The organism is Deinococcus planocerae (assembly GCF_002869765.1).
Taxonomy (GTDB): Bacteria; Deinococcota; Deinococci; order Deinococcales; family Deinococcaceae; genus Deinococcus; species Deinococcus planocerae.
Genome location: NZ_PNOR01000014.1, coordinates 57672 through 111709 on the forward strand (window position 1 = coordinate 57672; position 54038 = coordinate 111709).

Consider the following 54038-nt stretch of genomic DNA (forward strand, 5'->3'; position numbering starts at 1 on the left):
CACGCTTACGTCCGGCGTGCGGAGCGGCGACGGGCTGATCACGATCAGCTACGCAGCAGACACCACCGCGCCCGTCATCACGCCCACGGTGGGCGGCACCCTGGGCCAGAACGGCTGGTACACCAGCGATGTGACGGTGACGTGGGGCGTGAGCGATCCCGAATCGACCGTCACGATGACGAGCTGGGGCTGCTACGATCAAAGCGTGACCAGCGACACGGCGGGCGTGACGTTCACCTGCGAGGCGACCAGCGCGGGCGGCACGGGCACCCAGAGCGTGACGGTCAAGCGTGACGCCACCGCGCCGACACTCAAGCCGAGTGTCAGCCCTAATCCGGTGCTGTTGAACGGCACGGCGACCGCGGCCCCCAACGCTTCGGATGCGCTCTCCGGCCTCGCCTCCTCGTCCTGCGCCCCAGTGACGACCAGCACCGTGGGCCCCCAGAGCGTGAGTTGCACGGCGACGGACAACGCGGGCAACACGGCAAGTCAGGCGGCGAGCTACACCGTGGCCTACCCCTTCTCGGGCTTCTTGCAGCCGGTAGACAACCTACCCACCCTCAATACGGTGAAGGCGGGAAGCAGTATCCCGATCAAGTTCAGCCTGCGCGGCAACCGTGGCCTGAACATCCTCGCGGCGGGCTCCCCGGGTGTGAAGGTCGTGCCCTGTGACGGCAGTGCGCCGGCGGATGAGATCGAGCAGACGCTGACGACGAGCAACAGCACCCTGAGCTATGACGCGGCCTCGGACACCTACAGCTACACGTGGAAGACGGACAAGAGCTGGGCGGGGACGTGCCGGCAACTGAATGTCCTGCTCTCGGACGGCACCTCGCACCTCGCCAGCTTCAAGTTCCGCTGAGCCCCTGGCCGGTCCGGGAGATCACCCCCGGACAGCCGCTGGCGGGTCCAGGTGCCTCGGTCGTCCACATCCGCCCCTTCCTGCTCAGCACCGGCATCACGCTGGACGAGCAGTTGGCCCTGGACCTCTCGGAGGAGGCGGGACGCAGCTATGAGGACGACGCGGCGCGCCGCAAGACGAGTGGCGGCGGGTGGCCCCGGCGGCTCGCGGCCTTCGTCGTGGGCGCCCATGCCCACCTGACCTGTGCCCAGCTTGCCACGCTCGACCCTCAGCACTCTCGGCAGGCCTGTCCTGCACCGAGTGTGCTTGTTCCCCGAGGCGGGGTGGGCGCGGTCGAGGGATTGCGTTCGAGCCGCCCCCCGTCCTTCGCCAAGGCCGACCTGCTGGCGCGTGAGCGCCGACCTGCGGCGAGGTGGAGGGGGCCAGCGGGTCGAGGCCCGGGGCTGCTCAGCGCCAATTCATGGTGCCGGTGAGGTAGACGGCCTTGCCGTCCGCGTCGCCCAGGGGGACGAAGCCTTCGTCCGTGCCGAAGGTCTTGACCTGGATGTACCCGCCGAGCGAGGACTCCCGCACCACGAGGGCGAGGAGGCGCCCGTCGGGCGACCACGCGGGGTTGTCCTCGCGGCCCCCCGACACCGAGGCCTGCGTCAGGGCGCCGCCGTCGATGTTCATGGTCCAGACGTGCGAGTTCAGCGCGAAGGCGACCCGGCTTCCGTCCGGGCTGACCGCGAGGTCGCTGGGGTTCACCACGCCGCCCCGGTCGATCTTGCTCAGGGTCTTCAGCGCCCCGTCACTCACGAAGACGCCGTTGCCGCTCAGCAATCCCAGACGACCGTCGGGCAGCCAGCTCGGCGAGAACGTGTTTGGGAAGCTGGCGAGTTCGCGGCCCGCGCGGTCGATCACCTTGACCGGATACCCGGGGGACTCGCCCGACTCGTAGGCGATCCGCTCGGCGCCGGGCGAAAAGGCCAGATGGCCGCGGATGCCGCCCGGCGGGCGCAGGGTGAGGCCGGTGGTGCCGTCCGGGTTGTACACCACGATGTCCGAGGCCCCGAAGCCGCACCGCACGCCGATCTCGCCGGTGGAGGCGAGGTCCGGGTAGGAATCCACGGTGGCGGGACACGTGCCCGCGACGCTGACCCGGCGCCCGTCGGCGGGGTCGATCCGGTAGATCTTGTTGCCCGAGTCGTAGACGATGGTGCCCAGCGAGCCGGGCTGGCCCGTGGTCACGACCGTCAAGGCGATGTTCACGTCCTGCGCGGGCGGCACGACGGGGCCGGCGAATTCCCCGGACAGGTCGCCGTAGCCGGTCTTGCCGTCGCCGTTCTGGTCCTTGAAGGCGACTACCCGGTAGCGCACCTTTTGCAGCCCGCCGATCGTGTAGTTGCCCGCACCGTCGGCGCTCACCTGCCGGCTGCGCGAGTCCGAGCAGTCCTGCGCGTAGCAGGCCTTGACCTGCACGCCTCCCGCGCTCTGGCCCGCCGACACGGTGACCCGTCCGCTGATCGCGGTGGGCGTCTCCCCGCCACCGCCGCCCCCTCCACCGCCCGGGTCCCCGCCCTCCACCGGGCCGGGCGAACCGCCGCAGGCCGCGAGCGCGAGGGCCAGCCCGAGCGCGGCACCAACCATCCTGGTCTGCATGTTCATCTCCTGACTGGCCTCCCGCTCATGTGGAGGGGCCGAAGCAGTTCAGATTCGCGCCGTTCGGGTTGCCGTCCGCGCCCAGCTCGCTCAGCAGCAGTTGGTTCGGGCGCTCCTCGCCGAGCAGGTCCTTGAGGGGCCCCGGCTCGAAGCCGCCCAGCACGCGGCCCCGGAGCGGTCCGCCCGTGAACGTCAGGGCCAGGGTGAAGTTGCCGCTCGCCGCCGTCGCCGTGTAGGTGCCGTCCCCCTCGCCGTAGAACTCGCTGCTCTTCCAGCGGTAGGTTCCGTCGCCCAGGGTCAGGGTGCCCACGTTCAACCAGTACGGGAGGTTGACCCACTACCCGAAAAAATAGTCGTAATAGCTGTAGTACGACAGGAGCTGGCAGGCATACGCGCCGCCCGGCGGGCGCGGGCCCCCCGTCGCGGGTGGGGTGGGTCCGGCGGCGGGCGGGGTGGACGCTCCCGGGGCCGGCCCCCCTCCGCAGCCGACCAGGGCGAGGGTGCCCAGGCAGGCCCCCAGCACGCCCGCGCGGCCCACCCTCCAGACGCTGACCTTGTGGTTCATTCGCCGCTCCTTTCCGCCTTGTTGTGGGCTACGGGCAGCATCACAAAGCCGTCTGCGCCCGGTGTCTCCCGGGATTGAGCCCATGCGCCCGACCGGGAACCCGAAGTGGCGCCCGCCTCCCGGGCTTAAGCTGGTGAGGTCGCGGGCGGCGGTGCCGGCGGCGCGAGAGGACCGGTCCCGTGACGAGTCGCCCCCCTGGCCCCCACCCCACCACGCTTCCCGCGCTGCGCGTCGAGCTGCTCGGCGGGCTGCGGGTGACGGTGGGCGGGCGACCGTCGGCGCCTCCCGCCTCGCCGGGGGCGCGGCTCCTGCTCGCCCATCTGACGATGCACCCGGAGCAGACCCACGCCCGCGAGGTCCTGGGTGCGAAGACGAGGGGGCGCGGGCCTGCCTGAGGGGTGCGTCCTTCCGGGTCCGCCGTCTGGCGCTTCCTCAGCGGCGCGGTCCCGCCGACCGGGGGCCGGGAGCACGCCCGGCGATGGGTGGGGTCGTGCTCGCCCTGCGCCCGCGTGCCCTGCACCGTTGCCCTGATACCCCGGGTGGGTTGGTTTCGCCCAGGGCGCCGGAATGGCGAACCGCTGGAGCTGCAATGCGTGGATGAATTCAGGAACTTCCTCTGGCGGATGACCTGCACGGTGACGCCCACATCGAGGTCGGCCCACTGCCTCCAGGAGAGGACTGCCTCGGCGTCGCCGTCTTGCGTCTGACGACCCGACCTGGGTCACCGCGCGCCGGGGCGGGTCTACCGCGACGTGATCGCGGAGGTGAGCGCAGGGCTGAACCTGGGGCGAGCAGAGATGTTCGGGGCGTGCTCTGCCCGTGTCTTCCCGACCCCCTCCCTCCCACCTCCGCAAGCGCTTTCACATACACTGGCGCCATGTCCCGAGACGTCATGCCGCGCCACGCCGTCACCCTGGAGGAGGTCGCGCAGGAGGCGGGGGTCTCTCCCAGCACCGTCTCCCGCATCCTCAACGGCACGGCCAGGGTGAAGGCGGAGAAGGTCGCCCAGGTGAGGTCGGCGATCACCCGGCTGGGCTACAAGCCGAATGTCTTCGCCCGCAGCCTGGCGACCGGGGCCTCGGCGAGCGTCGGGGTGCTGACCCAGGACATCGCCAGCCCGTTTTACGGGGACGCCCTCGGCGGCATCGAGAAGGGCCTGATGGGCAGCGGGTACTCGCCCCTGATCATCAGCGGCCACTGGCGCACGAGCGACGAGGAGCACGCCCTGGAACTCTTCCTGAGCCGCCGGGTCGAGGCCCTGATCGTGCTGGGCGGGCGCCTCCCGGAAGAAGAGCTCCGTCACCTCGCCCGGCGTCTCCCCGTGGCCGTGCTGGGCCGCCAGCTCGACCTCGCGGCCCCGGACAGCGTCAGCCTCGCGCTGGACAACCGGCGGGCGGCCTACGACGTGGTGAATTACCTGCTCGACCGGGGCCACCGCCGCATCGGGCACCTCTCGGGACCGCAAGACCACGTGGACGCCCGGGACCGTCTGGCGGGCTACCGTCAGGCGCTGGAGGAACGGGGCCTGCACTTCGAGGCCGGCCTGGTGGCGCAGGGTGATTTCCACGAGCCCTCGGGCCTGATCGGCACCCAGCTCCTCGTCGCGCGGCATCCCGACATGACGGCCATCTTCAGCGCGAACGACCAGATGGCCTACGGCGCGCGGCTGGCGCTCTACCGCATGGGATTGCGCGTGCCCGAGGACATGTCGCTGGTGGGCTTCGACGACCTGCCCGGCTCGGCGTACACCACCCCGCCCCTCACCTCGGTCCGGCAGCCGATGGCCGAGATGGGCGAGTGGCTGGCCCGCTTCGTGGTCGCCCGCCTGACCGGCCAGAAGATCGAGCCTTTCCAGCCCCGGCTGGAATTGCGCCTGCGCGAATCCGTCGCCCCCCGCCGCGCGCCCTGAGGTGACGGGAAATCCTGGAGCGGTCGAGTCCGTGAAAGCGAATGCCCGGGCCGCCCCCTCTGCGAGCGGCTCTACGAGTCAACCGGCCCCGCCGACGGCTCCGCTGAGCAGGGAGCCGAACAGCTCGCGCCCCACGCTGGACAGGAGGAGTCCTTCCTGAAGCTGCGCATCGACGGAATTGAGCGAGGTTGGCTAACCTTTGCGCCTTTGTGGTCGCCCTGAGCGGAGCCCGTTTTCCCTGGCGAGGGGCCTCCAATTCCCGGCGTATTCCGGCGCGGCGGGGCGCCTCCCGCCAAGACTTCTTGACAAGCGCTTTCAAAGCCGCCTACAGTACCGTCAAGCGGAATCAAGTCAGCCCGAAGTGCCCTCCAGTGGGGAGGTCACCTTGCCCCTCCCGTGGACGCGGGAGAGCGATCTCGCCGTTTCTCGATGCTGTCCGCTTTCAGGAGGACCTGCCATGCGTTCCCTACTCACCCTGACCCTCGCCCTGACCGCCGGCACCCTGGGGATGGCCGCCGCCCAGACGAAGACCATCACGGTCGCGGCGTTTCCCGACCTCGACAGCGTGATCAAGGCGGCGCTGCCGGGCTTCAAGAAGCTCTACCCGAACATCGAGGTGAAGATCAACTCGCTCGCTTACGCGGACCACCACACGGCGCTGACGACCGCCCTCTCGACGGGCAAGGGGGCCGCCGACGTGGTGGCGGTGGACTTCGGGTACATCGGCAGGTTCGCGGAGGGCAACGGGCTGGTCGACCTCAGCAAAGCGCCCTACAACGCCGGTCAATTCCGCTCGCAGTTCGTGGCCTACACCTACCCGCAGGCGACGGCCCCCGACGGACGCATGGTCGCCATGCCGACCGACATCGGCCCGGGGTCGATGTTCTACCGCAGCGACCTGCTGAAGAAAGCGGGCGTGCAGCCCAGCGAGCTGAACCGGAGCTGGGAGAGCTACATCGCGGCGGGCAAGCGGGTGGTCGCCGCCAACCCCGGCAGCTTCCTGATCCCCGACGCGGGCGAGGCCGCCCAGATCATCCTGCGCACCGGGCTCAAGTCGGGCGAGGGGCTGTACTTCGACAAGTCGGGCAAGGTGCTCGTCGGCCCGGACAACCCCCGCTTCGTCCGCGCCTTCACGGTCGCCAAGCAGATTCGGGACGCCAAGCTGGATGCCCGCGCGGGTGGGGCCTTCTCGCCCGACTGGACGACCGCCTTCCAGAAGGGCAACCTCGCGACCGAGTTCAGCGGCGCGTGGCTCGTCGGGCACATGCAGAACTGGCTGGCGAAGGACTACAGCGGCAAGTGGGCGGCGCAAAACCTTCCCGGGGGCACCTTTGCCAGTTGGGGCGGGTCCTTCTACGCGATCCCGCAGCAGAGTCAGAACAAGACCGAAGCCTGGGCCCTGATCAAGTACCTCACGACCGACCGGGCGCAGCAGGTCCTGGCGTTCAAGACGACCGGCGCCTTCCCGGCCCTGCGCGCCGCCGCGAACGACCCCATCTTCAACGAGGGCGTGCCGTACCTCGGCGGCCAGAAGGCCCGCATCCAGTGGCGCCAGGCCGCGCTCAAGATCCAGCCGCTCGACGTGAACCGCCTCGACCCCATCGCCGAGCAGATCGTCAACGACGCGCTGAACACGGTGCTGGACGGCTCCAGGGACATTCCCACGGCCCTGCGTGAGGCGCAGACGCTGATCACCCGCCGCGCCCGGTAAATCCCGCCAGGCGGCTGGGGACGGAGAAGGTGCCGTGACGCCCCTCCCGTGCCCAGCCTCTCCCTTGAGAGCGTGTTTCAGAAGTCGGATGGGGCTTGTCACTGATCCGATCAAAATGAGCTTTTGCTCCTCCCCCCTTGCGGGGGAGGCTGGGAGGGGGGAACGCAAGCGCCATTCCAACGCGCTCCACTCCCCATGAGGGAGTCTTTGAGACACGCTCTTAGAGAACACAGCCCCGAGGTCAGGATGCTGGCAAGCAAACCCACTCCCGCTGCGCGGCGCGGAGGCTGGACCGACTTCCAGCGCCGGTACGCGCCGTACATCTTCATCAGCCCGTTTTTCATCCTGTTCTTCGTCTTCGGCCTCTTTCCGATCCTCTTCAACGCCTACCTGTCGTTCCAGCAGTGGCAGCCGGGCTCGGGCCTGGGGGAGATGAAGTTCGTCGGCTTGCGCAACTACACCGACAACCTGACCGACCCGACCTTCTGGCAGTCGCTGAGGAACACGGCGGTCCTGGCCGTGCTGTCGGGCCTGCCGCAGCACCTGATCGCCATTCCGCTCGCCTTCGCGGTGGCGGGCGTGTTGCGGCGGATGCAGCACCTCGTCACCGCCGTGTACTTCCTGCCGTACATCACGTCCATCGTGGCGATCTCGGTCATCTTCTTCACGCTGTTCAGTTGGCAGTACGGGGTAATCAACGCGGCCCTGAACGCGCTGCACGGCCTGCCCCTGATCGGCGGCCTCTTCCCGGCGGACAGGATCAACTGGCTGGGTCAGAAGGAGTACGTGCAGCCCGCCGTCGCGCTCGTGGTGATCTGGCGGTACACGGGCTGGAACATGCTGCTGTACCTCTCCGGCCTCCAGGCCATCCCCAGGGAGCTGTACGAGGCGGCGGCGGTGGACGGCGCGACCGGGGGGCAGCAGTTCCGGTACATCACCCTGCCCCTGCTGCGCCCGATCATGTTCGTGGCGGTGACGCTGAGCCTGATCGGCGGCCTGCAACTGTTCGAGGAGCCGTTCATCCTCACCAACGGCACGGGCGGCGCGGGGCAGGCGGGCCTCACGACGATCATGTACATGTACCGCACCTACGCGAGCTATTCGGACGCCGGGGTCGCGGCGGCGATGTCGTGGCTGCTCTTCCTGGTCATCGGGGCGCTGACCCTGGTGAACAACCGCCTTTTCGGGCGCAGCGGCCTGGCGGGGAGGGACGAGAGATGACCAGCGTCAAGGCGACCGAGCTTTCCGGCGCGAGGCCGTCCACCCGGCCCGGAGGCCACCTGCCGCCCCTCTCCCGCCTCGGCGCGTACCTGCTGATTCTGGTCGGGGCGGTGCTGACGGTCGCGCCCTTCTACTTCATGTTCGTGTTCGCCACGCACACGCGCACCGAGATTTTCCAGCTCCCGCCCCCCACCTGGTTCGGGAACAACCTGGACGAGAACTACCGCAGCCTGATGGAGCGGATGCCCTTCTGGCGCAACTTGTGGAACAGCCTGTACCTGGCGGTGCTGACGACCGTGACCACGCTGTTTTTCTGCACGCTGGCCGGATACGCCTTCGCCATGTACTCCTTCAAGGGGCGGGAGACGCTGTTCGGGCTGCTGCTGGCGACCCTGCTGATCCCCTCCACGCTGAACATCGTGCCCTTCGCGCTGATCATGCAGGCGCTGGGGTGGATCGACCAGCCGCGCGCGCTGTGGGTGCCGGGCATGGCGAGTGCCTTCGGCATCTTCCTGATGCGGCAGTACATAGGATCGAGCATTCCGCGTGAACTCGTGGAGGCCGCGCGGATCGACGGGGCGACCGAGTTCGGCATCTTCCGCCGCGTCATCGTGCCGCTCACCGGCCCGGCGATGGCGACCCTGGGGCTGGTGACGTTCGTGCAGTCGTGGAACGGCTTTCTGGGGCCGCTGATCATCTTCCGGTCAAGTGAGACGTACACCGCGCCGCTCGCCCTGCGGACCCTGCAAGGCATCGCCAACACCGACTGGGGGGCCCTGATGTGCGGGGTGGTCCTGACGGTCGTGCCGCTGCTGGTCCTCTTCGCCCTCGCCTCGCGCCAGCTTATCGAGGGGCTGACGGCGGGCTCGACGAAGGGGTGAATTCGTTAGCTGGTGGGTGAACGCAGGAGTCGAGCGTCCGTTTTTCTGGGATGCCATGCCCGTTCACCCCCTCCCAACCTCCCCCCTCAAGGGGGAGGAGTAAAGAGATTCAACGTACCCGCGTCGTTATTTGTTGGACGGGCATGGAAGGGGACGGCTTAACTGCTCGCTCTGCCTGCCTCGGAAAGACACACCCCTTTTGCCCCATTCTCCAGAGGTTTCCATGACCCAGACCGCCCAGCCCGCCCCCACCACCCTTCGCCGCACCGACTTCCCCGCAGGTTTCACTTTCGGCGTCGCCACGTCCTCCTACCAGATCGAGGGGGCCGTGGACGAGGACGGGCGCGGGCCCTCGATCTGGGACACCTTCTGTGCCCAGCCGGGGCGGATCGCCGACGGCAGCGACGGCTCGGTCGCCTGCGACCACTACCACCGCTGGGAGGCCGACCTCGACCTGATCGCCTCGCTGGGGGTGGACGCCTACCGCTTCAGCGTCGCGTGGCCGAGGGTGCAGCCCACCGGCGGCGGGCCGGTGAACGCCGCCGGGCTCGACTTCTACGAGCGCCTGACCGACGGGCTGCTCGCCCGGGGCATCGAGCCGCACGTCACGCTCTACCACTGGGACCTGCCCCAGCCGCTTCAGGACGCGGGCGGGTGGGCGAACCGCGACACGGCCCAGCTCTTCGCCGAGTACGGCGCCGCCGTCGCCGCGCGACTGGGGGGCCGGGTACGCAGCTACGCCACCCTGAACGAACCGTGGTGCTCTTCCGTCCTCAGCTACGAGATCGGGCACCACGCGCCCGGACTGAAAGACCGCGGACTCGCCCTCGCCGCCGCCCACGGGCTGCTGCTGGGCCACGCGCTCGCGCTGCCGGAGGTGCGGCGCCACGCTCCCGGCGCGGGGGCGGGGATCGTGCTGAACCTCGGGCCGCAGATGAGCGCGAGTGACCGCCCGGGGGACGTGGCCGCCGCGCGGCTGGCGGACGGGCGGCTCAACCGCTGGTTCCTCGACCCCCTGCTGTGCGGCGAGTACCCGCGGGACGTGTGGGAGGCGTGCGGTCAGGACGTGCCCGAGGTTCAGGAGGGAGACCTGCCCCTCATCGCGGCGCCACTCGACTTCCTGGGCGTCAACTACTACTCGCGCGGCGTGGTGGGCGCCTCGGGCGGCGGGGTGCCGGACGGGGCCCCGGTCACCGACATGGGCTGGGAGATCTACCCCCAGGGACTCACCGAGCTGCTGACCCGCCTGAAGGCGGACTACCCGAGCCTCCCGCCCGTCGTCATCACGGAGAACGGCGCGGCCTTCGCGGACGAGCGGACGGGCGGGCAGGTCCACGATCCCGGGCGCGTGGCGTACCTTCAGACCCACCTCAGGGCCGTGCTGGACGCGGTGAACGCGGGCGTGGACGTGCGCGGCTACTTCGCGTGGTCCCTGATGGACAACTTCGAGTGGGCCTACGGGTACGAGAAGCGCTTCGGGCTGGTGTACGTGGATTACGGGACGCAGGAGCGCGTCCTCAAAGACAGCGCCCGCTGGTACCGGCAGTTCCTCCGCTGACGCCCGTTTCGCTCCCCATCCCGGCAGACCGGGCCACTCCGAGAGGGGCCCAGGGACGACACCATCACTGACCACGCGCGGATGAGGCGTGAGGGCGAGCCGCCCCGCCACAGGAAAGCCCCTACACGGGGAGCTGGGTACGGCGCTGGGGCTTGCCGCGCTTTTCGGTGTACATGCGCTCGTCGGCGAGGCGCACCAGGGCGCCGCTGCTGCCCGCCTCCGCCGCCTCTGCGCTGCCCACGCTCGCGCCGATCTCCAGAAAACCCGATTGCTGCACCTCGATGACCGCCCCCCGGACGGCCCCCTGCACCGCCCGGACCCGCCCCACCCCGCACAGCACCGCGTACTCGTCGCCGCCGAGGCGGTAGGCCGTCTCTCCCGGGCCCAGGCGGGTGCCCAGGGCCGCGGCGAAGCCCCGCAGCAGCTCGTCGCCCGCCGCGTGCCCGCGCCCGTCGTTCACCCCCTTGAGCCCGTCGAGGTCGAGGAGCACCACCGCGAGGTCGGCCCGCGCGCCCGCCCACGCCTCGTCGAGCGCCGTGTCGAAGGCCCGGCGGTTCGCCAGCCCGGTCAGCGGGTCGACGAAGGCCGAGCGGCGCAGCCCCGCGACCGCCCGGTCGGCTCCCCGCACCAGCCACGCCGTTTGCCCGCCCAGCCCCAGCGCCAGCAGGACGTTCCAGGCGGCGCCGCTCAGGTGCGCGGCCCCCACCGGCAGGGCCAGCCCCCCGACCCCCAGCGCGTAGAGCAAGAAGAGCAGGACCCCCCGGAAGCGGAAGTACAGGGCTCCCGTCAGCGCGGGAAGGATCAGGGCGGCGCTGTAGCCGGTGAGGTCGGGCGACAGCCCACGGCCCAGGCCCTGCCCCCCGCTGAGCCACGCCAGCAGCGGCGGCAGGGCCGCGTAAAAGCACACCAGCCCCCACTCTGGCCGCCGTCGCCCCAGCCACGCGCTCAGCAGGACGATCCCGGCGTAGAGCGCGTCGCCCCACAGCCCGGTGAGGTTGCCGTCCAGCAGGTGCAGCGCCGCGCTGAAGGGCAGCAGGGCCCAGGCAGGCCGCCAGCCGAGCCTCAACAGGCGGTCGCGGGGGGTGGCGGGGGCGGCGGCGGGCAGCATCGGTAACGTCCCGATGCTCCGGGACCGGCCCTGACAGTCCTCTTACCGGCTGGTCAATAACCTTAAGCCGTCCTTCATGTCAGCCGGACCCCTTCACCCGGCGGGTAGGGGAGACCAGGCCGAGCACGTCCTGCTGGTAGCGGCCCTCCTGGATGAGTCCGGCGAGCCAAGGGTCGGCCTCCTCGGGTGTTCTTCCCGTGGTCTCGCGGTACAGGCGGGTGAAGGTCTGCCGCACGGCGGGGGCCATCCGCACGCTGTCCCCACACACGGAGAGCTGAGCGCCTCACCGCTGCCCTGGGAGTCTCCCGATCCGCTCCCGCGCCGGGAGTCGAAAGTCCCGCCGGCCACCCCCAACCGGGGAGGGGAGAGCCCCCCTCCCTTGACTTGACGCTCGCCCAACGCGCTTCCCGCCCGCCCGGCCTACCCTGAGGGCATGTCCTCGCCGAGAACCGTCCGCCCGCCTTCTGCCCGGTGGACCCCCTGGAGGCTCTGCGCCGAATTCGCCCTGATGCTCGTCCTGGTGGGGAGTGGGCTGCTCCCCGGCGTCTGGAAGGCCGGGGCCGCCCCGGTGGCCGCCCGGCAGGCCTTCGAGGCGGAGTTGCAAGCGTGCGTCGGGCGGGTGTCCACCGGGTACGTCACCTCGGGCATCCACATCAGCCCGGACGACGCCCGCACCATCGAGGACGCCTGCCAGCGCGCCGTGCGCGAGCGGCAGCCCAGCCGACTCTGACGCGGCTGGAGGACGCAGAGTCCCCTTCGGGCGCGGCGGCGCTCCCCTCCCCAGGGGCAGGACCTCAGCCGGTCCCCGTCACGGCGCCGACCCGGCGGAGAACCCGAACTGCTCCGAAAGCTCACGCCCGGCCTCGCGGATCAGATCGAGGTAGCGCGCCTGGGTCTGGGGGCCTAGGCGCATCAACGGCCCGGCGATGCTCACGGAGGCCACGACCTGACCCTGACCGTCGAAAATCGGGGCGGCGACCGAGAAGGTGTCCTCCTCCAGGTCCGAGATCGCCACGTGCGCCCCGTCCTCCCGGATGCGGCGTAACGTCCGCTCCAGCGCGGCGGCGTCGGTGATGGTGCCGTCCGTGAAGCGTTCGAGAGGCCTGGCGAGGATGGCGCCTTGCACCTCCCGGGGGGCGTAGGCGAGCAGCACCTTGGACGACCCTCCGGCGTGCAGGGGCCCGATGCGCCCCACCCGGGCGAACATCCGCACCGGGTGCGGTGAGGTGCGGACATCGACGACCAGGGAGTGTTGCCCCTCCCTCACCACGAGGTGGATGTTCTCCCCGGTCTCGTCGGCGAGGCGGTCGAGCATCGGCTTTGCCGCCTGGGTCAGCGAATACTGCTCCCGGGCCTGCTGACCCAGGACGAGGGAAGCCGATCCCAACCGCACCGCGTGCTCCTCGTCGAACCAGACGTACCCCAGGCGCGCCAGGGTCTGAAGGATGCGGTAGACCTTGCTCCTCGTCATGCCCGCCTGGGCGGCGAGCTGCGGGAGTTTGAGTTCTGGGAACTGCCCCACCAGCGCGAGGACCTGAAGCCCCGCCTCCAGGGCGGAGATGGTGTATTCCGGTGACGACTCGGGCGCTGCACTTGACTTTGACATACCGTGACCTCACACTACACGCAAATTCAGTCCATCCAATGAATCGTCAGTTCACTCAGTGAATCACAGGGGGATGGGTATGCTGCTCGCCGCAGAACGTCAGCTTCTCGACGCCGTGACACTCGAAAGGCCGTGGGACCTGATCACGACGTTCTCTGCTCTCAGGCGCGAGCACCCCAGCGACGTGGAACGGGCCGCGGGGCACATCGAGCGTCACCTGCGCGAGCTGGGCATCCCGGTCGAGGTTCACCGTCCGGAGTTGTTCCTCAGCCTGCCGCGCCGGGCGAGCGTCACGGTGGGGGGCGAGACCTTTTCCGCCAAGCCGATGGCGATGAGCGCGATCTACCGGGAGGGCCTCACGGCGCCCCTGGTCTACCAGCCCAGCGCCTACGCGGCCAACGCCGACGACATGTTCTCCAGCGCCCTGCTGGAGGGGGAAGTTGACGTGCGGGGCAAGATCGTGGTGACCGAGGGCTTCGGGATGCCCGGCAAGATCCGGGAACTCGAACGGCGCGGGGCGCTGGGTGTGATCGCCATCAACCCCGGCAACCGGGCCCACTGGGGCATCTGCACGAGCATCTGGGGCACCCCGGACCTGAACGACCTGCCGCGCAAACCGCAGGTGGCGGTCGCCAACGTGAACCGCCCCGACGGGGACCGCCTGATCGAGTTCGCCCGGGCGGGGGCCGAGGCCGTGTTCACCACCGACCTGGAGGAGGGCTGGTTCCCCTCGCCCATTCCCGTCGTCACCATCCCGGGCACCGAGGACCCCGAAGCCTTCGTCCTGCTGCACGGGCACTACGACTCGTGGGACTACGGGGTGGGGGACAACGCGGTCGGGGACGCGACCCTGCTCGAAGTGGCCCGCAACCTCTGGAACCACCGCGCCGAGCTGCGCCGCAGCGTGCGGATCGCCTGGTGGCCCGGGCACTCGACCGGGCGGTATGCCGGGAGCACCTGGTACGCCGACCACTTCGCCCTGGAGCTGTATCGCCACTGCGTCGCCCAGATCAACTGCGACTCGCCGGGCTGCCGCTGGGCCACCGAGTACAAGGACGTGAGCGTGATGGCGGAGGCTGTCCCCTGGGTGGGCGACATCATCCGCGACGTGACGGGCCAGGAGATGCACGCCGAGCGCCCGGTGCGTGCCGGGGACTACTCCTTCAACAACATCGGGCTCAGCGGGTTTTTCATGCTGCTCTCGACCATGCCCGACGACCTGCGCGCCGAGAAGGGGTACTACGCGGTCGGGGGTTGCGGCGGCAACATCGCCTGGCACACCGAGGACGACACCCTGGAGGTGGCCGACCGCGACATTCTGCTCAAGGACATGCAGATTTACCTGCTGTCCGCCTACCGCACGGCCAACGCGACCGTCATTCCCTTCGACTACACCCGGACGCTCGACGAGTTCGATGGGGCGCTGGACGAGTACGCGGCGGCGGCAGGAACGGCCTTCGACCTGGGGCCAGCTCGCACGGCGGTCCACGAGCTGCGCCTCGACGTGCAGAGGCTGACCCGGGCCGCACAGGCGCTGAGCGGCGAGTCCCTCGCGTCCCCCGCCGTGCGCCGGGTGAACGCCGCGCTGATTTCGCTGGCCCGGCACCTCGTCCAGGCGAACTACTCGCAGGCCCCCGCTTTTTTCCACGACCCCGCCGAGCACGTGCCGCCGCTGCCCGACCTCGCCGTCCTGGGGCGGCTCGCCGAGGTCAGTCCTAAGGAGCGCGGCTTCGTGCTCACCCACGCGCGACGCGGCCAGAACCGGCTGCTCGCCCACCTCGGCGACGCGCGGGATGCCGTTCGCACGGCCCTGGAACGCACCTAACTTCCCGTCCAAGGAGGACAGTCATGAAACGAATGCTGACGGCGTTGAGTTTCGCTCTAGGTGTGGGGGTCGCGGGCGCGCAGCAAGGCATCTTGCAACTGCCGCTCATCAACGACCCGATCATGAACCCCCTGATCGCGCCGGAACTCGGCAGCATCCTGGTGAACAAGGTGATCTTCCCGGGCCTGGTGCGGCCCAACGAGGACCTCCAGCCGGTCCCCGACCTCGCCCGGAGCTGGACGATCACCAACGGGGGCCTGGTCTACACCTTCACCCTGCGCGACGACGTGCGCTGGCACGACGGCAGGCCCTTCACCGCCGACGACGTGGTGTTCACCTTCAACACGGCCCGGGACCCCAAGAGCGGCTCGCGGCTGGCGTCCGACTTCAGCTCCATCAAGTCGGTGGAGGCGCGGGGCAGGAACACGGTGCGCTTCGTCCTCTCGCGTCCCTTCGCGCCGTTCCTGATCCTGCTGGGGCACAACGCGGGCATCCTGCCCAAGCACCTGCTGGAGGGCAAGGACCTCAACTCGGCGACTGCCTTCAACCGCCAGACGCCCGTCGGCACCGGACCCTTCAAGGTCTCCCGGGTCGTGCCCGGCGCGAGCGTCACCCTGGTCGCCAACAGGGACTACTACGGCGGCGCGCCCAAGCTGGCGGGCATCACCTTCAAGGTCGTGCCCGACCTCAACACCCAGGTCGCCCAACTGCGTTCCGGCGGGCTCGACTGGGTGACGCTGGAGCCCAGCAACCTTCCGAGCGTCCAGGGGGCGCAGAACGTCACCATCAAGCAGGCCGACGCGATTCAGCATTACCTCGTCTTCTTCAACCTGAAGAACCCACTCTTCACCAGCGCCACGGTGCGCCGCGCCATGCAGTACGCGGTCAACCGCCGGGCGATCATCGATGGCATCCTCAAGGGCTATGCCGACTATCCCACGGGCACCATCCCCACGGCGCTGCGGACGTACTACGACAAGAGCATCAAGCCGATCACCTACGACCCGGCGCAGGCGCGGCGGCTGCTCGCGCAGGCGGGCTGGAGGCCCAACGCTCAGGGCGTGCTCGTGAACGCCAAGGGGGAGCCCTTCAAGTTCACCCTGATCGTGGATAAGGGCAACGCCACGCGCGAGCAGGCGGCGCTCGCCGTGCAGCAGGACCTGAAAAAGGTCGGCATGGACGTGACGCTCCAGACGCTGGAGTTCGCCACCCTGGTGCGCGACTACCTGATTCCCGGCAAGTACGACGCCAACCTGATCTGGTGGACCACGCCGCCCGACCCGGACCAGTACTCGTTCTACGGCACCGGCCAGGACAACAACGAGGCGAGCTGGAGCAACCCCCGCGCCGACTCCCTGCTCAAGCGGGGCCGCGAGACGGTGGACGTGGCCGCCCGGAAGAACATCTACAACGCCTATCAGCGGCTGACCATGCAGGACCCGCCCGTGCTCGTCCTCTACTACCCGAAAGAACTCCAGGCCATCAGTCGGCGGCTGATCGGCGTCCCCGACCTGGGCATCCGTGACGCCCTGCGCTACACCGAGCGGTTCGACCTGCGCTGATGCTCAGCCCCGGATACGTCGCCCGGCGCGTGCTGCACGCCCTCGTCGTGCTGGCGGTCGTGGCGGTGGTGACGTTTTTTATCGTACGGCTGGCGCCTGGCGGGCCTTCCCTCCTGGCCGACCCGGCTCTGCGGGACGCCGAGCGCGCGGCCATCGAGGCGCGGCTGGGGCTGGGCGACCCCCTGCCCGTGCAATTCCTGAAGTTCGTGGGAAATGCCGTGCGGGGCGACTTCGGCCAGAGCTTCCTGTTCGGCACGCCCACCTTGCAGGTCATCGGCTCGCGGCTGGGCAACACGCTGATCCTGGCGGGCGCCGCCCTCACGCTGACGCTGCTCGTCGCGGTGCCGCTGGGGACCCTGTGCGGCTTGCGTCCGCACTCGTGGCTCGACCGGCTCGTCAGCGTGGTGAGCGTGGTGGTGCTGGCCGTGCCCGTCTTCTGGCTGGGCCTGATGCTGATCATCGCCCTCGCGGTCCTGCGCCCGGTGCTGCCCGCGGGCGGGATGCACACCACCGGGATGGAGGGCAATGTTCCGGACCTGCTGCGCCACCTCCTGCTGCCCGCCGTGGTACTGGCGAGTGCGTCCATCGCCGAGCTGCTGCGCTACACCCGGTCGAGCGTCCGCAGCGCCGCGCGGCTCGATCACGTCCGCACGGCGCGGGCCAAAGGGCTGCCGCAGCACGCGGTGAACCGGCGCCACGTCCTGAAAAATGCCCTGATCCCGGTCGTCACGGTGATCGGCCTGCAACTTCCCCGCCTGGTGGGGGGTGCTGCCGTGACCGAGACCATCTTCGCGTGGCCCGGCATGGGACGCCTGAGCGTAGAGGCGGCGCTGGGGCGCGACTATCCGCTGATCCTCGGCGTGACCCTGGTAGTGGCGCTGGCCGTGGTGCTGTTCAACCTGCTCGTCGATCTGCTGTACCCGCTGATCGACCCCCGGGTCCGGATGGAGGCTTGACGTGACCGCCCAAGTGTTCAACCCTCCTCTGGCTCCAGCCGGGCGGTCCTGGAGGCGGCTGCGGCGCGATCCAGTGGCGGTCGTAGCAGCGACCGTCCTGCTCGCGGTCGTCCTGTTCGCGTTCCTGGGGCCGGTGTTGCGGCCCGTCGATCCCAACGCCCTCGACCTGGGCAACCCCCTGGGCCGCGCGAGCCTGGCACACCCGCTGGGCACCGACGAGAATGGCCGTGACGTTCTGGTGCGGCTGATGCTGGGGGGGCGCGTCAGCCTGCTGGTGGGGCTCTTCGCGGTGCTCGTCTCGCTCCTCGTCGGCACGCTGGTCGGGGCGTTGTCGGGGTTCTACGGCGGGTGGCTGGAGGGCCTCTTGATGCGGTTTACCGACGGTATCCTGGCCCTGCCCGCCTTTTTCGTCAGCGTGCTCACCCTGACCTTTTTCGGCCCGGGGCTGGTGCCCCTCGTGCTCGTGATCGGCCTGACCTCTTGGATGGGCCTGGCCCGGCTGGTGCGCGGCGAGGTCCTGAGGTACCGCGAGGAGCAGTACGTCGAGGCCGCCCGCGCGCTGGGGGGACGCGACGGTCGGGTGCTGTTCCGGCACGTGCTGCCCCAGGTTCTCCCCACCCTGATCGTGAATGCCAGCGTCGGCATCAGCACCGCCATCCTGGCCGAGTCCGCCCTGTCCTTTCTGGGGCTCGGTATCCAGCCCCCCGCCGCCAGTTGGGGAAACATGCTCAGCGGCGCGCAGAACTACTTCTACACCGCTCCCCGGCTCGCCGTGTACCCCGGCTTCCTGATCCTCGTCACCGTGCTGGCGAGCAACCTGCTGGGCGACGCCCTGCGGGACGCCACCGAGCCGACGGGCTGAAGGCCCGCAAGGAGAGTCCATGCCAGACAGACCGCACAGCGGAGCCACCGTGAGGAGGAGCATGAACGTTCCCACCATCCACGCCGACCTGGAGCGGCATTTCGACAACGACCTGGAGGACATCCGCCGCTTTCTGCGCCAGCCCAGCATCAGCTACACCGGCGAGGGCATCCGCGAGACGGCGTGGGCCGTGGCCGACCTGATCGCCTCGCTGGGGGGTGAAGCCGAGATCGTCGAGACGCCGGGCCATCCCATCGTGTACGGCGAGCTGTGGCAAGGCGCACCCCAGACGCTGCTGATCTACGGCATGTACGACGTGATGCCCACCGACGAGGACGGCTGGATCGCCGAGCCGTTCGGGGCCGAGATTCACGACCTGCCCGGGTTGGGTCCCAGCGTCATCTGCCGGGGCGCGGTGAACACCAAGGGGCCGCTCGCCGCCTTCTTCACCGCCATGCGGGGCATTCAGCGGGTCGAGGGACGGCTGCCCGTCAACCTGCTCTTCGCCGTCGAGGGCGAGGAGGAGATGGGCAGCCGCTCGTTTCCGGCCTTCGCCGAGCGGTACGCGGACAAGCTCCGGCGGGCCGACGGGGTGCTGTTCCCCTTTTTCGAGCAGGACGAGGCCGGGATGCCCAGCCTGGTCCTGGGCACCAAGGGGATGCTGTACGTGGAGCTGATCTGCACCGGCGGCGAGTGGGGCGGCCCCACCGAGCGCGGCATCCACGGCAGCTACAACGCCTGGGTGAGGAACCCGGCGTGGCGCCTGACCCGGGCACTCGCCAGCCTGGTGGACGACGGCGAGAACATCCTCGTGGAGGGCTTTCTCGACGACGTGCGCCCCCTCCCGGAGCGTGAGGCGGCCCTCCTCGACGAGCAGATCGACGCGGGCCTGTTCGACGCCGGGGTGTTCCGAGACGCCTACGCGGTGCGGCGGCTCAAGGAGCCCGACGACCGCCGGGCGTGGCATCGCCTCTTTTCGCAGCCGCAGCTCAACATCGACGGCCTGTTCGCGGGCTACATCGGCCCGGAGACCAAGACCGTCCTCCCGCACCAGGCGACGGCCAAGGTGGACGTGCGGATGGTGCCCGACATGGACCCCGACCGGGTGCTCGCCGGGTTGCGCGCGCACCTCGACCGGGGAGGGTACGACGACATCGAGATCAAGGTCTACAACAAGTACCCCTGGTCGAAACTCAACCTTGACGAGCCCGTCGTGCAGGCCATGATCCGCACCTACCGGGCGCTGCACGGGAGGCTGCAACTGTGGCCGATCAACCCCGGGAGCGCCCCCTACTACGTCTTCGAGCGGCTGCTGGGCCTGCCCTACGTCACCGGCGGGCTGGGGCACGGCTCACGCCAGCATTCCAGCAACGAGTACTGCACGGTGGCGGGCATCCTCGACTTCGAGCGGTCGATGGTCACCTTTCTCGACGAGTACACGCGGGGGCAGACCCCCCAGGGAGACGAACATGCGTAAATGGCTTCTGGCGGGACTTCTGTTGGCGGGCGGCGCCTCGGCCAAGACCATCGTCTTCGGCCTGAGCGGCGAGCCGGTCAGCCTCGATCCCAGCGTCACGGCGGACGGCAATAGCGCCTATGTCCAGACCCAGATCTACAACAGCCTGATCAGCTTCAAGCCCGGCACCGTGGATTTGCAGCCCGACCTCGCTCAGCGCTGGACCACCAGCCCCGACGGCCTGACCTGGACCTTCTACCTGCGCCAGAACGTCCGGTTTCACGACGGCACGCCGCTGAACGCCGAGGCCGTGCGCTTCAACTTTCTGCGGTGGTGGGACCCCGGCTTCGAGTTCGGCGCGAAGAAACCCTTCCTGGGCTGGAAGAACAACCTGGGCGGCTTCCGGGGCGAGGCGAGTTCCATCGTCAAGGACGTGCGGGTCAGAAATCAGTACGCCATCGACATCGTGCTGGGTCAGCCCTACCCGGCCCTCGGTTCGGTGCTCGCCGACGCGGGCCTCTTCGGCATCGCCAGCCCCACGGCCATCCGGAAGAACGCGGCGCAGTACGGCACGCCCGCGGGCCTCGCGGTGGGCACGGGGCCCTTCGTGCTGAGGAAATGGACCAGCGGCGTGAGCGTGGAGCTGGGCCGCAATCCCCGGTACTTCCGGTCCGGGCTGCCCAGGTCCGACACCCTGGTCTTCCGCTTCGTCAAGGACCCCAGCGGGCGCCTCAACGAGCTGCTCAGCGGCGGGGTGGACATCGCGGGCGACCTGCTGCCCGACCAGCTCCGGGCCGTGCAGTCCAATCCCAGGCTGAGCGAGGTGCTGCGCCCGGCCCTCAACCTCGGCTACCTGGGGCTGAACACCAGCTACAAGCCGCTGTCGGACGTGCGGGTGCGCACGGCGATTGCTATGGCCCTGAACAAGAAGGCCATCGTAGACGCCTTCTGGAACGGGCTGGGCACCACCGACGGCCACCTGCTTCCGCCGCCCCTGGCCCGCTACCACTCCAAGAACGTCACGGACTATAAGTTCGACCCGGCGGCGGCCAAGCGGATGCTGGCGGCGGCGGGCTACCCCAACGGCTTCACGCTGGACCTGTGGTACATGCCGGTCTCGCGGCCCTACTACCCGAATCCCAAACCCATTGCCGAGGCGATGGCCGCCGATCTCTCGGCGGTCGGCATCAGGGTCAACCTCAAGACCGCCGACTGGGCCAAGTACCTGCAAGACCGTCAGGACGGCAAGCTCCAGGCGTTCATGCTCGGCTTCGTGTACGTCACCGACCCCGACAGCGCCTACACCTACCTGATCGCGGGAGGCTCGACCACCGACATAGGCTGGACCAGTCCGGAGGCGGACGCAGCCCTCGCCAACGCCCGCAAGCTCCAGAACCCGGCCCAGCGGCTGCCCCTCTACCACAAGGTGGACGAGATCATGTTCCGGGAGGCGGTGCGCATTCCCATCGTGCATTCGCGGCTGCTGGCGGCCAGCGGCGCGGGCGTGAAGGGGTGGATTCCCAGCCCGACAGGTTCGGAAAAGCTGGACACGGTGGAGAAATGACAGGCGATTCTTTCCCGGGAGGAGCGACCATGACTGACCTCAAAGACGCCCCGATGCAGCAGAAGAACTACACGGGCTACAAGTCCTTTTCCTACCTGGAGCCGGGAACCGACTACAAGGTCTGGCCGCTCAGTCCCGAGCTGAACCGGGTGCCCAGCCGCCGGGTGGAGGTCACCCCAGAGCAGGAGGACCGGGTGCGCCGCCTCTTCCGCGAGCACCTGATGATCTCGCTGCACGACCACTGCTTCGTGGCCCCCCAGGACCTCTCGCAGTTTCTGGAGTTCCGCCGCTGGGGCCGCGACTTCACCGGCTACGAGGGCCTGAGCGTTTCCGGCCTCGACGCCGTGTTCGACAACCTGATGAACGGCACCGCGATGATCACCTCGCGCGGCGGGTGGAAGTGGGAAGACATCATCTACGACCTCGGGATGCGCCTGTCGGACATCGCGCATCAGGAGATGGTCGTCCACTGCAAGACCACCGAGGACATCGTCAACGCCAAGAAAAACGGGCAGATCGCGTTCGTGGTGTCCATCGAGGGCGCGGCGATGATCGAGAACGAACTCGACCGCCTCGACATCCTGTACGGCCTCGGCGTGCGCTGCCTGGGCATCGCCTACAGCGAGGGAAACCAGCTCGGCGGCGGCCTCAAGGAACCGCGCGACGGGGGGCTCACCACCTTCGGGCGGCAGGCGGTCAGGCGGATGAACAAGCTCGGCATCGCCATCGACGTGAGCCACAGCGGCGACCAGACCTCCCTGGACACCATCGAGGTCAGCGAGAAGCCCATCTTCATCACCCATGCCGGGGCGCGGGCGCTGTGGAACTCCAACCGCCTCAAGCCCGACGAGGTGATCAAGGCGTGCGCGGCGAAGGGCGGCGTCATCGGCATCGAGGCGGCGCCGCACACCACCCTCACCGAGCGGCACCCGCGCCACAGCATCGAATCCTTTATGGAGCACTTCGAGTATTGCGTGAACCTCGTGGGCATCGACCACGTGGCCTTCGGGCCCGACGTGCTGTTCGGCGACCACGTGGGACTGCACCACGCGCTGTCCGAGGCGCTGTCCATCGGGGCCTCGCGCGGGCACCTCCCTTACGAGGAGGTCGAGTACGTGGACGGCATCGAGAACCCCGCCGAGGCCTTCCCCAACATCGTCCGCTGGCTGGTCAAGCACGGCTACAGCGACGAGGACATCGCCAAGGCGGTCGGCGGCAACGTGATGCGGGTGTTGAAAGAGGCGTGGTACAGGTGAGCCGGACCATCGAGGTGGGCGGCGTCACGCTCGTCTACGACGATTCCGGGAAGAGCGCGGGGCAGAGGGCGACCATCGTCACGCTGCACGGCGGGCCGGGCATGGGCAGCCGGGCGAACGACTGGGCCGCCTTCGGGCCGCTCACCGACGAGTACCGCCTGATCTCCTACGACCAGCGGGGGAACAGCGAGTCCCAGGGCGCCGAGCCCTACTCGCACGCGCAGTTCGTGGCGGACCTGGAGGCGCTGCGCCGGGAACTCGGCCTGGGCAAGATCGTGGTGCTGGGCGGGAGTTACGGCGGCTTCATCGCGCTGGAGTACGCCCTCGCGCACCCGGAGAACCTGCACGCGGTCATCCTGCGGGACACGGCGGCGAGCAACCGCTTTCAGGGCACCAGCAAGGAACGGGCGCTCGGCAGCGGCTTCCCGATGGACGAGGAGACGCTCGACCGCCTCTTCTCCGGGCAAATCCGGGACAACGATGATTTTCGCGAGAGCTTCGCCATGATCCAGCCGCTCTACACGGTGGATCGCGACCCGGTGGCGGAGGTCGAACGCCTCGCCCGCATCCCCTTTCGGTACAAGACCCACAACTGGGCCTTCTCGCGCAACCAGCCGACCTACGACCTGGTGGGCCGCCTGCCCGAGATCACGCTGCCCGTTCTGGTCACGGTGGGCCGCCACGACTGGATCACGCCGCTGGAGGCCAGCGAGGAACTGGCCGCCGGGCTGCCGAAGGGGGAACTCGTCGTGTTCGAGCGCAGCGGCCACTCGCCCCACCTGGAGGAACAGGAACGGTACCTCGCCTCCGTCCGTGACTTCCTCGCCCGGCACGTCCCGGCGCAGGTCGCGCGGACATGAGCGCCCAGCCCATCTCGCGGGAGGAACGCGCCGGACGCGCCCGGAACGTGTTCGACCACCTCCCGCCCGGGATCGACGCGGTGGTCCTGTTCGACGATCAATTCATCTTCTACTACAGCGGCTTCGCGTTCTTTCCTACCGAGCGGCCCGTCGCGCTCGTGATCCTGCCGGGAGGGGAGCGGCACCTGTTCGTGCCCCGGCTGGAACGGGAACACGCCGAGCAGGCAGGGGAGGCCGAACGGGTGCTGGATTACCCGGAGTACCCGGGCCGGGTGCATCCCCTGACGGGGCTCGCCGCGCACCTGACCGGGCTGGGCCTGGGCCGCGCCCACCTCGGGGTGGACCACGACGGCTACCCGGCGGTGATGGGCTACAGCGGCCCCAGCCTCAGCCACGCCCTGCCGGGCGCCCGGATCGTCCCGGTGCCCGACGGCCTGAACCACCAGATGTCGCTCAAATCGGAGGCCGAGCTGCGGCTGATCGAGGAGAGTGCGCGTTGGGGCGACCACGCGCACCGCCTGCTTCAGGACTACACCCGCGTGGGCGAGAACGAGCACACGGTCGAGGGCCGCGCGACCCGGGAGGCGACGGAGGCGATGACCCGCGCCCTGGGCCCCGGCTACCGCGGGCAGAACCGCTGGTTAAGCGGCGCGGTGGCCCTCTACCGGGGGCAGATCGGCCCCAACAGCGCCCTGCCCCATGCGATGACGACCGGCGCGACCTTCCAGCCTGGCGACACCCTCGTCACCGGGGCGGGCGCGGCGGTGTGGGGTTACCTCAGCGAACTGGAGCGGACGATGTTCCTGGGCGAGCCGAGCGCGGAGCAGCGGCGCTACTTCGACCACATGCTGCGGATGCAAGACCTCGCGTTCGAGGCAATGGGGCCGGGCGTCCCCTGCTCGCGGGTGGACGAGGCGGTGCAGGGGTACGTCGAGCGCGAGGGGTTGCGGGGGTACTGGCGGCACCACGTGGGCCACGGGCTGGGGCAGCGGATTCACGAGAGCCCCTTCCTCGACATGGGGGACGAGCGCCCCCTGGAGGAGGGGATGGTGCTCAGCGTCGAGCCCGGACTGTACGTGCCGGGGCTGGGCGGCTTCCGCCACTCCGACACCGTGGTCGTGACGGGCACGGGCATCACGAGGTTGACGACCTACCCACGCGAACTGCCCGATCTCGTCCTGCCTGTGGAGGCCTGAGGAGAACGCGGGGAGGCGCCGTCCGGGTCAGCCGCGCCCGCGAGGTCGCGCACGAAGGCCCAGGTCTGCCCCTTGACGAGCCACGCGAAGGCGAACGCCATCACCACCGCGGATTCGGGGAGAAACCTCCGGCCCCGCAGCCAGGCGAACTCGTTCATGAGCAGGTTCTCCGCCAGCAGCAACAGGGAGCCAACGGCCATCACGGCGGCGCACCAGACATAGATGCGGTTGCGCAGCCGCTTGCGGGGGTGGTCCTCCTCCAGTTCCCGGGCGGTCTTGCGCTCGAAGGGGACCGGGCCCGTCGCCTGCCGGAACGAGGTCCGCCGGAACGACACCCCGACGAGGTAGATGCCCAGCCCGAAGAAGGTGGTGACGGGGAGGGCGTGCAGGCCCTGCGCGAGCGAGAGCGGGTCGGCCCGCACCCCTTGCGGGGGCTCGACGGGCAGCAGGCCGATCAAGACCGCCGCCACCCCGGCGACCCGCGCCGCGAGGTTGTCCCAGGGGTGGGGCGAGCGGTAGAAGAAGATCAGGGTGCCCACGAGCGCCATCGCGCCGACGAAGAGGTCCCGGGCCCGCGTGTAGTAGTGGGCGCTGATGGTGTCGTAGACGCTCGCGGGGAGCCCGTCGAGGCGGCTGATGGTCCAGACGACGGCGGGCAGCAGCAGACCGATCACGCCGATCCACTTGCGCAGCCCGAGATACGAGACGTCGGCGTTCGAGTCCATAGGCCCTCCCCGGGGTTCGCCCCGGAGTATTCCGCCCCGGCGTGGGCCTTCGCAAGCGCGGGCGTGGGCCGCAGGTGCTCAGGGTGAGACCGCCCCTGTATGCGCACGAAAGTCTTGCCTCACAAGCTCCGCCATTCCTTCGCTGCCGCCGTAGTCGGGGGCAGACGGTCGCTCGACGGGGTGGGTGCGCGACCTGCTGGGGCATGAGGTCACTTCCACGGCGCAGATGGACGCGTCTACGTCGCAAAGGCGGCTTGCGGTGGCGAGTCTGCCGGATGGGGTGGGGCTGCATCCGGAGAACAGGTAAAGGAGGAGGGCTCGCTCCCTGGGCTCGGCGTCAGGGTTGATGGCGTGAGCCGCCGTACGAAGCTGTGCAAGATTGCAGGCGTGGCTTCTTCCAGGCTTCCTGAGACCTATATCGCGGAGGTGTTTGGCTTCCCGGCAGACAACCGGGACGCCGACGTCGAGCACTTCCGCAGCCTTTCCCTCTGTCCCTTCCGGCCTATTCGCTCGCAGGCCAGGCGGGACCTCTCCCTGCCGGACACCACCGTGCCCTTCCAAGAGCAGTTTGGCCGCTGCACCAAGGGGAAGAAGAACGACCCCCTGGGTGTGTGCAGCGTCTACGTGGAGGGCAAGCCCTGCATCACCTGCCCCGTGAGATTTGGGGAGGGCGACGTGATGCTGGACGCGACCAAAGCCTGGGCCGCGACCGTGTTGATCGTCCCGGCGGCGGAGATGACCGCGATCCCCGAGGTCCGGCTCATCCCCACCCTCACGCCGGAGGCCGGTGCCCCGGTGGCCGGCGGTCCCCTGTTCAGTGAGGAGACGCCTACCACCACAGAGGAACTGCTGGACAGCGATCCCGCTGCCGAGGGCGCCCAGGACCCGGCAGCGGAGGGGCAGGATGCCGAGCAGGAGAAAAGCGCGGGCAACATCGATTACGTCCTCGCGCATATCGACACCGCCATCAAGAACAGCCGCCACCTCAGTGACCACCACCTCAACGCCTACGCGGCGCTGGAGGTCCAGGCGGTCTACATCAGCGGGAACGTCAGGAACCCCTTCGAGGCGTATATGGGCCGGGCTGCCTGGGACGGCACCAACCCCCCGCGCCCGGACTGGCTCAGCAGCTCGCGCAAACGCCTTGTGCCGCAGCTTGCCTGGAAGGGCAGCGTGCTGCACGCGTGGCGCAAGCCCATCGCGGTGTGCGTGCAGGCAGCCTTCTGGGACACCATGCCCTACCTGAGGAACGTGACCACGGGCGACCCCGCCAGCGCCGCGTTCCGGGAGCTCGCGTGGGTCATCGTCGACCTGGAGCGCAGGGGGCGCGTCTACTTATTGCAGCACGTCCAGACCCTCCACAGCGAGTTCGACCGGGCGCTCCTGGCGGCCACGCAGACACCTGCCGGTTACGATCACGTCCTCAAGAAGGTCATCCTCAAGAAGTACATCAGGCAGACGACCGGGAGGAGTCCGTTGGAGCCCAGCCCGTCTATTACGGCAAAGCAGGCCCACTCCATGGGGCTGCCCCGCAAGCGCAGGGTCTGACTCAGCCTGCCCAGCTCAGGTCCCTGCCGATGAGCAGTTCGTCCATCACGGCGTGGTGGGTGCTTTTCATGGCAATCGGCCTGGCCTGGAGACCGTGCCGCCGGGCCAGCGCTCGCACCTCGGGGGTGAGGTCGTAGGTCATCACCACGTCGTGCAGCCCAGCGGCGAGCCCGAACAGCCGCTCGTGGTCCACCACGCTGTGCGTGTACAGCCGGCTGCCCGCCTTCTTGCCCCCCGCGGTATAGGGCGGGTCCACAAACACGCTCACGTCCCGCCGCCCGGCGTACTGAGCCATGACGGGGAAGGCGTCCCCCCGGATTACCGTGACCCGCTCACGCACGGCATTCAGGGCACGGATGCGCCGGGCCAGGGTCTCGGGATACCAGCGACTGAGCACGCCCCTGCCGCCCTCGCCGCTTTTCAACACCCCACCGCCGGGCGCGATGATGCCGCCGTGGGAAACGCGGTTCTGGACCACGGTCCGCCACGCCACCTCCAGGGGGTCCTGGGGATCGCTGGCGAGGATGGCGGCTGCCGCCTCCGGGGTCATCTCGAAGTCCAGGATGCGGCGCACCAGCGCCTCGGCCTGATCGCTGAAGATCACCTGCCAGACTGCCGTGACCCGGGGATCGAGTTCGACCATCACCACGTGATCGGCCAGCCCCTCCAGGGCTACCGCGCAACTGCTGGAGCCGCCGCCCGCGAAGGGCTCCACGAAGACCGCCGAGCGCTCCCGTGAGGCCAGCCAGCGGCGCAGACGGGGAACGAACCAGGACTTGCCGCCGGGGTAGCGAAAGGGGCTGTACTGCGGCACCTGCGCGACGTTCACGACATGGCGCGGTGGCACGTCCAACAGGAGAGGGGCCTGGGGGGCGATCATGCGCAAACCATAACATGTCTACATTCGGACGAAAGAGGGCAAGAGTACTCATAGAAAGCACACAGTTGGGTGCGAGCTGTACGGGTCTTGCTTCCACCACTTTTATCTTCTAGCCATTCCCCCGACCGCGCACGGCCCGGCGTCCGCTCCGGTGCGGGAGGCGGCCCATGCATCCGCCCGCATCCATTGCCGTCGTCTCGCGCCCGCCGCCTCCGTTCCCGCAACCCCGCCCCCACCCGGCGCGTAACCTGACCTATGGGTCTTCCCCCGTCCGCTTCCCCCTCCCCCCCGGCGGCCCTCGACCTGCGTGACCTGCACAAGAGTTTCGGCGGGCGCGAGGCCGTCTCGGGCGTCTCCCTGCGGGTGGGGCCGGGGGAGCTGTACGCCCTGCTGGGGCCGAACGGGGCGGGGAAGACCACGACCATCCGCATGATCGCCGGGCTGACCCTTCCGGACCGCGGGGAGGCCCTGATCCACGGCTTCAGCGTGGGGCGGCAACCCCGCGAGGCCAAGCGGCTCCTCGCCTACCTGCCCGACGACCCGCTGCTCTACGGCAAGCTGACCCCGCCGGAGTACCTGGAGTTCGTGGCCGGGCTGTGGGGGGTGGAGGCGGGCCCCGCCGCCCGCCGGGCCGAGGAGCTGCTGCGCTGGCTGGGCCTGTGGGAGCACCGCGCGGGGCGGGTGGAGGGCTTCTCGCGCGGGATGAAGCAAAAGCTCGCGCTGGCGGGCGCCCTGATCCACGACCCGCGCCTGATGCTCCTCGACGAACCCCTCACCGGGCTCGACGCCGCCGCGGCCCGGCAGGTCAAGGACGCCCTGCGCGACTTCGTGCGGGGGGGCGGGGCGGTCGTCCTCACCACCCACATCCTGGAGGTCGCCGAGCGCCTCGCCGACCGCATCGGGATCATCGCCGCGGGGCGCCTCGTCGCGGAGGGAACTCCGGGCGAACTGCTCGCGCGCACGGGCACGGCGAGCCTGGAAGACGCCTTCTTGCTCCTCACCGGGCTCGCCGCGCCTCCCGCCGAAGTCCCGCTGGAGAGCCTTTGAGGGCCGCGCCCGGCTCCCTGCGCTGGCTGGTGGGCAAACAGCTTCTCTGGCTGTGGCGGGGCCTGACCGGGGGGCAGCGCCGGGGCCTTGTCGCCGCGCTCGTGCTGGTCACGCTCTTCACGGTGGCCCTGTACCTGGGCCTGCGGTCCCTGCTCGCGGGCGTGGACGTGAACGCCCCCCTGCCGGACGCGGCGCTCGGCCCGGTGCTGCTCGCGCAGGTCTTTTTCCTCACGGTGATGGGCTCGGCGGCGGTGACGGCGGCGCTGGAGGCCCTCTTCACCCGGGGGGACCTCAACCTGCTGCTGCACTCGCCCCTGTCGCCGCGCACCGTGCTCGCCTCGCGGGCGCTGGGGGTCGCCGCGTCGGCGGGGCTGTCGGCGGCGCTGTTTCTCGTGCCCGTGCTCCTCGTGTTGCTCGCGCTGGGGGCGTGGCGGGGGCTGGGCATCCTGGGGTGGTGGGCCGCCGCGTCGCTCCTGGCCTCCAGCCTGGGGCTGTGGCTCACCCTGGGGCTGGTGCGGTTGATCGGGGTGCGCCGCACCCGCACGGTCGCCTCGGTGGTGGGCGCCCTCCTCGGCGCGGGCGTGTTCCTCGTCTCCCAGTGGCGCACCGTCACGGGCGGGGACGGGGGCGCCCCCTTCGCCGCCGTGCTGGGGGTGGCGCCGGGGGTGGGAGGCTGGCCGGGGCCGGGGAGTGCCCTGTGGTTCCCGGCGCGGGCGGCGTGGCTCGACCCGCTGCCGCTGCTCGCCCTGCTGGCGGGGGCGGGGCTGGTCTTCGCGGGGACGGTCGCCGCGCTGACCCGGCAGTTCACCCGCGGCGTGCGCGAGGCGGGGGAGACGGGCCGCCGGGCCGCGCGGGAGCCCACCCGGCCCCTGCGCTTCGCCTCGGGCACGCGGGCCACCCTGCTCAAGGAGTGGCGGCTGCTCGGGCGCGACCCCGAGGTGCTCTCGCGCACGCTGCTGCAACTCGTCTACCTCCTGCCGCTCTTCTTCTCGGTCGCCCGCGGGAGCGTGCGGGGCGCGACCGGGGCGGGGATGGTCCTCCTCACCGCGAACCTCGCCTCCAGCCTCGCGCGCCTGACCCTCGACGCGGAGGACGCCCCCGACCTGCTCGTCACCGCGCCCCGCAGCCCCTCGGCCCTGCGGCGCGAGAAGTGGCTCGCCGCCGCCCTGCCCCCGGCCCTCCTCGGCGTGCTGGGGCTGCTCGGGCTCGCGGCGCGGGGGGTGCTCGGCCCCGGGGCACCGTCCGCCCTGCCGCTCCTGGGGCTGGTGCTCCTCGGCACGGGGGGCGCGGCGCTGACCGTCTTGTGGCAGCCCCTCCCGGTGCGGCGGGCGGACGCCTTCCGGCGGCGCGAGCCCCGGCCCGTGGTCAACGTCGTCCTCGGCCTGGTCTTCCAGGTGGCCCTCAGCGCCGCGGCGTTCGCGGCCACCGCGGGGCAGGCGTGGGGTCTGGCGGCCCTCGCCCTCGCTCTCCTCGCCCTCGCGGTCGTCTACGGGCTGCGCAGGAGCGACGTGCGCTGAGACACCGGGGCCTCCCCAGCATAATTTTTTTGACATTTCAAACCTCTGCTCCTAGAGTGAAGGCTCCTTCCTGATCCGCCTCCCCTGGGGGGGAACGGAGGTGCGCCTGCAACTCGGCTCCCGCATTCGCGCCCGTCGCCGTCAGCTCTCGCTCACGTTGAGAGAGGTCAGTGAGCACAGCGGCCTCTCGGTGCCGTACCTCTCGCAGGTGGAGCGCAACCAGGCCAACCCGACCGTCACGTCGCTCGCGGGAATCGCCCGGGCCCTGGGGGTCAGCCTGAACGTCTTCGTCCCGGGGCAGGAGCCGGTCGCGGTGGTGACGCGCGCGGGGGACGACCACGCCCTGAGCGTGCGCGAGCTGCCCTTCCGGATCAGGCGCCTGGCGGGGCGGGGCGACGCCCTCCAGATGGAGCCGCTGCTCATCCACGTCGAGCCCTACTTCGTCTCGCCGCCCACCACCCACCTCGGGGAGGAGTTCGTGTACGTCCTGCGCGGGGAACTGCGCCTGGGGCTGGGCGGGGAGTGGCATCTGCTCGGCGCCGGGGACAGCGCGCAGCACGCGAGCACCACCCCGCACGCCTGGGAGAACCCGCGGGGCACCGAGACCCTGCTCCTGTGGGTCGGCATCCCCAGACTCTGGTGAGACCTCACGCCCCGACCCCAGGAGGCTGCATGGAGAGGCTGAGCATCCAAGGCGACCGCCGCCGCTTTCAGGCCCTGCCCGCCACGGTCGGGCACCTCTTCTTTCCCGCCGGGACCGTGCTGCCGGAAACCCGGCACGAGGAGGACGAGGTGTCGTTCATCCACAGCGGGTCGCTGCGGGCGGTGAGCGGGGGCCGCGAGTACCTGATCCGCGCCGGGGACGTGACCTTCATCCCCGCCGGGGAGGCCCACCGCGCCGTGGTGCTGGAGGACGTGACGCTGAGCTACGTGCTGCTGGAGAGAGAGTGAGTGTGGGGTGGCTCGTCGGGCGGGTGGGGCTGGCGCTGTTCGCGGCCTTCGGGGTCAGCGTGCTCGTCTTCGTGCTGCTGCGGTTGGTGCCGGGCGACGTGGTGACCAACCTGATCGGGCTGGAGGGCAACGTCAGCCCCGAGGGGCAGGCCGAGCTGCGGCGCCTCTTCGGGCTCGACCAGCCCCTCACCGCGCAGTTCGCCACCTGGTTCGGCGCCCTGCTGCGCGGCGACCTCGGCGTGAGCCTGCGCACCGACCGCCCGGTCTTCACCGATCTGCGGCTGCGCTTCCCGGTGACGCTCGAACTCACCGCGCTCGCGCTGCTGCTGGCCCTGGTCGTCGCGGTGCCGCTCGGCGTGACGGCGGCCCTGTCGCGCGGGCGGCTCGCGGACGTGCTCTCCAGCGGCTTCGTGCTCGTCGGCCTCGCCGCGCCCGAGTTCTGGGTCGCGCTGCTCCTGATCCTGCTGCTGAGCCTGCACTGGCCGCTCTTTCCCCCCAACGGCTTCGTGCCGCTCTCGGAGTCGGTGTGGGGCAACCTGCGCTCGGTGTTCCTGCCGTCGCTGGCGCTGAGCCTGGGGCTCGCCGCCGCCGTCACCCGGATCGTGCGGTCGAGCCTGCTGGAGGTCATGACGCAGGACTACGTGCGCACCGCCCGCGCCAAGGGCCTCGCGGAACGGGTGGTGGTCTACCGCCACGCGATGCGCAACGCCCTGATCCCGGTCGTCACGGTCGTCGGGCTCCAGGCGGGGAGCCTGCTGGGAGGCGCGGTGATCATCGAGCAGATCTTCGGGCTGCCGGGGGTGGGCCGCTACGCGCTGGAGGGCATCAACCTGCGCGACTACCCGGTCGTGCAGGGGGCGGTGCTGTGCATCGCGCTGAGCTACGTGCTCGTCAACGTGGTCGTGGACGTGCTCTACGGGCTGATCGACCGCCGGGTGGTGTACGGATGACGACCGCGACCGGGGCGCCCGCGGTGCAGTCCCCGGCCCGCCGCGCCGCCCGCCTGTTCTTCCGCTCGCCCGCCGGGGTGGCCGGGCTGGTCCTCACGGGGCTGGCGGTGCTGTGCGCGCTCCTGGCCCCCCTCCTCGCCCCCTACGACCCGGTGGCGTACCTGCCCGCCGACCGGATGCAGGGCCCCAGCCTGCGCCATCCCCTGGGCACCGACCTGTACGGGCGCGACCTGCTCTCGCGGGTGCTGTACGGGGGCCGCATCAGCCTGTCGGTGAGCGTCCTGAGCGTGGGGCTCGCCCTGCTCGTGGGCGGGGTGTTCGGGGCGCTCGCCGGGTACCACCGGGGCTGGGTGGACACCCTGATCATGCGGGTGAGCGACGTGTTCCTGGCCTTTCCCGCCGTGCTGCTCGCCATCGCGCTGCTCGCCTTTCTGGGGGGCGGCTTCTGGAACCTGACCCTCGCCGTCGCGGTCGCGTTCGCCGCGCCCTTCACGCGGGTGGTGCGGGCCGCCGTGCTGCGGACCCGCCACGCCATGTTCGTGGAGGCGAGCGGGGCCCTCGGCGCCACCGACGCGCGGCTGCTGTGGCGGCACGTCCTGCCGAACGCCGCGGGCCCCATCCTGGTGGAAGTGACCCTGCGCCTCGCCTACGCCATCCTCGCCGAGGCGGCCCTGAGCTTCCTCGGCCTGGGCACCCAGCCCCCGGCCCCCGCCTGGGGGCAGATGATCGCGGACGGGCGGCCCTTCCTGGAGACCAACCCCTGGATTTCCATCAGCCCCGGCCTGGCGATCATGTTCACCGTCTTGGGCTTCAACCTCTTCGGGGACGCCCTGCGCGACGCCCTCGACCCCCGGCTGGCCCGCTGACCCCCGCCCGCACCCCACGTCCCGCGCCCCCGCCGGGCGCCCAGGAGGCCCCATGAACCAGCGCCGCGTCACGACCTCGCTGCTCCTCGCCCTCGGCCTGTCTTCCGGCGCGCTCGCCCAGACTTCCGGCGGCGTCCTGCGCGCGGGGATGCAGGCCGACCCCGTGGGCCTCGATCCCCACGTCACCCAGGCGACCTCCACCCGCAACCAACTGGAGAACGTGTACGACACCCTGGTCGCCTTCGACAGCCGCGGCAGGATCGTGCCCTCGCTGGCGACCCGCTGGACCGCGAGCCCGAACGGGTTGACCTGGACCTTCACCCTCCGGCCCGGCGTGCGCTTCCACAACGGGCGCGCCCTGGAGGCGAGCGACGTGGTGTATTCGATCAACCGCATCAAGAACCCGGCCACCCGTTCCCCCCGCAGCGGCGACTTCGAACTCGTGCGGTCGGTCGCCGCGCCGAACCGAACCACGGTCGTCATGACGCTGAGCCGCCCATTCTCGCCGCTGCTGAGCAAGCTCGCCTTCAGCCTGAACGTGATCGTGCCCCGCGAGGCGGCGGCCACCCTGAACACCCGGCCCGTGGGCACCGGGCCCTTCACCTTCGTGGAGTACGTGCCGCAGACGCGCATGGTGCTGCGCAAGAACCCCAACTTCTGGGGCCGCGACGCGCGGGGGGGCCGCCTGCCGTACCTCGACGGGATCACCTTCACGTACCTGCCCGACCCTACGGCGCGCGTGACGGCGCTGCGGGCGAACACGGTGGACTGGATCGAATACGTGCCCTCGACCGATGTCAAGACGCTCCAGGCCAACCCGCAGGTCGCCGTGCTGGGCGGGCCGAGCGCGAACTACCGGGCGCTGTTTCTCAACGTGGCGCAAAAGCCCCTGGACGACCCCCGGGTGCGCCGCGCGATGGCCTACGCCGTCAACAACCAGGAGATCGTGGACGTGGCGCTGCTCGGCACGGGCGGCCTGCCCTCGCGCGGCACGCCCATCCCGGAGGGCAACTTCTACGCCGTGACCGACCCGAACTACGGCAGACCCAACCTGGAGCGGGCGCGTGCCCTGCTCCGTGAGGCGGGCTACCCGAACGGCTTCACCCTCGACCTCAAGGTGACGAGTACCTACGACTTCCTGCGCACGCCCGCCGAGATTCTTCAGGCGCAGCTCGCCCAGGTCGGCATCCGGGTGAACATCACGGCGTTGGAGTGGAGCGTGTACCTCCCGGACATCCTCAAGAAGAATTACACCGCCACCATCCTGGGAGAGAGCGGGCAGGGCGACCCCGACGACTACCTCTACACCCCCTTCGCGTCGGACAGCGGGGGCAACCTGACGAACTTCAGGGACGCGCAGATCGACCGCCTGCTCGACCAGGGGCGGCAGACGAGCGGGGCGGAGGCCCGGCGCACGATCTACGCGCAGGTCCAGCGGCGGCTGGTGGACCTCAGCCCGATGGTCTTCCTGTTCTCCAGCACCCAGTACGAGGCGGCGAGCCGCCGGGTGCAGGGCTACCAGCACTTCCCCAACACGAGCTACCTCGGCCTGCGGACGACCTGGCTGAGGTGAGGCGGGGGAGAGGCCCTGCCGGGTTGAGGTTTGAGGCGTGTCGCCCCGTTGTGGTGAATGACCACAGCAATACGAGGCTTTGTTTTCTGCCCCTCCCCCTTGAGGGGGGAGGCTGGGAGGGGGTGAACGGGCCGGGCGTCCCCAGGAAATAGACGGCCAACTCCCTAGGTCACTTACTGGGCGAGGGAGGACTACCTGCCTTCCTGGGAAGTCCGCCCCCCTCCCTACCCCTGTCCGCCCATCCGCCGCACCGCCTCGGCCAGGACCTCCGGCGCCTCCGTCTCCACCGCTTCGAGAATCAATCCCGCCACGTATTCGGCGGAGTCCCCCTGCGCGTACGCCTCACCCTCGCCGGGACGGATGCCCACCGAGTTGAAGCCGAAGTCGGTCGCCGTCCGCGTCGGGTAGACCGTGCTCACCCGGATACCCAGCGGCGCGAGTTCCAGCCGCGCGATGTCCGAGAGGTGGTTGACGACATGCTTGGTCGCCGAGTACAGGCCCATGCCGGGCAGCAGCATCCGGGTCGTGCCCGAGCTGATGTTCACGATCACCCCGCCGCCCTGCGCCCGCATGATCGGCACAACCTGCTGCATCGCGTTCACCACGCTGACCACGTTGAGTTCCAGCAGGTCGCGGAAGTCCTGCAAGCCCGCCTCGGCCACGTCCGCGCGCATCCCTCGCCCGGCGTTGTTCACGAGCACGTCGAGGCGCCCGTAGTGCTCGTGGGTGCGGGCCACCATCCGGCGCACGTCTTCCTCGCGGGTCATGTCGGCGGGCACGGCGAGCGAACCCGGCAGCCGCGCGGCGAGGTCTCCCAGCGCCCCCTCGGAGCGGGCGGCGAGCGCGACCTGTGCCCCCCGGGCGGCGAACAGCTCGGCGGCGGCCCTCCCGATGCCGGAGGAGGCGCCCGTGATCAGCACGACCTTGCCCTGAATGTCCATGCCGGTACTGTAAACGCCCGAGAATTGGAGCGGGGGTGATCCTGGACCGCACCCATAGGATAGGGAGCTCAATGCCGGTCACCCTGAACGAAGTGAAGGGTCTCGTCGGGCGTACTGGAGATGCTTCGCTGCGTTCAGCGTGACGGCGTGCCGGTGTCACACGCCGTGGATCACCACGACCGTCTTGCCCCGCGCCGTGCGGCCCTCGGCGTGGCGGTGGGCGGCCACGATCTCGGAGAGGGGGAAGGTCCGGTCGAGGGGGACCCGCAGCTCTCCGGCGTCGATCAGCCGCGCCAGGAACGCGAGGTCCTGCGACCTCTCCTTCGTCTGCACGCCCGACCAGCGGGGTCCCTGCCGCCCCACCCTCGCCCGCACGTCGGCCAGGCTCGTCGGGAAGGGCCGGGTGGACACGTACACCCCGTCCGGCGTGAGCGAGGACCGCACCCGCGCGAAGGGAAGGGCGGGCGGCGTGTCGAAGATCACGTCCCACGTCCGGCCCAGCCGCGTGAAGTCCACCGCCCCGGAATCCAGCACCTCGTCCGCCCCCAGCTCCCGCACGAAGTCGAGCTTGCCGCCGCGCGCCACCCCCGTCACGGTGGCCCCGTAGTGCCGCGCCAGCCCCACCGCGAAGGAGCCGATGCCGCCCGCCGCGCCGTACACGAGCACCCGGGCCCCCCGCCGCAGGTGCAGCCCCGCCCCGTCGCGCAGGGCTTGCAGGGCGGTCAGCCCGGCCAGCGGCACGGCGGCGGCCTCCGCCGGGGAGACGCTGGCGGGGGCCGCGGCCACCCGCGATTGCCGCACGGTGACGTACTCGGCGGCGCCGCCCCCGCCGTGGCCGATCAGGGTGAATACCCGGTCGCCGGGGTCGAAGGCCGTGACCCTCGGCCCGAACCCGACGACCTCGCCTGCCACGTCCAACCCGACCGTGAAGGGCGGCCTCGCCACGAGGCGGGCGGGGCCGCTTCCCCGGCGCAGGCCGAGGTCGGTGCCGTTCACGCTGCTCGCCTGAACGCGGATCAGCACCTCGTCGCCCTGGGGGTGCGGCCAGGGCACCTCCTCCACGCGCAGGACCTCGGGACCGCCGAACGAATGAAAGCGTGCTGCCAGCATGCGCCACCCTAGAGCGGCCCCCGGCGGGCGGCATGAGGGGCCGCGGAGGGCGTCTTCACCTGGACTTGGGGGCGCGGCCTCGCCTCAGACCAGCCCCAGCTCGAAGGCGCGCAAGACGGCCTGGGTGCGGTCGCGGGCTTCGAGCTTGCCCATCAGGTTCGAGAGGTGGTTTTTGACGGTGCCCTCGCTCAGGCCCAGGCTGCGGGAGACGTCGCGGGTGGACTGCCCGCTCGCCACCAGACCGAGCACCTCCCGCTCCCGCGGGGTCAGGGCCGGGCGGGCGGACCCGGCGGGGCGCGGCGGCGCGCCCAGGCCGGCGCGGGCCTGCTCGCTCAGCAGCGGGCGCGCGACCGCCTGGCCCTGGGCGGCGGCCCGCACGGCGCCCAGCAGCACGTCGAGCGTCACGTCCTTGAGGAGGTAGCCCAGGACGCCCAGGCGCTTGCCGCGGGCGAGCACCTCGGCGTCCTCGAAGGAGGACAGCAGCAACGTGGCGGGCAGGCAGCCCAGCGCCCGCAGCGCCCCCACGACCTCCAGCCCGCCCTGCCGGGGCATCCAAACGTCGAGGAGCAGCACGTCGGGGCGGTGGTCGAGCACCGCGCGCACGGCCCCCTCCGCGTCGCTCGCCTCCCCCACCACCCGCACGTCCCGCACCGACTCCAGCAATCGGCGCAACCCCTCGCGCATCAGGGTCTGGTCGTCCACCAGGCACACCCGGATCATCGCCAGCCCTCCGCCAGGGGTACGCTGGCCTGCACCTGCACGTTGCCGGGAGCCAGCGTGCCCACCGTCAGCGAGCCGCCCACGTCCGCCAGCCGCTCGCGCATTCCCGTCAGGCCGTGGCCGGGCACAAGCGGCTGGCGGGCCTTGCCGTCGTCTTGCATCCGCACGGTCACCCGGTCCTCCTCCAGGCAGACCTCGACGAAGAAGTTGGTCGCGCCCGCGTGGCGGACCGTGTTCGTCAGGGCTTCTTGCACCACCATCGCCAGGGCGCCCAGCGCCGCCGACTCGGGGACGGGCGTGGACGGCGGCAGCGACACGTGCACGCGCAGCCCGGGCACCGACACGTCGAGCGGGCGCAGCACCTCGCCCCAGCCGCGCGCCGCCGACCTGAGCGAGCCCACGGTGCCGCGCACGTCCTCGAACAGGCGCGAGACGATGGCGCGCGCCCGCCGCACGGCCTCATCGTCCCCGAAGCGCCGGGCGTGCTCCAGCTCCACCCCCAGCAGCGCGAGGTCGTGCCCGAGCACGTCGTGCAGGTCGCGGGCGATCTGGACCCGCTCGGCCTCGCGCGCCTGCCGCTGGAGGTGGGCGGCGAGGTTGAACCACTCCCGGCGCAGGTGCAGGTGATGGAAGACGGCGAACATCCCGAGCGCGAGACCCGCCTGGAGCCCCAGCGACCACGCGAAGTCCTCCAGGGCGGCGGGCCCTCCCAAGCGCCCCCCCAGGATCACGAGCAGGAGCGCCGTCTGCACGCCCACCCACGCCAGGGCCGGGCCCAGCCTCAGGTGCATGGGCAACACGCCCGCCACCGCGACGAGGGGCGCCCCCGCGAGGGGATGGAGCGGAAACAGGCCGTGCAGCGCGAGGGCACACAGACTCAGCCCCACGGTCCAGCGCCGCCGCACCCGGTAGGAGGCGGTCGAGTCGGTGGCCCGCCAGAAGCTCAGCAGGTACGCCGCGCACGCGAGCGCCGCGGGCGTGTGGAGCCAGAACCCGCCGGGCGGCGTCTCCCCGGTCAGCAGGGACAGCATCAGGGCGCCCCAGAGGCCCAGGGCGGCCCAGCGCAGGACGTGCAGGCACTTGAGGGTGAACACGGCGCGCGCATTCTAGGGGCTGCGGCGCGGCGCCCGGCGTGACCGCATGCGGACGAGTGCCCGCCGTCCAGGCATCCGGAACCGGGGCAACTGCGGCTTCCCGCCCCCCTCCCGCGCGGACAGGCCGGAAAGGAAGCACCCCGGGCGAGGCGCTTCCTTCGTAGTCAGACGGGGGTGTCCCCTGAGCCGGGAGGCTAGCGCCCCACGAAGTCGGCGGCGATGATCCCGCGGCACCACCCGCCGGGCTTGGTGTCGAGGGTGCCGCCCCCGTACGCCTCCACGACGACCTTCACGGTGGCCCGGTCGGTCGAGAAGTCGACCACGTTGAGGTGGTACTCGCGCAGTTCGCCGAGCTTGAGGGAGAGCTGGACTTTCCCCACGGCGAGGGCGCCCTCGATGGCGCGGCCATAGATGTCGTAGACCTCGGTGCGGCTCTTGACGTTCGCGCCGTCGGCCAGGGTGATCCATTCCTTGGTGGTGCAGCGCTTCTTGTCCTCGTTGACCCAGCGCACGGCCTGGTACCCCGGCAGCGCGTCGCTGCGCAGGCTGCGGTTGGCCGTGGCCGTGATCAGGCACGTCTGGGTGGAGCGGCGCCAGCGGCTCGCCCACACGTTCAGGACGCAGGAGCCCGAGTACGTCTGCCCGATGCTGTAGGGGTCGGGGAGGCCCGCCTGCCGCAGGGCGTCCGCCATCTCGGGGGTGATCTCCGGGCGACCGGGCGCGGGTGACACCGCGAAGTCCGGGGGCGAGGGCTGCGGCGGCACGGGGTCCGGATCGGGCGTGGGCTCCGGCGGGTCGCAGGTCACGAGGTTGACCGGCACGCCGCCCTTCGGGTCGGACGACTCCGGGCACGGCAGCATCTGCGCCTGCACGTCCGGCTTGGCCCCCCTTGCGGCGCCCGGCGTCTGCGCCACGTTCCCGCAGGCCATCAGGGTGAGCGAGAGCAGTCCCAGCGCCGTCAGTCTGAAGGTGTTCTTGCCCCGCGTGTGGTCGTGTCCTGCCCCTGGCTGTGACATACGTTCCCCCCTGGACACCCGCCTGCCGTGTGTCCTGGCAAAGTTGGTCGACTGGAAAAATCGCCGGACGCCTGACCGAGTCCGGAGGATGAACTCCGGAGAGTGGCGTGAAGGGACAATCAGGTCATACGTCTCCCGTCGTGAGCAGCGTTTGGAATCGGCGCACACGCGCTTCCCCGCCCCCGGCCCCGCAAGGGGTTCGGGTTCGACCTCCGCGTTGTGTCCGTCGAGGAACAGGGTAGGAGACACCCCCGCTCCGGCGCGCGTGCGCGGCGTCATGGGGGCCGTGACCATCGTCACGGGTCGCGGCATGGCGGGGGCCCCCCGTGCCTGCTCCGCCGGGCTTACGGTCCCGCTCCGCGCGGGGTCTATGCTGGGCACCGACCGGCGGCGGGACGGCGAGGAGCGCGCGGCTCCACCCGCGGGGGAGAGTTCCGGATGCAAGGACTGGCGTTCAACGTGCTGCTGGCGGTGGTGTGGGCCCTGTTCGCGGGGGAGGTGAGCCTGCGCGAACTCGTCGTCGGCGCCGGGCTGGGCTTTGCCCTCCTGGCGCTCTTTCCCCGCGCGCTGGGCACCGGGGGCTACGTGCGCCGGGTCGGGGCCGGGCTCGGCTTCCTGGGGTTTTTCCTGCGCGAACTCACCGTGGCGAACGTGCAGGTGGCCCTCTTCGCCCTGCGGCCCCGTCCTCCGCTGCGCCCCATGATCGTGGCGGTGCCGCTGCGGGTGCGGGGCGACGGCCCCCTGACGATGCTCACCGCCGTCATCACCCTGATGCCGGGCACCGTGGCGATGGGCTTCAGCGCGGACCGCCGCGTCCTCTACGCGCACGCCATCGGCACGCCGAACGTGGGGGCCGCCCACGAGGCCATCCTGGCGGTGGAAGACCGCCTGCTGCGCGTCCTCGACCTGCCGACACACCGCCTGGGCAGGGCGTCAGCGTGCGGACGGTGTGCCGGGCAAGCCTGAACTCGTCCCCTCACAACGGCCTGCTGCGGATCGCCGGGTCCAGCTACACCCGTCCGGACGGACAGGAGACCGGGCCTCTGCCGGTCGAACATGGCGGGCAGCTCACCCGGGTTGAACGTCCCTGCCCTCATCCCCTGGGGGGGGAGCCGGGCCAGGGGACGGACGGGAGATCAGGCCGGGTTCCTGCGCAGGGGAACGCCGATCTACTCGACCTTCCGTCCCGCCTTGTGATCCTCCCCGGAGGGTCTAAACTCTGAGCATGACGACGGAACTGACGGTGACGGGGATGAGCTGCGGCCACTGCGAGCAGGCGGTGGCGAGCGCGCTGAAAAACGTTCCCGGGGTGCAGGACGTTCAGGTGGACCTCCAGCGCGCCACCGCCACCGTGCGGGGCGAGGCCGAGCCCCAGGCACTGATCGCCGCCGTGACCGAAGAAGGCTACGGTGCCCAGGTGCGCGGCTAACGTGACCCACGCCAAGACCGACCACGCCAGCCACACCGGGGCTCACCTGTGTATGCCCGAGGACGCCCGCAAACGCGCCGCCCGGCGGCTCAAGATCGCGCGGGGTCACCTCGACAGCATCGTGACGATGCTGGAGCAGGAGGACGCGTATTGCGTGGACGTGCTGCGGCAGATCAAGGCGGTGCAGGGGGCGCTGTCGGGTGCGGGCGAGGTCGTGCTGCGCGGGCACCTCGAGGCGCACGTCGCCACGGCGTCCACACGGGGCGACAGTGTGGAGATGGTCGAGGAGCTGATGGAGGCCCTCAAGTACACCTGAGCGGCGGCAAGCGAGCTGGGGGCGGCCTGTTGGTCGCCCCCAGCTCCTTTTCCGTTATCAGGTGGCGGGCAGCGTCCGTGGCGCCCGCATAGGCCGCTGCCCGAAGCGCAGCCGGTTGAGCAGCAGGGCATTCACCGTCACGATGACCGTGCTCGCACTCATCAGCAGGGCCGCCCATTCCGGGCGCAGCAGGACCCCGTAGGCGGGGTAGAGCACGCCCGCCGCGAAGGGGATGGCGAGGACGTTGTAGATCGCCGCCCAGAAGAGATTCTGCTTGATCTTGCCCTGCACCTGGCGGGCGAGGGCGATACCGGTCGCCACACTCGCGGGGTCGCTCTTCACCAGCACTACGTCGGCGGTCTCCACGGCCACGTCGGTCCCTGCCCCGATGGCAACGCCCACCTCGGCCTGCGCGAGGGCAGGCGCGTCGTTCACGCCGTCTCCAACCATCGCCACCTTCCGGCCTTGCCCCTGCAACTCCTGGACCTAGGCGGCCTTCTGCTCAGGGAGCGCGTCCGCGATCACGGTGTCCATCCCCAGTTGCCGGGCCACCGCCTCCGCTGTGCGGCGGTTGTCCCCAGTCAGCATCACCGTCTGGACACCGAGGCCGTGCGGCGCCTGCACCGCCCCCCGTGCGGACTCCCGGATGCGGGCGGCGACCGCGACGACGCCCAACGCTCGCCCGTCTGCCGCGACAAACATGGCCGCCTTCCCGTCCCCGGCCAACCGCTCGACCTGCGTTTCAAGCGGACCTGATGGCACGCCCTCCTGCTCCATCAGCCTGCGGTTGCCGATCAGCACCTGCCGCCCGTCCACCCGGGGGCCTGCACGCCGCGCCCAGGAATCGAGTCGAAATCCTCCGCCCGACTCAAGGAGACGCCCCATTCCCGGGCACCGCGCACGATGGCCTCGGCGAGCGGGTGCTGCGAGGGCTGATCGGCGGAGGCCGCCAGGTGAGGCAGTTCGGTCTCGCTCACGCTCGGCGCGGGCACGAGGTCGGTCAGGGCAGGCTGGCCCTCGGTCAAGGTGCCCGTCTTGTCGAAGATCACGGTGTCCACTTCGGCGGTCGCCTCCAGGGCCGTGGCGTTCTTGAGCAGCACCCCCTCCCGCGCCCCCTGACCGACGCCCACTGTGAGAGCGGTCGGGGTAGCGAGCGCCAGCGCGTCCGGGCAGGCGATCACCACCGTCGAGACGGCGGCTGTCAACGCGAACGCGACCCCGGCCCCCAGGAAGAACCAGACCAGGAAGGCGACCAACCCGCTCCCCAGCGCGACGAAGACGAGGTACCTCCCTGCCCGGTCGGCGAGGCGCTGCGCGGGCGCCTTGCTCGCTTGGGCGTTTTGCACCGTCTGCACGATACGGGACAGGGCCGTGTCTCACCACGGCGCGCGGTTCCCGGGCCAGCTCGGACAGGGTGGCTGCCCAGCCCCGAAGGTGGGCGTGAAAGGCCAACTGTTGCCGGGCCTTCAGCCCGAGTCGCCGCACCCGCTCGCACGGCACATTCCAGCGCTGCGCCGTGATCTCCCGCCCTTTGCGGCGGACCTAGGCACCCAACGCCTCCCACCACGCGGGGCGCTTACCTGGCGGGGGAGAGCAAGAGGTCACCTCGGGTCGCTTGACCGGGCCCGCCCCCTTGGTCCGCACGCTCACGCGCCTGACGGCGGGCGGGGGGTCGGGGCGGACGGGGGCGCCACCCCAAAGGCCCGCTCGTACTCCCGCGCCGCCTGGTGTGCGCCCACCCCGTTTCCGAGGCGCCGGTACAGCGCGATCACGGCCTGGTGCGCCGCCTCGGCCAGGGGATCGAGGTGCAGGGCGCGCCGGTAGTGGCCGAGCGCCAGCTCGGGCGCCGTGTCCTCGGCGCGGCGCCCGAGGTCGAGCGCCACCGCCACCGCGCGGTCCACGACCCGCGCCCGCACCTCCTCGACCCACTCGCCGTCGCTGCCGGGCAAGAAGGTCAGGTCGTCCCCGGCAGGCCAGGCATCTAGCGGGTCCGGGGGCGCGTCCGCGAGCAGGGCCGCGACGTCGACCTGCACGGTCAGCCGCTCGTGCAGCCGGTACTCGCCGTCAACGAGGAGGATCGGCTCCAGCGCCGCCGCGTCCTGGAGCGCCTGGCGCAGGGCACGCAGCGCGCGGCGAAAATACTGCTCGTGGCGCCGCTCGCGTGAGCCCTCGAACAGGAGGTCGATCAGGTGGGCGCTGCTCGCCGGCCCGCGCCACGCCAGGTACACCAGCAGCTCGCGCGATTTGCGCAGGGGGATGGCGAGCGGTTGGCCCCCGATCTCCGCGCCAAAGCGGCCCAAGGTGGTGAGCCGCAGCACGGCCCCGTCTCCGGGGGCCAGGGCGGGAACGAAGCGGGCGAGGCGCGCGGGCCACCACCCCCGCCGGGCGCACTCCGCGAACAGGCTGGCCAGCTCGTCGCGGTCGACGTTGAGGACGGCGTCGCTGCCGAGGGCGCCGAGTTCCGCGGTGAGGGCCTGCACCCGGGAGAGGTCGAGTTGCCCCGAGCGGCGGGCGGCCTCGGCCCGGAACGCGAGCAGGCGCACCTGCGTGTCCTCGCTGAGCAGGTCGTCCTTGGCGACCTGCGCGAGCCGCGCCGCCGCCTCGGGCACGTCTCCCTGGGCCAGCACGAGCAGGGCCCGGTACAGCTCGACCACCGCCCGCAGCTCGACCCCGTACTGGCCTTCTTGCTCGTCTTGCAGGTTCGTCAACTCCCCGAGCAGGGCGCGCGACCGCGTGAGGTCGCCGAGTTGCCGCGCCACGTCCGCCAGCTCCAGCTTGGCGTACACGACATCGGTGTGCAGGCCGCACGCCGTGCTGACCTCGAGCGCCGCCTCGAAGGCCTCCCGGGCCTGGGCGGGGCGGCCGAGGTAGCGCTCGATCTGGCCCTGCTGGTTGAGAAACTGCGCGTGACGCGCCGGGGTGTCGGTCGCGGCGACCCCGAGGCCCTGCGCCGCGAGGCGCTGCGCCTCCTCCAGCCGGCCACTGCGGAACAGCAGGGAGATCAGCGCGTGCGCCGGGGCCAGGGCGCGCCTCGGCAACCCCAGCTCCTGAAACAGGCGCAGGGCGCGGCGCAGGGCGTGTTCGGCCTCCCCGCCCTGGCCGAGGTGCTCCAGCGTCTCGCCGCGGCGCCAGAGGGCCTGGGCCAGCAGCAGGGGCTGGGCACTGCGCTCGGCGAGCGCGACCGTCCGGGCGGTGTCCTCCAGGGCCTCCTCGTGTTGGCCCAGCAGCAAGCCGGCCTGGGCGCGGATGGAGCGCAACTCCACCTGATCACCCGCGTCCTGAAGCTGGGGGTGGGTCAGCCCCTCCTCGGCGAGCTGCCGGGCCAGGCCGAAGTTGCCCTGCTTGCCGCTGATGTTGGCGAGTGCGGCCAGGGCGCGCCAGCCCTCGCGGGGATCGGCGTGCACCCGCCGCAGCAGCGCCTCGCCCAGGGCGGCCTCGCCGACGTACCCGCACGCGACCCCCTGGCGCACGAGCAACGCGGCGGGCAGCTCCGCGTCGCCGAATTCCGCCAGCACCTGCCGCACCAGCCGGTACTCGCCCCGCCGCAGCAGCCGGTCGGTGACCTGCTCGGCCAGGGCGAGGGCGCGTGAGCGCTGACCCGCGGCGAGGTGGTGACGCAGGGCCGCCAGCGCGTCGCCCCGCGCCTCGGCCAGCTCGCCGGCCCGGGTGTGGAGGACGCGGTAACGGGCGGGCCGGGTACGCAGCTCGCGCTCCAGCGCCCCCAGCAGCAGCGCGTGGGGCCGGTAGCGCCCGGCGCCCAGCGGGCTGAGCAGCACGCCCGCCCGGCGCACCTCCCGCAGCCAGCCCGGGGGCAGGCGTGCCCCGGCGGCGCGCACCGCGTGCTCCTCCCATTCCGGAAACACCGCCGCCTCGGCCAGGACCCCGCGCACCTCGGGCGCCAGGTGGCCCAGCACCTCCAGCACGAGGTCGAGGGGATCGAGGTGCGCGGCGCTGCCGGCGGCGCCCAGCGCCACGCCCGCTGGCCAGCCTTGCAGGTGGGCGAGTTCCCGCGCGTCCAGGTCGGCGCCGCAGCGCCGAAGATAGGCCTGCACCTCGTCCTCCGAGAAGGCGAGGTCTTGCGCGGTGAGCACGGTGGCCCGGCCGCGAGCGACGAGGGAGGGCAGCGGCAGACCCGGGGCGTCCCGGCCCGCCAGCAGCACCTGCTGGCCCTCGTTCAACGCGAGGGCGAAGTGGCCGAGCCACTCGCCGGCACTGGAGCCCAGCAGTTCGAGGCCGTCGAACACGAACACCACCGCCTCGCCGAGTTCACCCGCCCGGGTCGCCAGGTGCGTGGGGTTGGGGCGTTCCTGAAGGTCCAGGTGCAGCCAGGGGGGCAGGTGCAGGCCGGGCTCCAGCGTCTGGAGTGAGCGGGCCAGGTGGGCGGCGAGCACCGCCGGGTCGGCGTGATCCGGGGTGAGGTCGAGCCAGAGGGTCCGCGCCCGGTCGCGGGTGAGCTGGGCGAGCAGCGTGGTCTTGCCGTAGCCGGCGGGCGCAATCAGGGCGACCAGCCGGGCCGGGGGAGGGGCGGCGAGCCGCGCGAGCAACGCCGTTCGGGACAGCTCCCAGGGCAGATCATGGGGACGAAGGGTGCGGGGGTGGTCCGGCACGGGGGTCTCCTCCACGGGGGCTTGACACGGCATGAAGAGCGTGGGTGAGGCGAGAGGAGATGGTCACCCGGGCCGCCTGACCCCCTCTATGCTGACACGCGCCCATCCGGTCTCAGCCAGACAAGCCTCGCCGGGCGCCCACCCATCACGCCCAGCGTCCAGGGGTCGGCGCCCATTTCGACGCTGAGGGTGCGAAAGGCGGCCCGCAGGCCGCTCCCCCGGGGAGCGCCTGACCTCCGGTCCGGCAGGCCCGCCGCGCCGGGCCGGAGGAGAAGGTCTCGCTTGCGACACCGTGCGGCCTGGGGGCGCTGGGACGGTGGGCCGGGGCGCCCGCTGCCCGCCGACCGGCGAACCGGTGATGGGGAGTTCGCGGCGCGTCCCGCACTTCCCTGACTTCAGGTCCCGGGGGAACCCGGCCTCCACCCGCTGAGCTTCGGCCCAGGAAGCGGCAGGACTCGACACGCTCATGAGAAAGCGCTCCTGCGCCGTTCCCGGCCCGTTCTCCCGGGCGTTGTTACGGTATCGGCCAGAGCCCGGGGCAGGAACGTTTCCCAGACCGCCGAGTGGTGGCCTGAGCCTGGGGTTCGTGTTCCACGGGGAGGTGACCGCCCACAGAACGCCCCGCCCAGAGCCGCCGCGCCGGCCCACCGCTGCCCCTCCGGCCTGACCCCGCACCTCGGCGGGCCCACCGGGAGGTCCTGCTGGTCTTTGCTCACCCCCTCCGACCGGCTGTGCCCGGCGTCTGCCGCCCGCGCCGGGAAGCTCGCGCCGCCCCCCGTCATCCCGTCCACCCGGCCTACGCCAGCCCGCGCCGGCGCCGTCCACTTCCCACGCCGGTGGACGCCTCACCAGGCCGGTCCTCCCGCCGCGGGACCCAGGAGCACCTATGCGCCACCCGACCTTCTTCCGAAATGCTTCCCTCTCTCCCCTCTTGATGGCCCTGACCCTGGGTCTCGCCGCCTGCGGGCAGACGGATCGGCCCAGCCCTTCGGCGGCCACTCAAGCACCGTCCGGTCCGGCCTGGCAACCCCAGGCGGTGCCCAGCGGGGAAATCATCTCCGGGCAGGTGTACAACATCGTCAACACCTGCGGGGGACAGTCCCTGGCCGTGTCCAACGTCAGCCCGTCGGACGGCGCCCAGGTGGTCACCTGGACTCTGGTGGGAACGGGTGGGTTGAACCATCAGTGGAAGTTCGAGAGCACCAGCGACGGGTACTACAAGGTGATCGCCCAGCACAGCAACAAAGCACTCGAGGTGGCGGGAGGGGCCACCAAGAACGGCAGCCGGATTCAGCAGTGGACATACGACAACCTCTCTCATCAGGAGTGGAAACCCATCGACCTGGGAGGAGGCCGGGTGGCCCTGGCCCCCAGGCACGCCCCGAACTCCCGGTTGAATGTGTACAAGTCCCTCACCGCGGACGGCACCATCGTTCAACTGTGGCAGGCGGCCGACGTGTGCGCGCAGCGCTGGACCCTCGAACCGGTCAATGCCCCTACGCCCCTGAGCGAGGCCCGCTGGAGCGCGGCGGCGAACTTCTGGGGGCCGGTCGAGCGCAACACCAGCAACGGTGACCTCGGCGCGGGGGACGGGGGGACCTTCCGGGTGGGCGGCGTGAGCTACCCGAACACCCGGGGCCTGGGGGTCCACGCCCCGTCCGAGGTCGTCTTCAAGCCGAACGGCGCGTGCCAGACCTTCAGCGCCAAGGTGGGGGTAGACGACGAGACGCCGTACGGATCGGTCGAGTTCCAGGTGGTGGCCGACGGCGCTGTGGTGTACCGCAGCGGCCTCGTGCGCCGGGGCGAGCCGGTCAGGAGCGTCAACGTCAGCATCGCGGGGAAAAACCGCGTGCAGTTGATCGTCACCGACGGCGGAGACAACGCGGACTACGACCATGCCGACTGGCTCACCCCGGTCTTCGGGGGGTGCTCGGGCGCGTACAACCCCACGGCGGTCGTGTACGACGGGCCGCTCGAGATCACCCGGCGCGGGTACTACAGCGGTGCCTGGGAGAGCCAGAGCCCGGGAACACCCGCGGTGCAGGTGAACACCGACCAGCCGGTGGTGATCGAGGGGAGCTTGGTGCGCAGCCGCGGGACCCTCTTCGACACCCAGTGGAAAAACGCCGACCTCACGATCCGCAACGTGAGGGGCTACGCGCTCAATCCCAACCAGGACGGGGTCAAGCCCGGACGCTTCCTGGAGGCGCAGGGCGTCCGGAACGCCGTGATCGAGAACAATTACCTCGAGGGCACGGGGGGGCTGTACTTCAATGGCTGGAGCGGCTCCGCCGCCGCCGGTCAGACGATCAAGGTCCGGTTCAACGACGTGAAGAACATCGACGGGCGCTACAGCGCGGGCGTGGACGCCTGGAGAGACTTCAACATCCGGACAAATATGGCCACCCAGGCCCGGGAAGACGGCTTCTACGCCGTTCAGTTCGTGCAGTTCAACGCGATTCGGGGCATCCAAAACGCGGAGATCGCCTGGAACCGGGTCGTCAACGAGCCGGGCAAGAGCCGGGTGGAAGACAACGTCAACATCAGCGGGAGCAGCGGCGTGCCGGGAAGCCCGATTGCGATCCACGACAACCTCATCCACGGGGCCTACACGGTCAAGCCGGAGCAGGGAGGAACCCCCTCGGATGGCACGTACACCTACGAGTGGGGCTACAGCGGCGGGGGCATCCTGGCGAGCGACGGCTGCATTCCCGACCCGGCCCAGACGACGAGCTACGTCGAGGTGACGGGCAACACCGTGCTGGAAACGACCAACTACGGGGTGGCGAGTTCTGCCGGGCACCACATCACCCTCAACGGCAACCGGGTGGTGGCTTCCGGGCGGACGCCGAGCGGTGCACCTATCGCGGCGCAGAATGTCGGCATCTACATCTGGGACATCTGCGGAAGCCAGGCGGGTTACTTCGACAACGCCACCCAGCTCGCGCAGAACAACTACAGCGTGTGGGGACGGCCAAATACCGCGCCCGACGCCCGCAACAACCAGTGGATCGCGAACGGCAGTTGGGTGGGTTCCGTCCAGCCCGACGTGGGCGCAGTTTCGAGCACCGATGTTCAGAACGAGGTGAACATGTGGCAGGGACGGGTGGCGTCCAGCGGCGTGGTGATCGGCCCGCGCTAAGTGGAATTCCCCGGGCGCCACAGCCGCCACCTGAACCGTTTTCGCGGGGCGCCCGACGGCTGGTGTCGGGCGCCTCCCGGCTCCATGCCGGGGCGCTGCGGCGTCCTAAGTCGCCCATACGGCCTCGCCGGTGACGGGCAGCGGCTGGGCGTGCCCATGAACGCCGTGGCGAAGACTGCGGCGGAACCCAGCGAACGGGTGAAGGTCGGCCACGCCGCCGAGCAAGGCCGCGACCCGGTGGATCAGGCCGCCGCCCTCGCCTCGAGCACGCCCTGTCCAGACTCACCCGGCTGAAGTCGCCTTGGTCCTCGGAAGACCCGCCCCGGAGTGGGACCCCCAGGGTCATCGCGCCAGGCCAGCGGCTCAACCGCCGCGACACCCGCCGGTCAAGCCCTGCATCCACGTCACCAGTTCGCGGCCTTCGGTCAGGGGCACGGGGCGAGCGTACACCTCAGGCCAGGTCGGCCCTGCACGAACACCAGGGGTGAGGCCTCCGTGACTCGGCCAGCCCAACGGTCCCGGCGGTACTGCACGCGGCTTTCGCCGCGCAGCAGGACGTTGATTTCGAAGGCCGTGTAATGGACGTGCTGATCGAAGCTTGGAACGAGATCGAGCTGTTCGAGTTCCAGTCCAGGAAATCCAGGGGGCTGCCAGATGTTGACCTGTGGACCGGACGGGGAGAGAATCATCGCTCACCCCACCCCGCCCTGGGCGGGGTCCGGACCTTCACCCGAGAGTGCTCCCGACGGTTGAGTGGTTGGGGAAGGGGCGGCAGGGGCAAGGCCAGCACCTCAGGGAAAAGGGTGTTCGCGCAGATGGAAGGCGAACCCGCCCGCCTGTTGAGCCTTGTCCCGCCCCTCATGCTTCAGATGACGCTCGGAAGAGTGCTGGAGCAGCTCGCCCCCCTGCGGTGTCTGGGGGTACTTTTTGAACTGGTGCCTCAGCACGACCTCCCAGCGTCCCAGTTGAAGGACAGGCCAACTGGGACATGCCCACAACTCAGCAGCCCTCCGAAGAGCAGCCCTCTTCGGCTCGGGAAGGACGTGACGACTCCTGGCCCACGAGCGTCCGGAGCAAGGTCGGCCACACGCGGGCCGGACGATCCTCGGGCATCACGTTCGCCTGCAACTCCAGCGCGAGGGTAAGCGCAGGCAGGGTCCAGGCCAGCACCCCCACACTCACGGGGAGGGGACGGTCGAGCGTGACCGAATGTGTTTCCAGGGCGGCGTGTAAGGCCTGCCGGACCCAGCGACCGCGCTCGGCCAGCTTGAGGCGGGCCGACTCGTGACGCAGGGCAAACAGGCAGAACTCCAGTTCAAGTTGCAGCCAGGTCGAGTTCGGGGCCGCCTCGCCCAGCACGGCCTCGATGGCCTCCAAACGCTCGTCACCCGGACGGGCGAAGGCCTGCACCATCCGGGGCGCGACCTCACCCAGGCGGTGGTCATACAGGGCGAGGAACAGGTCCTCTTTGGAGGCGAAGTTGGAATACACCGCGCCCTTGGTCAGCCCCGCCTCACGCGCCACGTCATCGAGACGGGCGGCGTGAAAGCCCTCCCGGGCGAAGACCGTCAGGGCGGCATCAAGAAGCTGTTGCCGGGTCCGGCGCTTGCCCTCCTCACGTCCGGGGCCCTTTCGTCGTGGATGAGGGGTTCGGTCGCTGTTGGTCACGGCCCCCCATCATAGGACACATTGCAAAAAGATACCCACAAGTATCTATTCGCACAATCGAATGATACTCGTGAGTATCAAATAACGTCATGCCCTCCACCCAACAACTCGGCAGTCGTGTCGCTCTCGTGACGGGCGGAACCAGCGGGATCGGACGCGAGGTGGCCCTCGACCTCGCGCGCCGTGGGACGCACGTCTTCATCGTCGGTCGCGACCAGCAGCGGGCTCAAGAGGTCGTGCGTCGGGGCAACGGCCTGATCGAGTTTCTGGCCGCCGACCTGTCGAGGATGAGTGAGGTGCGGCGTCTCGCCTCCGAGGTGCTGTCCCGAACCCAGCGGCTCGACCTGCTCGTCCACAGCGCGGGCGTTCACCACCTGAGCCGTGAACTGACCCCGGAGGGGGTGGAGGTCAATTTCGCCGCGAACTACCTCAGCCGCTTCCTGCTCACCGAGCTGCTGCTCGAACGCCTGCAACACAGCGCGCCCGCCCGCATCGTCGTGCTGGGCAGCCCCTACAAGTTCGACCCTGCCCGCTTCATGTCCTTGCGCGGGCTCACCGCCGGAGAACCTCTCGCGCACCCCCTGTGGGCCCTCGCGCAGTCCGGCATGGCGATCAGCGTCTGGACCGTGGCGCTCGCCCGCCGCCTCGCCGGAACGGGGGTCACGGTCAACAACGTTCACCCCGGCTTCGTGCAGACGGGCATCCTGCGGACGTATCCCCTCGCGTTTCGCCTCGTGGATTACGTGCTGCAATTCTTTGTCGGCATGACGGCCGAAGAGGGGGCGCGCGCACCCCTGTACCTCGCCACCTCGCCGGACATGAACGGTCAGAGCGGGCAGTTCTTCGTGACCATGAACCGTGTGCTGGTTCCCAAGGGGACCTACGCGCCGCAGGTCGCCGAGCGGTTGTGGACCTTCAGCGGGCGCCTGACCCACCCGCAGGAGACCGCGGGCAAGCTCGTCCTGATCACCGGGGGCAGCCGGGGACTGGGGTTCGAGACGGCCAGGAAACTCGCGCAGCTCGGCTTCCGGGTCATCCTCACGTCCAGGACACAGCGGCGGGCGGACGAGGCCGCCGCCCGCCTTCGTGCAGCCGTGCCCGGCGCCGACATCCGCGGCGAGGCGCTCGATCTCGCCAACTTTGCGTCCGTGCACACCTTTGCCGGGAAGGTGCGCTCCCGGGAATCGGCGCTGCACGTCCTGGTCCTCAACGCCGCGCAGATGCCGGGCGCAAGACGACGCCTCAACGACCAGGGCATCGAGACGACCCTCGCGGCCAACCATCTCGGGCATTTCCTGCTCACGAACGAACTTCGGCCGCTGCTGGAGACGGCAGCCCGTGAGACGGGCGAGGCGCGGGTGCTGGTCGTCAGTTCCCGGCTGCACAAGGCGGGCATCCTGGGACCGGGGGCACGCTTCGACTTCGGGAACGTGAACCTGTCGCGGGCCTACCGGCCGATGGTGGCCTACAAGAACAGCAAACTCGCCAACGTCTGGTTCGCCTACGAGCTGAATCGGCGGCTGGCCGGCACGGGCATCACCGCCAATGCGCTCTGCCCGAACTTCGTGCCCCAGACCATCTCCGGGAAAGCGCCCGGCCTTGCCCGGTGGTTCTACCGGGGCATCGCACCGCGGCTGCCGTTTGCCAGGAGCCTGGACGAGGCGACGGACACTTACGTGTACCTGGCGACCAGTCCCGCCATGCGCGGTGTGGGAGGCCGCTTCTACGGGGAATCCCAGGCGATTTCGTCGAGCCCAGACTCCTACGACGAGGAGAAGGCCCGGCGGCTGTGGGCGCTGAGCGAGGAACTGACGGACACCTCGTTCGCTACGCGGCCTCATCAAGGCGAAGACGGACCAACGCGAGGTGTGGCGGCGCATTGAGCAAGACGAACGTGCTCAGAAGCAGTCCTGAACTCAGCCATAGGCCGTAGATGCGCCTGGGAGTGAGGCGGACGCGGTGGGAGGCGCCGCCTCGAAGCCCTGAGGGTCTCCTTGACGACTCATCTCCCACCCTCGTTCACGGCTGCCCAGCGCGAGCAGTTCACCCGCTTCCCGCAGATCGATGAACGCACCCTCTCCCGGCACTCCCTGCTCGACCTTTTCGAGACCCTGACCGACGCGGTGCTGGACATGCACGACCGTGTGATGGTGTCACTCCGCTACGGGGACGAGCGTGAGGCGGCCCAGGCGTTCGGGCAGCAGGGGCCCACAGCCGTCGAGCAACTGAGCACCTACAAGTCCGTGTGCGCGGCGATCATCGCCGCACGGGAGCAGGGCGCCGACCCCTATCAGGCGGTGGAGGCGGTCGTGGACTGGCAGCGGCTCGTCGAGACCGTGCGTGACGAACGGAATGCGGTCAGCACCGAACAGCTTGACCCACTGCACCATGTCCTGAAGGGCTACAAGATCACCGATCTGCTGCTGGAGGTGAATGCCTGGACCCGCTTCACGGGTGCTTTCCTGAACCTGCACAGCGGCAAGGGCGTGGAGCGCCATGACCACCTGCTGACCGCTATCCTGGCCGATGGGCTGAATCTGGGACTGCACGAGATGGCGGAAGCCTCACCTGACCCGGGCGTGACTGCCCGGCGCCTGATGTACCTGGCCGACTGGTTTGTCCGCCCCGACTCCTACGCGGCAGGGCTCGCAGAATTGGTCAACTTCCAATCGATGCTGCCCCTGGCGGCGTTATGAGGAGCCGAGACGACGAGCAGTTCCGACGGGCAACGCTTCCCGACAGGTGGACGGGGCCGAACGTTCGGGCACCTGAACGCGAAGTACGGTTGGGAACCGGGCGTGCTGTTCTACACGCACGTCAGCGACCAGGACGCGCCCCTCCACACCAAGGTCATTACCGCCAATGTCCGCGACGCGCTGCACGTGCTGGATGGGCTGCTCTACCACCTGTCCGAGTTGAAGATCAAGGAGCACTACACCGACACGGCGGGGTACACCGAGCAGGTCTTTGCCCTGTGTCACCTCCTGGGGTTCCGCTTCGCCCCCAGGATTCGGGACCTTGGGGAGACCCGGCTGTACACGCCCGAGGCAGCCTCAATCTACGGGCTGCTGGAGCTGTTGGTGGCTCAGCGGCTCAAGCCGCGCCTGATCCGAGAACACTGGGACGAACTGCGGCGGCTGGCCACGTGGGGGCCGGCCTCGTCCGGCAGGCCAGGCCCCTGCTCGCCGACACCCGGGGAGCGACCTACCCCTCGCCCAGCCAGATGTAACGGGCGAGGAGCAGGGCCGCCACGACATAGAGGATGGGGCTGACCTGCCGCGCCCGCCCGCTCAGCAGCTTGATGGCGCAGTAGCTGATCACGCCCAGGGACACCCCGTT

At 70.4% G+C, this 54038-nt stretch carries 49 protein-coding genes and 2 pseudogenes (1 of these 51 only partly in view); 33 read left to right on the top strand and 18 right to left on the bottom strand.

The features are described 5' to 3' along the window. Both A7B18_RS22875 and A7B18_RS21400 read left to right on the top strand, forming a co-directional pair. Positions 1 to 862, top strand: the 3' portion of a protein-coding gene (locus A7B18_RS22875; RefSeq protein WP_102126571.1) for a PxKF domain-containing protein. The gene continues 650 nt to the left of window position 1, outside the view; 862 of the gene's 1512 nt are visible here — the last part of the coding sequence; its start codon lies off the left edge, out of view; the stop codon is at positions 860 to 862. Beyond that, a complete protein-coding gene (locus A7B18_RS21400; RefSeq protein ID WP_146009512.1) occupies positions 796 to 1335 on the top strand; it encodes a hypothetical protein in 540 nt (179 codons plus the stop codon). Before A7B18_RS22875 ends, A7B18_RS21400 begins: the two co-directional genes overlap by 67 nt. Here the strand turns inward: A7B18_RS21400 and A7B18_RS09865 are convergent. The 3 genes from A7B18_RS09865 to A7B18_RS09875 are packed head-to-tail and all read right to left on the bottom strand — an operon-like array spanning position 1310 to position 3068. Further along, positions 1310 to 2503 carry a PD40 domain-containing protein gene (locus A7B18_RS09865; RefSeq protein ID WP_180970096.1) on the bottom strand — a complete coding sequence of 398 codons (1194 nt, stop codon included), beginning with the start codon at positions 2501 to 2503 and terminating at the stop codon, positions 1310 to 1312. The two genes, A7B18_RS21400 and A7B18_RS09865, sit on opposite strands and share 26 nt — an antisense overlap. 25 nt (positions 2504 to 2528) lie before the next feature. After that, complete coding sequence (locus A7B18_RS09870; RefSeq protein ID WP_102126525.1) at positions 2529 to 2819, bottom strand: hypothetical protein; 291 nt, start codon at positions 2817 to 2819, stop codon at positions 2529 to 2531. A gap of 21 nt (positions 2820 to 2840) precedes the next feature. After that, positions 2841 to 3068: a hypothetical protein gene (locus A7B18_RS09875; protein WP_102126526.1), complete on the bottom strand. Its 228-nt coding sequence runs from the start codon at positions 3066 to 3068 to the stop codon at positions 2841 to 2843. Between the two features lie 179 nt (positions 3069 to 3247). Between A7B18_RS09875 and A7B18_RS09880 the strand changes: the two genes are divergently transcribed. The 6 genes from A7B18_RS09880 (at position 3248) to A7B18_RS09905 (ending at position 10348) form a co-directional block, all read left to right on the top strand. Further along, positions 3248 to 3463 carry a hypothetical protein gene (locus tag A7B18_RS09880; RefSeq protein WP_102126527.1) on the top strand — a complete coding sequence of 72 codons (216 nt, stop codon included), beginning with the start codon at positions 3248 to 3250 and terminating at the stop codon, positions 3461 to 3463. Between the two features lie 482 nt (positions 3464 to 3945). After that, the gene (locus A7B18_RS09885; protein ID WP_102126528.1) at positions 3946 to 4977 is read left to right on the top strand and encodes a LacI family DNA-binding transcriptional regulator; all 1032 of its coding nucleotides are present in this window, start codon (positions 3946 to 3948) and stop codon (positions 4975 to 4977) included. Between the two features lie 457 nt (positions 4978 to 5434). After that, entirely contained in the window at positions 5435 to 6688 is a 1254-nt protein-coding gene (locus A7B18_RS09890; protein ID WP_102126529.1) for an ABC transporter substrate-binding protein, read from the top strand. 246 nt (positions 6689 to 6934) lie between these two features. Next, positions 6935 to 7909 carry a carbohydrate ABC transporter permease gene (locus A7B18_RS09895; RefSeq protein ID WP_102126530.1) on the top strand — a complete coding sequence of 325 codons (975 nt, stop codon included), beginning with the start codon at positions 6935 to 6937 and terminating at the stop codon, positions 7907 to 7909. Continuing rightward, positions 7906 to 8790: a carbohydrate ABC transporter permease gene (locus A7B18_RS09900; protein WP_102126531.1), complete on the top strand. Its 885-nt coding sequence runs from the start codon at positions 7906 to 7908 to the stop codon at positions 8788 to 8790. The genes A7B18_RS09895 and A7B18_RS09900 overlap by 4 nt, the downstream gene beginning before the upstream one ends. Positions 8791 to 9013: 223 nt before the next feature. Next, positions 9014 to 10348, top strand: a complete 1335-nt coding sequence (locus A7B18_RS09905) for a GH1 family beta-glucosidase (protein WP_102126532.1) — start codon at positions 9014 to 9016, stop codon at positions 10346 to 10348. A gap of 121 nt (positions 10349 to 10469) precedes the next feature. Here the strand turns inward: A7B18_RS09905 and A7B18_RS09910 are convergent, their stop codons facing one another. Both A7B18_RS09910 and A7B18_RS09915 read right to left on the bottom strand, forming a co-directional pair. Further along, positions 10470 to 11456, bottom strand: coding sequence for a GGDEF domain-containing protein (locus A7B18_RS09910; RefSeq protein ID WP_102126533.1), 987 nt, complete (start codon positions 11454 to 11456; stop codon positions 10470 to 10472). A gap of 79 nt (positions 11457 to 11535) precedes the next feature. Next, on the bottom strand, positions 11536 to 11709 hold the full coding sequence (locus A7B18_RS09915; protein ID WP_180970097.1) for a hypothetical protein: 174 nt from the start codon (positions 11707 to 11709) through the stop codon (positions 11536 to 11538). 180 nt (positions 11710 to 11889) lie between these two features. Between A7B18_RS09915 and A7B18_RS09920 the strand changes: the two genes are divergently transcribed. Beyond that, entirely contained in the window at positions 11890 to 12186 is a 297-nt protein-coding gene (locus A7B18_RS09920) for a hypothetical protein (protein WP_146009513.1), read from the top strand. Between the two features lie 78 nt (positions 12187 to 12264). On the opposite strand, the gene A7B18_RS09925 is transcribed toward A7B18_RS09920, so the two are convergent. Next, positions 12265 to 13062, bottom strand: coding sequence for an IclR family transcriptional regulator (locus tag A7B18_RS09925; protein WP_102126535.1), 798 nt, complete (start codon positions 13060 to 13062; stop codon positions 12265 to 12267). Positions 13063 to 13141: 79 nt separating this feature from the next. On the opposite strand from A7B18_RS09925, the gene A7B18_RS09930 reads away from it, so the two are divergent. The 9 genes from A7B18_RS09930 (at position 13142) to A7B18_RS09970 (ending at position 24599) form a co-directional block, all read left to right on the top strand. Further along, a complete protein-coding gene (locus A7B18_RS09930; protein ID WP_102126536.1) occupies positions 13142 to 14887 on the top strand; it encodes a M28 family peptidase in 1746 nt (581 codons plus the stop codon). Positions 14888 to 14910: 23 nt separating this feature from the next. Then, entirely contained in the window at positions 14911 to 16449 is a 1539-nt protein-coding gene (locus A7B18_RS09935) for an ABC transporter substrate-binding protein (protein WP_102126537.1), read from the top strand. Beyond that, positions 16449 to 17405: an ABC transporter permease gene (locus A7B18_RS09940; RefSeq protein ID WP_102126538.1), complete on the top strand. Its 957-nt coding sequence runs from the start codon at positions 16449 to 16451 to the stop codon at positions 17403 to 17405. The genes A7B18_RS09935 and A7B18_RS09940 overlap by 1 nt, the downstream gene beginning before the upstream one ends. A gap of 1 nt (position 17406) precedes the next feature. Continuing rightward, positions 17407 to 18267: an ABC transporter permease gene (locus A7B18_RS09945; RefSeq protein WP_102126539.1), complete on the top strand. Its 861-nt coding sequence runs from the start codon at positions 17407 to 17409 to the stop codon at positions 18265 to 18267. 61 nt (positions 18268 to 18328) lie between these two features. Further along, entirely contained in the window at positions 18329 to 19744 is a 1416-nt protein-coding gene (locus A7B18_RS09950; protein WP_102126540.1) for a M20/M25/M40 family metallo-hydrolase, read from the top strand. After that, positions 19737 to 21287 (top strand): ABC transporter substrate-binding protein, encoded by a 1551-nt coding sequence (locus A7B18_RS09955; protein WP_102126541.1) that lies wholly within the window; start codon positions 19737 to 19739, stop codon positions 21285 to 21287. Before A7B18_RS09950 ends, A7B18_RS09955 begins: the two co-directional genes overlap by 8 nt. A 29-nt stretch (positions 21288 to 21316) precedes the next feature. Next, positions 21317 to 22543 carry a dipeptidase gene (locus A7B18_RS09960; protein WP_102126542.1) on the top strand — a complete coding sequence of 409 codons (1227 nt, stop codon included), beginning with the start codon at positions 21317 to 21319 and terminating at the stop codon, positions 22541 to 22543. Continuing rightward, on the top strand, positions 22531 to 23403 hold the full coding sequence (locus tag A7B18_RS09965; protein ID WP_245872815.1) for an alpha/beta fold hydrolase: 873 nt from the start codon (positions 22531 to 22533) through the stop codon (positions 23401 to 23403). The genes A7B18_RS09960 and A7B18_RS09965 overlap by 13 nt, the downstream gene beginning before the upstream one ends. Then, on the top strand, positions 23400 to 24599 hold the full coding sequence (locus tag A7B18_RS09970; protein ID WP_102126544.1) for a M24 family metallopeptidase: 1200 nt from the start codon (positions 23400 to 23402) through the stop codon (positions 24597 to 24599). Before A7B18_RS09965 ends, A7B18_RS09970 begins: the two co-directional genes overlap by 4 nt. Here A7B18_RS09970 and A7B18_RS09975 read toward each other — a convergent pair. Continuing rightward, entirely contained in the window at positions 24554 to 25324 is a 771-nt protein-coding gene (locus A7B18_RS09975) for a hypothetical protein (protein WP_102126545.1), read from the bottom strand. The two genes, A7B18_RS09970 and A7B18_RS09975, sit on opposite strands and share 46 nt — an antisense overlap. 426 nt (positions 25325 to 25750) lie before the next feature. On the opposite strand from A7B18_RS09975, the gene A7B18_RS09980 reads away from it, so the two are divergent. Then, entirely contained in the window at positions 25751 to 26872 is a 1122-nt protein-coding gene (locus A7B18_RS09980; RefSeq protein WP_180970098.1) for a NotI family restriction endonuclease, read from the top strand. A gap of 1 nt (position 26873) precedes the next feature. Here A7B18_RS09980 and A7B18_RS09985 read toward each other — a convergent pair whose 3' ends face one another. Continuing rightward, positions 26874 to 27752, bottom strand: coding sequence for a DNA adenine methylase (locus A7B18_RS09985; protein ID WP_219722112.1), 879 nt, complete (start codon positions 27750 to 27752; stop codon positions 26874 to 26876). 255 nt (positions 27753 to 28007) lie between these two features. Here A7B18_RS09985 and A7B18_RS09990 point away from each other — a divergent pair, with 255 nt between their 5' ends. The 7 genes from A7B18_RS09990 to A7B18_RS10020 all read left to right on the top strand — a co-directional run bounded on the left by A7B18_RS09990 (position 28008) and on the right by A7B18_RS10020 (position 34656). Next, positions 28008 to 28799 carry an ABC transporter ATP-binding protein gene (locus tag A7B18_RS09990; protein WP_102126547.1) on the top strand — a complete coding sequence of 264 codons (792 nt, stop codon included), beginning with the start codon at positions 28008 to 28010 and terminating at the stop codon, positions 28797 to 28799. After that, entirely contained in the window at positions 28796 to 30316 is a 1521-nt protein-coding gene (locus A7B18_RS09995) for a hypothetical protein (protein ID WP_102126548.1), read from the top strand. Before A7B18_RS09990 ends, A7B18_RS09995 begins: the two co-directional genes overlap by 4 nt. A 100-nt stretch (positions 30317 to 30416) precedes the next feature. Next, positions 30417 to 30959 (top strand): helix-turn-helix domain-containing protein, encoded by a 543-nt coding sequence (locus A7B18_RS10000; protein ID WP_102126549.1) that lies wholly within the window; start codon positions 30417 to 30419, stop codon positions 30957 to 30959. 29 nt (positions 30960 to 30988) lie between these two features. Then, positions 30989 to 31267 (top strand): cupin domain-containing protein, encoded by a 279-nt coding sequence (locus tag A7B18_RS10005; RefSeq protein WP_102126550.1) that lies wholly within the window; start codon positions 30989 to 30991, stop codon positions 31265 to 31267. Continuing rightward, positions 31264 to 32217, top strand: a complete 954-nt coding sequence (locus tag A7B18_RS10010; protein WP_219722113.1) for an ABC transporter permease — start codon at positions 31264 to 31266, stop codon at positions 32215 to 32217. The genes A7B18_RS10005 and A7B18_RS10010 overlap by 4 nt, the downstream gene beginning before the upstream one ends. Beyond that, a complete protein-coding gene (locus tag A7B18_RS10015; protein WP_102126552.1) occupies positions 32214 to 33083 on the top strand; it encodes an ABC transporter permease in 870 nt (289 codons plus the stop codon). The genes A7B18_RS10010 and A7B18_RS10015 overlap by 4 nt, the downstream gene beginning before the upstream one ends. A gap of 52 nt (positions 33084 to 33135) precedes the next feature. After that, the gene (locus tag A7B18_RS10020; protein WP_102126553.1) at positions 33136 to 34656 is read left to right on the top strand and encodes an ABC transporter substrate-binding protein; all 1521 of its coding nucleotides are present in this window, start codon (positions 33136 to 33138) and stop codon (positions 34654 to 34656) included. Between the two features lie 224 nt (positions 34657 to 34880). Here the strand turns inward: A7B18_RS10020 and A7B18_RS10025 are convergent, their stop codons facing one another. The 5 genes from A7B18_RS10025 to A7B18_RS10045 form a co-directional block, all read right to left on the bottom strand. Then, entirely contained in the window at positions 34881 to 35597 is a 717-nt protein-coding gene (locus tag A7B18_RS10025; protein WP_102126554.1) for an SDR family oxidoreductase, read from the bottom strand. A gap of 156 nt (positions 35598 to 35753) precedes the next feature. After that, positions 35754 to 36707: an NAD(P)-dependent alcohol dehydrogenase gene (locus tag A7B18_RS10030; RefSeq protein WP_102126555.1), complete on the bottom strand. Its 954-nt coding sequence runs from the start codon at positions 36705 to 36707 to the stop codon at positions 35754 to 35756. Between the two features lie 84 nt (positions 36708 to 36791). Next, positions 36792 to 37427 carry a response regulator gene (locus A7B18_RS10035; RefSeq protein WP_102126556.1) on the bottom strand — a complete coding sequence of 212 codons (636 nt, stop codon included), beginning with the start codon at positions 37425 to 37427 and terminating at the stop codon, positions 36792 to 36794. Continuing rightward, on the bottom strand, positions 37424 to 38521 hold the full coding sequence (locus A7B18_RS10040) for a sensor histidine kinase (protein WP_102126557.1): 1098 nt from the start codon (positions 38519 to 38521) through the stop codon (positions 37424 to 37426). Before A7B18_RS10040 ends, A7B18_RS10035 begins: the two co-directional genes overlap by 4 nt. Before the next feature lie 194 nt (positions 38522 to 38715). Beyond that, positions 38716 to 39537 carry a hypothetical protein gene (locus tag A7B18_RS10045; RefSeq protein ID WP_102126558.1) on the bottom strand — a complete coding sequence of 274 codons (822 nt, stop codon included), beginning with the start codon at positions 39535 to 39537 and terminating at the stop codon, positions 38716 to 38718. A 438-nt stretch (positions 39538 to 39975) separates the two neighbouring features. Here A7B18_RS10045 and A7B18_RS10050 point away from each other — a divergent pair, with 438 nt between their 5' ends. The 3 genes from A7B18_RS10050 to A7B18_RS10060 all read left to right on the top strand — a co-directional run bounded on the left by A7B18_RS10050 (position 39976) and on the right by A7B18_RS10060 (position 41282). Next, positions 39976 to 40503 carry a Na+/H+ antiporter subunit E gene (locus A7B18_RS10050; protein ID WP_102126559.1) on the top strand — a complete coding sequence of 176 codons (528 nt, stop codon included), beginning with the start codon at positions 39976 to 39978 and terminating at the stop codon, positions 40501 to 40503. A 259-nt stretch (positions 40504 to 40762) separates the two neighbouring features. Further along, positions 40763 to 40966, top strand: coding sequence for a CopZ family metallochaperone (locus tag A7B18_RS10055; RefSeq protein ID WP_102126560.1), 204 nt, complete (start codon positions 40763 to 40765; stop codon positions 40964 to 40966). Between the two features lie 52 nt (positions 40967 to 41018). Further along, a complete protein-coding gene (locus A7B18_RS10060) occupies positions 41019 to 41282 on the top strand; it encodes a metal-sensitive transcriptional regulator (RefSeq protein WP_102126573.1) in 264 nt (87 codons plus the stop codon). A gap of 57 nt (positions 41283 to 41339) precedes the next feature. On the opposite strand, the gene A7B18_RS22575 is transcribed toward A7B18_RS10060, so the two are convergent. The 4 genes and pseudogenes from A7B18_RS22575 to A7B18_RS10070 form a co-directional block, all read right to left on the bottom strand. Then, on the bottom strand, positions 41340 to 41717 hold the full coding sequence (locus tag A7B18_RS22575; protein WP_245872819.1) for a hypothetical protein: 378 nt from the start codon (positions 41715 to 41717) through the stop codon (positions 41340 to 41342). A gap of 30 nt (positions 41718 to 41747) precedes the next feature. Beyond that, a pseudogene (locus A7B18_RS22580) lies at positions 41748 to 42167 on the bottom strand (HAD-IC family P-type ATPase); the annotation flags it as partial. Next, a complete protein-coding gene (locus A7B18_RS22585; protein ID WP_245872816.1) occupies positions 42077 to 42628 on the bottom strand; it encodes an HAD-IC family P-type ATPase in 552 nt (183 codons plus the stop codon). The gene A7B18_RS22585 and the pseudogene A7B18_RS22580, both read right to left, overlap by 91 nt. A gap of 300 nt (positions 42629 to 42928) precedes the next feature. Continuing rightward, positions 42929 to 45889 (bottom strand): AfsR/SARP family transcriptional regulator, encoded by a 2961-nt coding sequence (locus A7B18_RS10070; RefSeq protein WP_102126561.1) that lies wholly within the window; start codon positions 45887 to 45889, stop codon positions 42929 to 42931. Between the two features lie 886 nt (positions 45890 to 46775). On the opposite strand from A7B18_RS10070, the gene A7B18_RS10075 reads away from it, so the two are divergent. Both A7B18_RS10075 and A7B18_RS21405 read left to right on the top strand, forming a co-directional pair. Further along, positions 46776 to 49031, top strand: a complete 2256-nt coding sequence (locus tag A7B18_RS10075) for an NPCBM/NEW2 domain-containing protein (protein WP_102126562.1) — start codon at positions 46776 to 46778, stop codon at positions 49029 to 49031. After that, positions 49032 to 49325 (top strand): hypothetical protein, encoded by a 294-nt coding sequence (locus A7B18_RS21405; protein WP_146009514.1) that lies wholly within the window; start codon positions 49032 to 49034, stop codon positions 49323 to 49325. It abuts the gene before it with no gap. Positions 49326 to 50030: 705 nt separating this feature from the next. Here the strand turns inward: A7B18_RS21405 and A7B18_RS10080 are convergent. Continuing rightward, complete coding sequence (locus A7B18_RS10080) at positions 50031 to 50699, bottom strand: TetR/AcrR family transcriptional regulator (RefSeq protein WP_102126563.1); 669 nt, start codon at positions 50697 to 50699, stop codon at positions 50031 to 50033. An 89-nt stretch (positions 50700 to 50788) separates the two neighbouring features. Here A7B18_RS10080 and A7B18_RS10085 point away from each other — a divergent pair, with 89 nt between their 5' ends. Then, positions 50789 to 52582 (top strand): SDR family NAD(P)-dependent oxidoreductase, encoded by a 1794-nt coding sequence (locus A7B18_RS10085; RefSeq protein WP_102126564.1) that lies wholly within the window; start codon positions 50789 to 50791, stop codon positions 52580 to 52582. A gap of 264 nt (positions 52583 to 52846) precedes the next feature. Next, positions 52847 to 53971, top strand: a pseudogene (locus tag A7B18_RS23110) (Tn3 family transposase). The last annotated feature ends 67 nt before the right edge of the window (positions 53972 to 54038 follow it).

Excerpts from the sequence above, each read along its gene's own strand:
- A7B18_RS09865 (WP_180970096.1), bottom strand. The coding sequence starts at position 2,503 with ATGCAGACCAGGATGGTTGGTGCCGCGCTCGGGCTGGCCCTCGCGCTC.
- A7B18_RS09875 (WP_102126526.1), bottom strand. The coding sequence starts at position 3,068 with ATGAACCACAAGGTCAGCGTCTGGAGGGTGGGCCGCGCGGGCGTGCTG.
- A7B18_RS09885 (WP_102126528.1), top strand. The coding sequence starts at position 3,946 with ATGTCCCGAGACGTCATGCCGCGCCACGCCGTCACCCTGGAGGAGGTC.
- A7B18_RS09890 (WP_102126529.1), top strand. The coding sequence starts at position 5,435 with ATGCGTTCCCTACTCACCCTGACCCTCGCCCTGACCGCCGGCACCCTG.
- A7B18_RS09895 (WP_102126530.1), top strand. The coding sequence starts at position 6,935 with ATGCTGGCAAGCAAACCCACTCCCGCTGCGCGGCGCGGAGGCTGGACC.
- A7B18_RS09900 (WP_102126531.1), top strand. The coding sequence starts at position 7,906 with ATGACCAGCGTCAAGGCGACCGAGCTTTCCGGCGCGAGGCCGTCCACC.
- A7B18_RS09905 (WP_102126532.1), top strand. The coding sequence starts at position 9,014 with ATGACCCAGACCGCCCAGCCCGCCCCCACCACCCTTCGCCGCACCGAC.
- A7B18_RS09910 (WP_102126533.1), bottom strand. The coding sequence starts at position 11,456 with ATGCTGCCCGCCGCCGCCCCCGCCACCCCCCGCGACCGCCTGTTGAGG.
- A7B18_RS09920 (WP_146009513.1), top strand. The coding sequence starts at position 11,890 with ATGTCCTCGCCGAGAACCGTCCGCCCGCCTTCTGCCCGGTGGACCCCC.
- A7B18_RS09925 (WP_102126535.1), bottom strand. The coding sequence starts at position 13,062 with ATGTCAAAGTCAAGTGCAGCGCCCGAGTCGTCACCGGAATACACCATC.
- A7B18_RS09930 (WP_102126536.1), top strand. The coding sequence starts at position 13,142 with ATGCTGCTCGCCGCAGAACGTCAGCTTCTCGACGCCGTGACACTCGAA.
- A7B18_RS09935 (WP_102126537.1), top strand. The coding sequence starts at position 14,911 with ATGAAACGAATGCTGACGGCGTTGAGTTTCGCTCTAGGTGTGGGGGTC.
- A7B18_RS09940 (WP_102126538.1), top strand. The coding sequence starts at position 16,449 with ATGCTCAGCCCCGGATACGTCGCCCGGCGCGTGCTGCACGCCCTCGTC.
- A7B18_RS09950 (WP_102126540.1), top strand. The coding sequence starts at position 18,329 with ATGAACGTTCCCACCATCCACGCCGACCTGGAGCGGCATTTCGACAAC.
- A7B18_RS09955 (WP_102126541.1), top strand. The coding sequence starts at position 19,737 with ATGCGTAAATGGCTTCTGGCGGGACTTCTGTTGGCGGGCGGCGCCTCG.
- A7B18_RS09960 (WP_102126542.1), top strand. The coding sequence starts at position 21,317 with ATGACTGACCTCAAAGACGCCCCGATGCAGCAGAAGAACTACACGGGC.
- A7B18_RS09970 (WP_102126544.1), top strand. The coding sequence starts at position 23,400 with ATGAGCGCCCAGCCCATCTCGCGGGAGGAACGCGCCGGACGCGCCCGG.
- A7B18_RS09975 (WP_102126545.1), bottom strand. The coding sequence starts at position 25,324 with ATGGACTCGAACGCCGACGTCTCGTATCTCGGGCTGCGCAAGTGGATC.
- A7B18_RS09985 (WP_219722112.1), bottom strand. The coding sequence starts at position 27,752 with ATGATCGCCCCCCAGGCCCCTCTCCTGTTGGACGTGCCACCGCGCCAT.
- A7B18_RS09990 (WP_102126547.1), top strand. The coding sequence starts at position 28,008 with ATGGGTCTTCCCCCGTCCGCTTCCCCCTCCCCCCCGGCGGCCCTCGAC.
- A7B18_RS10005 (WP_102126550.1), top strand. The coding sequence starts at position 30,989 with ATGGAGAGGCTGAGCATCCAAGGCGACCGCCGCCGCTTTCAGGCCCTG.
- A7B18_RS10015 (WP_102126552.1), top strand. The coding sequence starts at position 32,214 with ATGACGACCGCGACCGGGGCGCCCGCGGTGCAGTCCCCGGCCCGCCGC.
- A7B18_RS10020 (WP_102126553.1), top strand. The coding sequence starts at position 33,136 with ATGAACCAGCGCCGCGTCACGACCTCGCTGCTCCTCGCCCTCGGCCTG.
- A7B18_RS10025 (WP_102126554.1), bottom strand. The coding sequence starts at position 35,597 with ATGGACATTCAGGGCAAGGTCGTGCTGATCACGGGCGCCTCCTCCGGC.
- A7B18_RS10030 (WP_102126555.1), bottom strand. The coding sequence starts at position 36,707 with ATGCTGGCAGCACGCTTTCATTCGTTCGGCGGTCCCGAGGTCCTGCGC.
- A7B18_RS10035 (WP_102126556.1), bottom strand. The coding sequence starts at position 37,427 with ATGATCCGGGTGTGCCTGGTGGACGACCAGACCCTGATGCGCGAGGGG.
- A7B18_RS10045 (WP_102126558.1), bottom strand. The coding sequence starts at position 39,537 with ATGTCACAGCCAGGGGCAGGACACGACCACACGCGGGGCAAGAACACC.
- A7B18_RS10050 (WP_102126559.1), top strand. The coding sequence starts at position 39,976 with ATGCAAGGACTGGCGTTCAACGTGCTGCTGGCGGTGGTGTGGGCCCTG.
- A7B18_RS10055 (WP_102126560.1), top strand. The coding sequence starts at position 40,763 with ATGACGACGGAACTGACGGTGACGGGGATGAGCTGCGGCCACTGCGAG.
- A7B18_RS10060 (WP_102126573.1), top strand. The coding sequence starts at position 41,019 with ATGCCCGAGGACGCCCGCAAACGCGCCGCCCGGCGGCTCAAGATCGCG.
- A7B18_RS10075 (WP_102126562.1), top strand. The coding sequence starts at position 46,776 with ATGCGCCACCCGACCTTCTTCCGAAATGCTTCCCTCTCTCCCCTCTTG.
- A7B18_RS10085 (WP_102126564.1), top strand. The coding sequence starts at position 50,789 with ATGCCCTCCACCCAACAACTCGGCAGTCGTGTCGCTCTCGTGACGGGC.